Here is a 54,470-nt window from a genome sequence, read left to right on the forward strand (position 1 = left end):
ACTATTGCTCTTGCATTTCGTGAGCTTAACAACACGATGAAAGGAAAAGCTCGAAAGCTTGTTATTGGGACCGTAGCTTTGATTCCACTTTTATACGGATCGCTTTACTTATGGGCATTTACAAATCCTTATAAGACTTTGGATACTGTGCCTGTGGCTGTTGTTGTTGAAGACAATGGCGCTATGATTAACGGCAAAATGCGAAACATTGGAAACGAAATCAAAACTCGTTTAAAGAATCAAAAAGACGGTAGTGAAGGTTTCCAATGGAATTTTGTAAATAGTGCCGAAGCGAATAAGGGTCTTAAAAATGGCAACTATTTTATGGTAGCAACTATTCCAGCTTCTTTCAGTAAGTGCATTGCTTCCGCGCAATACGATACTCCTACTAAAGCAAAACTTCACGTAAAGTATGATCAAGCAAGCAATATGCTGGCTTCGCAAATTGGTAAAACTGCTTTCCGCACTATGCGTACTGAGATTAGCGAGGCGATTGCTCAAGAGTATTGGGAGCACATGTTTGCAAAAGTCAACTCGGCTTCGGATTCTCTTGGTGCTGCCGCAAACGGTGCTGGAGCGCTACATGAAGGTTCAAAGTCTTTGCAAGGCGGAATAAATAAGCTTGCAGATGGGTCGAATAAACTTTCGCAATCTTTGCAAAAACTTCAAGGCGGATTAGGGGAGCTTCAAAAAGGCGCGAATACGCTAACTGAAGCCAATGCTCGTAGCAAAGAAGGAGCTCAATATCTTGCACAAAAAACGCAAGATTTAGCAAACGGAGCTCAACAGTTAAGTGAAGGAACGCAAAGGCTATCGGCAGCGACAAGCGAATTCTATGAAGGAGCTCAAAAGCTTGCAGCTTCAAGCAACGAATTAGAAGAACATGTTAAAGCTGGAAACGCTGAAACAAAAGCACAAATTACTGGTCTTCTTATGCAAGCGAAAAACCCAGCAGTAACAAAGGAAGACGTGCTTGCTAATTTGCAAAGTTGGGCAGAAGGATTAGGTGAAAATTCTAATCTTCTAGAAACAAATCTTTCTGCTTTAAGCGCTGGAGCAGACAAGCTTTCTGCAGGAAGCTTGCAAATAAAGGGCGGTGCTGATGCAATATCTCAAGGTATTGAAGCTGTTAATACTGGCTCAAATAAGCTTGCTGCTGGAGCGAATAATCTTGCTGACGGTTTGGCTCAAGTAAGTAACGGTAGCGAGAAACTAAATAATGGCGTGAATGCAGCAGCTCAAGGTTCTGCGAAAATAGTGAACGGTTCTAATCAGCTTAATTCCGGTGTTAAGAAGCTATCTGATAACACTCCAAAGCTTGTTGATGGTGCTAAGAAATTGCATGACGGGCTTAAAGATGCTCAAAAGTCTGGAAAAGTAAACGGTATTGTTCAAAAAAGTAAGATGATGAGCGCACCAGTTTCCTTGGAAGAGCACGAGTATTCGCACGTTGAAAACTATGGAACTGGTTTTGCTCCTTACTTTATTTCCATCGCCCTTTGGGTTGGTGCTCTTATGGCAACATTCGTTTTGAGAGTTATGGATAGGCGAGCGATACTAAACGGCATGAATCCGCTTAAAAGCGCGCTTATTAGCTTGACGCCGTTTGTGCTTATGGGCGTTGTGCAAGCGATTATTCTTATGGGCGTTGTTCAAGGAGCGTTGAAGTTGCAAATCGATAATGTTGGTGCATTCTACGCGCTGGGGATTATAGCGTCAATAGTCTTTATGGCTATAATGCAAATGATTATGGTGGTGTTCCGCATACCAGGGCGAATAGTTGCGATTGTGCTACTTATGTTGCAAATCACAAGCTCTGCAGGAACGTTCCCAGTACAAATGACGCCGGCATTCTTTAGAGCTGTTCACCCTTACTTGCCAATGACGTACTCAATTATGGGGTTGCGTCAAGCAATGTCTGGAAAGAACAGTGGTGAAATAGTCTCTGGCATTGGAATGCTAGTGCTTTTCGGCGTGATTGCTATTGCTATAACAAGCATTGCCTTCCGCATGAAGCGTACTGTAACAATGTTTGATTTGCATCCTGTAATAACGCTTGAAGCATAAGCGTTAATGTAGGCGCGATAATTAAAATCCCCGCAGCTTTTGTTGGTTGCGGGGATTTTTTAGTGAATTTCGTTTAATTTAGTTACTTTATAAATACGTTATCTGACTTTAGAAAGTAGACGCGTAGACTTCGGCAATTGCAGATTCATCCATATGCATATAGGAGTTCTTCAAAAGTCGCTGCTGCTCTTTAACAACGCTTGCAGCCCAGCTTTGAATCATATCCTCGCTCATGCCATACTCGTGAAGCTTATGCTTAGGAAGAATCGTGTTAAGAACTTCGTCAAGCTTGTCTAGTACGTCTTCTTTCTGGCATTCAAGAATATTTGCCATAAAGTCAAAAAGCTCAGAAAGCTCAGTGTTTTCTGCGCTATTTTCGTCGTGCTTCGCATAGTATCGCAAAACGCTTGTAAGAAGAGCTGCATTCGTTTCGCCATGAGCCACATGGAAAGTTCCACCAAGCGGATAAGCCATCGCGTGAACGCAACCGCAGCCAGCGTTACCAAACGCAATACCAGCGTAAAGACTTGCCGAAACCAAGTCGCTTACAACTTGGCTTTTTGCGCTGCTGCCTTCTTTAACAACTCGCATATAACTTTGCAAAATAAGTCCGCAAGCCTTGTAACTAAACATTTTTGTAAGCTCGGTTGCAATAGGAGAAAGTGCGGACTCAATCGAGTGCGTAAGAGCGTCAATAGAGCTGGTTGCAAAAACGTAATCCGGCAGGCTCTTTAACAATTCTGGAATAAGAACAGCGTCCGTAGCATAGCAAGCATCGTTCGCCAAACCCTTCTTGGTATTGCGCTTAGTAAGCGAGAACACGGCAACGTTCGTAACTTCGGAGCCTGTGCCGCAAGTAGTCGGAACAAGAATAAGATCCGCGCCTTTTTGTGCAGGAATCTTGCCGTCAACCAAGTCTTCAAGCGGGCTTGTTTGCTTCAACGCACAAACCTTCGAAATATCCAAAACAGTGCCGCCACCAATTCCAATCACGCGCTTTGGAGTAGTGTGAATGTCACTAACGATTGCATCAACCATTGCATCGCTCGGCTCGCCTTTGCCGTATTTTTCTTGGAAAATCACGTCGCAATCAAGATTCAAATCGCCAAAATAAGGCTCCCAAATATACTGGTTTGTAATAACCAAATCACTTTTGCTGAGCTTGAATTCTTGCGCAAAGTCGCGTGCGTTCTCGAACTTATGAATAGTTGGTTTAATAGAAAGCTGCTTCATCCTAGACTCCTTTGTTTTAATCTGCATGTCTTACGCTAATATGCGCGTTTTGCGCGCGCTTTTGTGCGCGGATGATTAAAAAACCAAGCAACTGCTCCATTATAGAACAGATTGCTTGGTTTAATAAATGTGATTTAAGCTAATCAGAAAAAGTGATTCAGCCTAAGCTAATCAGCAAAGTCTAATCATCCCTTCAACAAAGCCGTGTAAGCAGCCATCGTAATGTAGTTGTATGGCTGGTTGAAGTGAGGCATGAAGAAGATGTCGCACAAAGCAAGTTCCTTAATCGTGACCTTCTTCTGAATAGCCAGCGAGAACAGGTGAATTGCGGCAGACATATCGTAGTTAGAAGCCAACTGGCAGCCAACAATAACCTTCGTATCCTTCTTGTAAACAATGCGAATCTTCACCTTTGGATTCTCAACTTCCATAAACGCAGGCTTTTGAGTATCCTCAAAATCAACGTAATCAACGTCCATGCCTTCTTTTTGAGCTGCAGTCAAGCTCAAGCCAGTGCAGACAAGCTTGTAATCGTAGATCATCATTGCACTAGAGCCTTGCACGCCCTCAGTTTCTACAGGAGTTCCGCAAACGTTGTGACCTGCAATCAAGCCGCTTCGAACGGCGTTAGTAGCGAGCGCAATGTAGTTTACGCGGTCTCGAGCATTGTCGTAGATCGTAGCGCAGTCGCCGATTGCGTACACGTCTGGATCGGAAGTTTGCTGCTTCTTATCAACAAGGAAAGCGCCGTTAGTATACTGCTTTAAGTGATCTTTGCCGAGCGCAACGTTTGGGTGGAAGCCAATAGCGCAAATCACCATGTCGGCTTCGTAAGTGCCTTTGCTTGTTTTAACAGCCTTGACTTCAGTGTCTCCAACAATTTCTTCAACAGTTTGACCAAGTTCAAACTTAATGCCTTTATTCTCCATAATTTGCTTCAAATTATCGGAAAACTCTGGGTCAAAGTAGCCGTTAAGAATATGGTCTTCCATGTCAATAAGGGTCACGTTTTTACCAAGACGCTCGAAGGCTTCAGCAAGTTCCACACCAATGTAGCCGCCGCCAAGAACCACAACATTACGGAAATCACGCTCTTGGAGCTTGGCAATAACAGTTTGCGCATTCTGGAAAAGCTTTACCATTTGCACGTTTTCCAAGTCGATGCCTTTAATACGCGGCTTGTTTGGAAGGCTGCCGGTAGCAAGAACCAGCTTGTCGTAAGAATCATGAACAACAGTGCCGTCTTTAAGCTCGACTGTTACTTCTTTCTTTGTGTAATCAATGTCTAAAACTTTACTTTCAAGATTTACCTTAGCGCCTTTTTTAACAAAATCTTCTGGCTTTTGGTAGAACAGTCCGTCGCTGCTTTGAATCTGCTTGCCAATCCACAAAGCCATGCCACAGCCAAGGAAGGAAATATTGCTATTCTGATCGTAAATTGTAAGCTCGTTTCCTGGGTAGCTCAAAATTGTGTTAGCGCAGGCAGTGCCGGCATGATTTGCGCCAATCTGAATGATCTTCGTCATCGGTAATCTCTTTTCGTCGTTGAATTCTGTTGAAATTATTGTATGTGCTTCAACTGCTTTGTTTAATTCACGCTGCTGCGCGAATGCACATCCAATGCACAATACTATTACACGAATGCGAGTCTTACCAATTTTGATTTTGTGCGTGTTGTGGTGGAGTTGTGTGGGGAGTTGTGTGGTTATTTCACAATCTGACTATCACTAATCTTTTTGCGAACATGAATTACGTAGTAGAATCCTGAAGTTTGTATACAGTTTATATACAGTGACATTCACATATGTACAGTTTTTTTGTGGTGCGTTTTAATGTTTTAATAAAGTGATATTCGTATGAAGGGGTATTGTGATGCGTATTTTGATTACTGGTTTTACGCCGTTTAATAATGAGTCTATAAATCCGTCGTGGGAGATTGCGCAATCAGTGCATGCGCCTGAGGGTGTGGAACTTGTTCGTTTGCAGATTCCTACGGAATTTAGCAAGGGCGCGCAAAAAGTTATTGAGAAAATAGAGGAAGTTCACCCTAATGCTGTGCTTTCATTAGGGCAATTTGGTGGTTCTGCTTGTTTTAACGTTGAGTATGTTGGAATTAACTGTAGAGCTGCGCGTATACCGGATAATAGTGGGTATAAGCCTTGGTATGAGCCTGTTGTGAAGGATGGTGACGTGGCGTATAAAGCTACTTTGCCAGTTGTGAATATAGTTGAGGCTTTGAATAAGGCGAAATTGCCGGCGTCTGTGTCTTTTTCTGCTGGCGCGTACGTGTGTAATGATGTGCTTTACAATGTTTGTCATTATTGCCAGACTAAAAAATTGACGATTAAGAGTGGTTTTATTCACGTTCCATATTTGCCTGAGCAGATTCTTGATAAGCCGACTACGAGTTCTATGAGTTTAGCTGATATGCTTCGAGGTATTGAAGTTGCGCTGCAAGTAATTGCGGATGACTGCAAGTGATTGCAGATAAATCGCCAGCAAATCTTTAATTTGTCAAATTGCATAAAATAACTCAAAACAGCCACTTATGTTGAAGGTGTGGTATAAAAGTCTTATGTTTTCTAAACGCGCTATTACCATTTTTGCGGCTGCTGTCGTAACTGCTTTAGCGTTGGGTACGTTGAGTGCTTGCGAGCCGCAGGGTAAAGCCGTTGGTAGCACTGGTCGCGCTGGAGACATAATTCACGACGGTGTGGATATTAACGATATTCATCTGCTCGTAATTGGTTCTAAATCAGCAGCTCTCGATGCTGATATTATGCAGAAGTGCAAAATGGCAAATTTAAGTGCTTCTTACGTTTCTGTGTCAAATATAAATAATGCGAACGATGCGGCTCAGCAAGCTATTCGCACTTCAAGTGAGCAGCCTGTTTCATTAATACTTATTAACGCGCTAGACGTAACAAGCGTTGATGATTCGCATAATGCTAATGATCAACTAAATAAAAAAGAGAACAAACAGACCAATAAAATCGCACGCAATAAACAAAACGAAAGCAAAGAATGGATTTCTGCGTTGCAGTACGCGCGTTATGCTGGTGTGCCAGTTGCGTTAGTAAATCCTGTAAACGCACCGAAAGACGAAACTTTATACGCTGCAATATTGCGAGTTGGGGTTGGGGATATTTCGCATAATTTAGCGCCTGAGCGTTCATCTTTGCTAAGCATTGTTCGCGCAATAATTGACAATACGCCACACGGTAGGGAAGTGATTGTAAATGACAAGTAATAAACAAAAAACAATAGTTCCTACAGAAAACACTAATAATAAAGCTATTGCGGCGCTTCCTAAAGTAGAAGTTTCTGGTTTGAGCACCAATGAGGTTGTGCAGGCAGTTTCTCGCGGAGACGTGAATATTACTTCTAAGCAGACTTCTCGCTCTTTAATGGATATTGTGCGCGCGAACGTGTTTACATTGTTTAACGCGATTATTTTCACAGCAATGGTTGTTGTGCTTGCCACTGGTTCGTGGAAGGATGCTGTTTTTGGTGCGGTAATTCTGGTGAATACTGGAATTGGTATTGTGACTGAATTAAAAGCAAAGCGCACTTTGGATAGGCTTTCTATATTGATTGCTTCTCACGCAATGGTTCGTAGAGGCGGAGAAAATATTGAGATTGCGCACAAAGATATTGTGCTTGGAGATATTTTGTGGCTTAGGGCTGGCGAGCAGGTTCCAGCAGATGTAGAAGTGCTGGAATCGTGGGGCTTGGAAATGGACGAGTCCATGCTTACGGGCGAGTCTGCTACAGTTCGTAAAGCTAATGGTGACGACGTTTATTCCGGATCTACTGCAGTTTCTGGAATGGCTTTAACGCGTGTTACTGCCGTAGGAGAGCACAGTTATGCTGCAAAATTGGCGGCGCAAGCGAAAGTTTATAATAAAACAATTTCTGACTTAAGCCGTGGAATTAACACGATTTTGAAGTATATGACGATGGTTGTGGTGCCTTTGTGCGTGCTGCTTGTGTGGTCGCAAATGCACAAGGTTGGCGGATTTGTTGAAGCTTGGCAGACTGGAGCTTGGAGGGGAGCTGTTGTTTCTGCTGTTGCAGGCGTTGTTGGCATGATTCCAGAAGGATTGGTTCTTCTTACTTCGCTTAATTTTGCGGTGGCTGCTATGCGGCTTGCTCGTAAGCAAACGTTAGTTCAGGAGCTGGAATCTGTAGAAACTTTAGCGCGCGTAGACTGCTTGAACCTGGACAAAACTGGCACTATAACCGACGGTGGTATTGCATTTGTTGGCGTGGAAAATCTAGATAATAGTAGTGCGGAAATATCTTTGCAAACAAACTTGCAAACAAACTTGCAAACAAACTTACAAACTAACTCACAAACCAATCAAGCTTTATTCGACTTATCAAACGAAGAAAATCCTAACGCAACAGGCGTTGCAATTATGGAAGGGCTTGGCTCTCAAGGAGTTGCCGCTAGTGCGCATGTACATAACCGTCTTCCATTCTCGTCTTCTAGAAAGTGGAGTGCGGTGCAATATGCGAAAAGCAGTGGAGAATATGAAACTTGGTATATGGGTGCTCCGGAAGTATTGCTAAGCGCGATTAATTATGCAAATTCTAATGAACTTTTAGCGAAAGTTAATTCTTATGCGGAGCTTGGTGAGCGCGTACTTCTTCTTGCGAAAGTAAGTAGCGATAGTAGCATCGTAAGTGGAGTAACGGAAACAGATAAAACTTTTGGTGATTCTCCTACTATTTGTGCAAATGCTCAGCCTGTTGCTTTAGTTCGCTGCTCTGAGCGTATTCGTGAAGATGCGCGTAAAACGCTTGAATGGTTCCGTAAGCAGGGCGTGCGCTGCCGCGTAATTTCGGGAGATAATCCTACAACTGTTGCTGCTGTTGCTGCAAAAGTTGGTTTAACAGGGGATAGTAAGCCTGTTGCAATGGATGCTAGAAAATTACCGGAAGATATTAACGAATTGGCTAAAGTGCTTGAAAATGTGGATGTTCTTGGGCGTGTGCTTCCTCATCAAAAGAAGGCGATTGTTCAAGCGCTTCACGCTCAAGGTCATGTGGTTGCTATGACTGGTGACGGCGTGAATGATACTTTAGCTCTTAAAGAAGCTGATTTGGGCGTTGCTATGGGCAACGCTGCTCCTGCTGCAAAAGCTGTAGCTCAAGTGGTTCTTGTTGATTCGCGCTTCTCGCATTTGCCGGATGTTGTGGCTCGCGGTAGGCAAGTGATGGCAAATATGGAACGTGTGGCTGGCTTGTTCCTTGTAAAAACTGTTTATTCTGCACTTATTTCTGCAGGAGTTGTGCTTCTAGCACTTCACTTCCCGTATTTGCCTCGTCACATTACTTATATTGGTTCTTTAACTATTGGTATTCCAGCATTTTTGCTCGCTCTTGCGCCTAATACTCGTCGATACATTCCAGGTTTCTTGAAGCGCGTTGTGCGTTTTGCTGTTCCTAGCGGATTTGCTATAGCGCTTTCTGTGCTCGCTACTGCTGTTATAGCTCCTCGAGTTTTAGGGTTGAATCTTGACAAAACTGTAGAAAATAGTTTGAAAGCTTCCCGTTTTATTGTTTCAAACGTGCAAGCTTTGGCAACTACTCGTAGCATTTGTTCCGTAATTGTATTTGTTCTCGGCATACTAGTGCTCGCAAGCGTTGCTAAACCTTTGCGCTCGTGGAGAGGGATTATGGTTGCGCTATTTGCTGCAGCTGGAGTTGTTGGAGCTTTTATACCGTTTACTGCAAAGTTCTTTGAACTTCACGTGCCAACTTCAGGGAGCGCGTTTACTGTAATGCTTATAGCTGTTGTTTTAGCTGTAATACTATGGTTTGCGTGCGTGAGTTTAGCGAACTTGTTACCTAAACAAAGTAAGAAGTGAATAATCTAACATATTTCAACGCAATTAGTGTGTCGAAGCTAGCTTAAGGATGCTTACAATAGATACGTGTTTAGTATTTTAGAGATGTTTTCAGTAGGCGTTGGTCCTAGTTCTTCGCATACGGTAGGTCCTATGCGTGCAGCTTGTGCGTTTGTTACGTCACTTAAAAAAAGCGGCAATCTTAAAAACGTTGCGCACGTAAAGGTTACGCTTTATGGCTCGTTGTCTCTAACTGGTCTTGGTCACGGAACTGATCGCGCTTGTGTTGCAGGTCTTGAAGGAAATCTTCCAGATAATGTAGACACTGATCACATGCTTACCATTCGTCAGGAATGTAAAAAGACTGGAACTTTAACGCTTGCAGGGGAGCATACTATTTCTTTTGACTACGACAAGGACGTAATTTTTGAAAAATGGATGCGAATGGTTGTTCATCCTAACGGAATGCGTTTTGTGGCAGAAGATGCTAATGGAAACAATATAGATGAGCAAGTATGGTACTCAATTGGCGGCGGATTTGTGCGTCAAGGTCATGCTGATGATGCAATGGTTGGCTTGCATGAGCGCGTTACTGAGCAGGATGATAATAATAACGTAAGTAATAGTGATAGTAGCGAAAATAGTAGCGAAAATAATAGCGAAAATAGTAATGACAATACGGAAAAAGTTTCAAATCAAACAAAAGATTCCACTGTTCCGTATCCTTTTACTTCATGCGACGAGCTTATAAATATTTGCCTAGAAAAGCATATGTCAATCAGCGATGTTGTTTGGCAGAACGAATTAGCTTTGCATGAAGGCGATGCTGACTACGTGCGCAACTATTTGCTGCATGTTTGGAAAGTTATGAGCAAATGTGTAGAAAATGGCTGCAACTCAAAGCAACCGATTTTGCCAGGTGGTCTTGATGTTCCTCGCAGAGCGCCTCGAATGTATGAGCGTTTAGCTGCAAATTCAGACATGCTTCGCAATAATCGTCGTCGTTCAGATGCTGCTTTAGAAAGTTCAGACTCTGCGTGGGTTAATCTTTTTGCGCTCGCTGTTAGTGAAGAAAACGCTGGCGGCGGACGTATTGTTACTGCTCCAACGAATGGATCTGCTGGAATTATTCCTGCAGTATTACAGTATTATTGGCGATTTGTTGATTCTGCTAATGAAGATGGAGTTGTGCGATTTTTGCTTGCTGCAGGTGCAGTTGGTTACTTATTTAAGCGAAATGCTTCAATTTCTGGTGCTGAAGTTGGTTGCCAAGGGGAGGTTGGTTCTGCCTGTTCAATGGCTGCTGCAGGATTGTGCGAAGTGTTGGGAGGAACGCCGGAACAGGTTGAAAATGCTGCAGAAATTGGCATAGAGCATCATTTAGGATTGACTTGCGATCCGGTTGGTGGCTTAGTTCAAATTCCTTGTATTGAGCGCAATGCTATGGCTGCAAATACTGCAATTAATGCTGTTCGAATGGCAATGCTTGGAGATGGTTCGCATATGGTAAGTCTTGATCAGGCAATTAAGACTATGAAAGAAACTGGTCATGACATGATGTCTAAATATCGAGAAACTTCAAAAGGTGGACTAGCTGTAAACGTTGTTGAGTGCTAATCTAGGACGAGTTAATAAGAGTTAATCTAAATGCATTTAGTAATTCTATAGGGCTGTGAAATCAGTCTATGCGAATGTTATACTATTGCAGATTATACTAATTGGAGTTTTTAAAAAGGAGGCAATATGGCACAGGATATGCCGGCAGTAGCTGCAGAATTTGGTACTACGCCAACGGTGACGTTCCCTGAATCTGAACCGCCAGCTGGTCTTAAAGTTGTTGAATTGGTTGAAGGTAATGGCCCAGTTGTTCGCGCTGGTGATACTGTAACTGTGAATTATCATGGTGTTGTTTGGGGCAGTGAAAAGCCGTTTGATTCCAGCTTTGCCCGCCACACTCCAGCCAGCTTCGGTATTGGCGTTGGTCAAGTAATTCAGGGTTGGGATCGCACAGTTCCTGGACACAATGTTGGATCTCGTTTGCTTATTTCGATTCCACCTGAGTATGGTTATGGTTCTCGTGGTGTTCCACAAGCTGGTATTGACGGTGGAGCAACTTTAGTATTTGTTGTTGATATTATTTCAACTCGTTGAGTGAAAAACGTGTGCGCTGTTTTATTTAAGCGCGCAAAGTATTTGACTCTGTAAGAGATTGTTGGATAGGGAGGTAGCAATGGCTGAGGAAAAAACTATTTTGCTTACGCAGGAAGCGTATGACAAGTTGAAGGAAGAGTTAGCGCATCGCGAAGGTGAATATCGTGAAGAAATTACTGAACGTATTGCTGCAGCTCGAGCTGAAGGTGACTTGTCGGAAAACGGTGGTTATCAGGCTGCTCGAGAAGAGCAGGGCAAGAATGAGGGTCGTATTAACGAGCTTATTGTAAAGCTTCGTAATGCTAAGATTCTTGAAGCTCCGAAAGCTGGAACTGTTGGAAATGGTTCGTTGGTTGTTTTGGAACTTGCTGGTCGCGAAATGACTTATGTTCTTGGATCTCGAGATATTGCTGTAGCTACAGATTACGACGTTATTAGTCCTGAATCTCCGATTGGTGCAGCGATTATGGGTGCTCATGCGGGAGATACTGTTAGCTATGCAGCTCCTAATGGCCGTGAGATTTCTGTGACTATTAAGGAATCTAATCCTCTTGCATAAGTAGGTTGTTTTAATAAAATAATTCTCCCCATCTGGTTATTTATGTATCAGATGGGGAGATTTTTTTTGGGGGTTGGGTTTTAGGTTTAATTAAATTTTTCTTAGCACTGTAACAACTTTGCCCATAATAGTTGCGTGTGAGCCGTCTATAGGAGAGTATGCAGGATTGTGAGGAATAAGCCAAACGTGACCATTGTCATTTCTGAAAGTTTTAACTGTTGCCTCGCTATCAAGTAAAGCAGCAACAATATCTCCATTTACTGCTTCGTGTTGTTCGCGCACAACAACATAGTCTCCGTCACAAATGGCAGCATCAATCATAGAGTCGCCATGAACTTCAAGCATAAAAAGATTACCTGTGCCGGTTAAACGTTCTGGTAAGCGCATAACGTCTTCAACATGTTGTTCTGCTGTAATTGGTATTCCAGCAGCAATGCGTCCAACTAAAGGTACATCTCTAGAATTAATAACAGAATCTGAATCATAAGCAGCAATATCAACAGATTTTGAATAACCTTTGTTGATGCTGGTATTTATTTTGCTATCAGATACAGAATCGTCAAGAATTTCAATTGCGCGCCCTTTATTTGCGCTAATTCGCAAAACTCCTTTTTCTTCTAGAGCGCGTAGCTGGTGTTTTACAGAAGATGGGCTTCTAAGTCCAACGGCTTCGCCTATTTCTCTAAAGGAAGGTGGAAAACCATGAATTTTGAGACTGTTTTGAATAGCGTTAACAATTGCACGTTGACGTTCGGTAAGTGATAATTCGTCAACATTGCTGAGGTCAATGCTGTCATTATTGTTGACGGCATTGTTGTTTGCTCTCTCGTTATTCATGGTGCTCCTTTCGATGTATTAATAATAACTCACTTCTTCAAAAAAATCAAACATCTGTTCGACACGCCGTTGCAACTGTCGAACAAATGTGTCATTATTGATACACCTGTTCGATAGAACAAATGTTCAATTGATTGATGGCGAAGGAAAGGATAGTTATGAATACGGCATCGAGGAACAATAATCGCATTAGTACTCGTTCAAAAAGAATCGCAACTAAAGCTGTTTCAGGTAGTAAACGAGCTTCTGCAATGCGCATTAGAAGGAATAGAGTGTTAAGAATTATTGTGCTTCTTATGTCAATAGCTGTATTCTGTGCTGTGTTCATGCCAAAAACTGCTGTTTCGGCTGTTCCTGAAAAGTTTATTACATATACTGTGCGCCCAGGTGACACATTGTGGAGTTACGCTTCAACAATTACTCCAAAAAACGGCGATATTGCAGATAGTGTAGAACGACTTATTTCCTTAAATCATCTTTCATCAGCCGATTTGGAAGTTGGACAGTCTATTAATGTGCCAATTGTTAGTTCAAATCAGTGATATTAGAAAAATAAAGTGAATATTTTTATATCGTGTTTCCTTAATTTCTAGTATGCTGAATATATGCATTGTCCTTTTTGTAAAAATTCAGATACGAAAGTTATTGATACTCGTATTAGTGAAGATGGTTATTCTATTCGCCGTAGACGTGAATGTCAGGTGTGCGGAAATCGTTTTACAACAGTAGAAACGACTCAATTGCTTGTAATGAAGCGTTCAGGATCTGTTGAGCCTTTTGATCGTGCAAAAGTCGTAGCTGGTGTTGGTAAAGCATGCCAGGGTCGTCCTATTAACGCAGAAGCGTTAAAAACATTGGGTATGCGAGTAGAAGCTGATTTGCGTGCGCGTGGTTTAGCTCAGGTAACTTCTGAAGAAGTTGGTAAAGCTATTCTTAAGCCATTGCGTGAATTAGATGAGGTTGCGTATCTTCGTTTCGCAAGTGTATACCAAAACTTCACTGGTCTTGAAGATTTTGAGCGAGCTATTGAAGATTTAAAGCGTAGTAAAGAAGAAGAGTAGTACTTTTACTAATACCGTTACTAAGACTTTTATATAGAGCTTACTTACTTAACTACATAGCAGCTTATCTATTTAGCAAATTCTCCTGTTATTAAATTAATAACAGGAGAATTTTTAAGTTTTTCTGCGTTTTATATTTTATTATTCAAAATCTGCATCATTTCTGGTGCGAATAATATGCAATCTTTGAGTTGGTCTCGTCATAGCCACATACAGGTTTGCTGCTGCAGCCAACCTAGAAGCAGCTTCTTGCTCAATTTTAGAAGGCTGTAGCACAATTACAGCATCATATTCAAGACCTTTTACCTCTTCTGCGGTAGAAACACTGCATTGGCAATCGTCTGCACTCTGTTGACTAATGTTATTCCACATTTTTTCAGGTAAAGCATTCTTTAATGCTTGATTTACTATTTCCTGAGTATGCTTCACCATGTCACAAGGAGCAATAATAGCTATGCGACCGCTACCATCTTCAGATATAAACTTTTTGAACAATTGAACACATGAATTAGCAAGAGTTGTATCAAGCTCATCATTAGATTCAACAATATCTGACATTAGAGAATCTGGAACGGATCTTACAGCATTAACTGTGGAAATATATAATCCAGAATTGGTTGCAATTTTGCTTGCAGCTTCGGAAACTTCGCGAGGATTACGATAATTAATCGTAAGTTCATAAAGATCCCAATTTGATTCGCCAAACATTGGATTCATATTTTTCTGCCAACGGTGTGTGCCGCCTAAAGCAGAAGTTTGTGCAACATCTCCAACAATAGTAAATGAGCGCGAAGGGCAGCGTCGTATAAGCATACGCCAGTCCATTGCTGTAAGCTCTTGAGCTTCATCCACAACTATGTGACCATAAGTCCACTCGCGGTCGGATGCGGCTTTACGCGCAAGCATACCAGCGTCGTCGCCCTGCAAATTATCAAGAAGCATATCTGCAGTTACAATGCCATTTCCTATTCCTGCCTGAGCCAAAGTATCTGCAGCGAACTGCTGTTCCTCAAGCTTCTTAGCCTGTAACGCTGCTCGCTGAGCATCAAGTTTTGGATCTGCTCCAAGCAATTCCATTGCTTCATCCAAAAGTGGAATATCAGATTTAGTAAGAGGGCTGCCTTTTTTACGAGTAAGAGCATTAATATCTTCCTCGCTAAGCCATGGAGCATATTTGCGCAATTGATCAGGTTTTGAAAAAAGCTGATCAATAAGCCATTGTCCTGTCATTGGGAGCCAAGCAAGATTTAGCGTAATTCGAAGCTTATCGTCCAAACGAAGTTGAGAAGTTATATCGTTTAATTCCGTTTGATCAGGAGTGTAGTCTAGCTGCTGCAGATAACGGTTCTTCAGTATGCTAAGCACTGTTTTAACAAACGTAGTTCTCGCTTGATTGTGCGTCTGATGAGTATGTTTTGCGTCTGCTTGAGCAATTTCAATATCTTCTTTTAGAAGAGGTACGCTTAATCCTCCAATATGTAATGTTGGAAGATTTTTAGGTACTCGAATACGAGCTGCAATAGCGTTTGCAATAACCGTTCGCATACGGTACATGCCTTTTAATTTTGCAGCATACGCAGAATCTTCACAAGTTGCGTGAATTCCAGGAATTAAATCCGCAATAGTACGGCTTACTACGCCAGTTTCGCCAAGAGATGGAAGAACTTGATCAATATAGCGCAAAAATGCGGAGCTTGGTCCAACAATAAGAACTCCAGAACGTTCAAGTTTGCGTCTGTGAGTGTACAACAAGTACGCTGCTCGGTGCAAAGCAACGGCTGTTTTTCCTGTGCCAGGCCCTCCTTGAACAACAATCGTGCGATCCAGAGGAGCTCGAATAATCCTGTCTTGTTCAGCCTGAATAGTTGCAACAATATCAGTCATTTTTCCGGTTCTGCGAGAACCCAATGAAGCTAACAGTGCACCTTCGCCTGTTAAAGTTCCTTGTTCAGAAGCTTTTCCTACTTCTTCCGAATGAATATCTAAAATTTCATCCTCAACGCCAACAACGTCTCTAAAACGAAGTGTAATGTGACGACGCATAACAATGTCGCCGTGATGCGAAGGAGTCGCTTCATAGAATGGTCGTGCTGCTTCGGCTCGCCAATCTGTAAGAATAGGATCGTGGTTTTCGCTGAGCAAACCAATGCGTCCAATGTATCGTCTAATACCTTCTGTGTTATCAAGTCGTCCAAAAACAAGCCTATCTTCAACAGCGCGCAACTGTGTTAAGCGATCCTCGTACATGGTTGCGAAAGAATCACGCTCTGTGCGTTGAGTAGGAGATCCGTGCGAACCTGCTGCGCGTACAGCATCCAAGCGTGTACGAATAGTGTTACGCAAGTCATCAAGTCGACTATAAGCACTGTCAACAGCCTGCTGTTCTTCGCTAAGTTGTGAGGAATAGGTAGACATACGCTTCCATTCTTAGTAAAATCTGCAGCCAAATCAAAGCCAATTTTTAGGCATTTAAGTATATCTCGAGGCATAAACCACTGATTTATTTCGTGTTGTAATCTAAATTAAAACAAGCTAAAAGTTTAGCGAATAATTGCGTTTTATTTTGCCGCAAAAATATAATCTAAACATATGTTTATAAGGGTTGATTTTGAATTATAAAGAGATAGAATTTTTGAGTTGTGAAGCATAAAACGATGAGGTTGACGCCTACGAGTTTGTTGCAACTTAAAATAAACAGAATGGCTTACTGCATCACTGTTGATGTAGCGAGTTTGTGATCAGAAAGGTAGTTCACATGAAGAAGCTTATTCTTGATTTGGATACTGGTGTTGATGATACCTTAGCAATTTCTTATGCTCTTGGTAGCCCTGAGGTTGAGCTGATTGGTATTACTGGTACGTATGGCAACGTTTTAATGGAGCAGGGCGTTCGTAATGCTCTTGCTATAACAGATTTATTTGGACATCCAGAAGTTAAAGTGTATCTTGGTTTGCCGCATGCGAGCAAGAAAGATTCGTTTGAAGTTCTGCCTATTTCTGCATTCATTCACGGTGACAATGGTATTGGCGATGTTGTTATTCCAGATTCAAAGCGTGAAGCTGAGTCTGAGCCAGCTGTTGATTTTATAATTGATGCAGTTAAGACTTATGGCAAGGATCTTATTTATGTTCCGACTGGTCCTATGACAAATATTGCTGCTGCATTGCATAAGGCTCCAGAAATCAAAGATGAAATTGGCAAGATTGTTCTTATGGGCGGCGCTCTTACAATTCATGGAAATGTAACTCCTTGGATGGAAGCAAATATTTCCCAAGATCCAGATGCAGCAGACGTCCTATTCCGTTCTGGCGCCCCCGTAACAATGGTTGGTTTGGATGTGACTTTGCAAACCTTGCTTACCTATAAGGAAACGCAACAGTGGCGTGATCTTGGCACAAAAGCTGGTAAGTTCCTTGCGGATATGACCGACTTCTACATTAAGGCTTACGAAACTACTGCTCCTCACCTTGGTGGCTGCGGTTTGCACGATCCGTTGGCTGTTGCAGTTGCTGTTGACCCAACGCTTGTTACAACTCTACCAATCAACATGCAGGTAGATGTTGAAGGCCCAACTCGTGGACGCACTATTGGTGATGTAACACGTTTGAACGACCCTGTTAAAACAATGCAAGTAGCTTTGGGTGTAGATGTTAAGCGTTTCTTGAACGAATTCATGACGCGAATTTCTAACTTGGCAAAAATTGCTGGCTGATTAAAACTTAATAACAAAATTTATACGTAATAAATGATTGGATTATTATGAATGAAAATGCAGCTGCTATTGCAGCAGACCCATACGAGGATCCAAAAACCCGCGATAAAGTGGCAATTTATTCTCTTATTTTGCTGCTTATTACGTTTATTCTTGGCACTTTGTGTTTGCAAGGCTTCAACTTGGTATTTAACCAGATTGGTAAAGCTGTTGGAGCGCCTGATCAGGCATCTCTTATTACAAGCTTACCGATTATTGTGTTAGGTATAGTTTGCTTTATTTATGGATCTTTAGGTGACTTTGTGTCGCTTCGTAGGCTTATAACAATCGGTCTCGTAACACTGTTTGTTGGATCTTTATTTGGTTTTATTGCAAACTTCTATTTCACTCCAAACTTGTGGACCGTTATTATTGCACGTATTTTGCAAACCGCTGGTGAGCAGGTTGCAGGATCTTCCTTCCTGGTTATTGCAACTAAGTATTTGCGCAATGACTTGAAAGTTATTTTCTTCGGGCTCTTTACTGCTGCCTATCAGCTTTCTGCTTCTATTGGCGTATTTGCTGCTGGCGCTCTTAGCTCTATTGCTTGGCAGTATTTGTTCTTGATTCCTGCAATTACTATTTTGTTCTTGCCGGTTCTTGTTAAGTGCTTGCCTACTAAGAATGGTATTGGCGGGAAGATTGATAAGCTTGGCTTCACAGTATTTGGTATTGCTGTAACGCTTCTTACGCTCTTCTTCTCTTATAAAGCCTGGGGACTGTTGCTTGGTTCTATAGTGCTTTTTGTTCTGTTTGCTTTCTACATTATGAAGGCGAAGAACCCATTCGTAACGCCAGCATTCTTTAAGAATAAGCGTTGGCTTTCTGGCATCGTATTGATCTTCATCTTCTACTTCACCAACTATTGCATGCCTCCTATTTACAATGTGATTGGCAGCGCTTTGTATCACATGAACACTTCACAGGTTTCTTCCTACCTTGTGTGGGCTTTTGTGTGCGCAGCAGTATTTGGTGTGTTCTCCGGTACGATTATTAGTCATATCGGCCGTAAAGCAGGTATTATTACAGCAGCATTCTTGATGATTGTTGGCTGGGTTGGTGCAGCTTTGCTTATCAACACTGATTTTATGTCGCTTACTATTTGCGCATGCATTTACTATGCAGGATGCGGCTTGATGTATTCTCCAATTGTTTCAACAGTTCTTTCTGCTCTTCCAGTTGAAGAATCTGGCCGTGGCTGTGGCATGAATGATTTAATTATGAATGTTACTGCTTCCATTGGTATTTCTCTCTTTAGTGGTTTCTTTGGTGGAGATTTATTCAAGGGATTCTCCTTCAGTGGTCTTAGCGGAAAGTATGCAGGTTATTCCAATTTGCTTATGATGGGTGCAGCAGTAGCCGTCATTGGTTTAGTGGTTTACTTGGTTCGCAGCTGCTTTATTTCTGAAAAGAAGGAAATTGCTGAAGAATAGTCTAAATAGGCTAATAACTAAGCAAAAATAAGAGTAGGCGGTTGTACAAAATACGTGCGACCGCCTACTCTTTTGTTAATTATTTTATGCTTCCAGTTTTCGCATTCGCTGTATGCTAATTGGGTAGGCTGTGCCAAGCTCTTGCGCCCAAAGTGACACATAAAACTCTTCACACATCCAGCGCAATCTTTCCGCAATATTTTCTGCTTCATCATGCGATGGTCCTGCAGGTAAAGATTTTGCTTTATCTTTAGCTTTTTCAACAATCTTGTTTGCTTCTTCAGCTTCCCAAGCCCAACGAACATCACGGTTTTTATCTGACTTAGCTTTATTAAGACGAATCACGTCAGCATGCAAATATTTTTCTATTCTAGGAAGTGAATCCGATGGGGCTTTAGCAATAAAACCTTCATAAACTAGGCTTGCAACATGCTCTCGAATGGACTGCAAAACCGATAGCATCGGCAAATCTGCTTTTCCAGAAACAGCTTTACTAACTTCCGCATCACGCTTTAATATAGCAATCACATCGTGAGCTACATCGTATACCGTATCCTCGTATATTTCGGAAATATTGGCAACAGTTTCGCGCAATAAATTGTCATCAGTAATATTGTCTGTGTTTGGAATCAGTCGTTTTACTGCTGCCATTTGCAAGTCTTCTGCTAAATCTTTAGAAGTTGAGTAAGGTGCGGCTGCAAGAAGTAAAGCTTCTGAACCAAGCCATCTGGAAGTAATACGCTTGTTGTCTAAATGCAACATGTTTAGCGCACCCTGCCATACCATTTGCGAGCGAGAAATATTAGTAGCGCCTGATTTGTGCAATAAATCAGCTCTTTCTACAACGTTTCCAGCTTGAGCTGCTTTACTTGCTTTACGATTTACAACCGCTCTAGCAGATTCTTGAGCTTCTTTTGCAAAGCGTTTTTGCAATGCAATTAATGACTTATCTGTTCCAAGAATTGTAGGTTTTACGCGATTAGCATAATTGTTTTTTACGGCAGTTTTATTGCGATTTGAGTTAGTTTTTCTTTCTTCAACGCTAAAAGTTACGCGCAAATATGGTGAAAGCCTTTCTATTTGCTCATCGTTAAACACTTCCGGATGAATCTGCGCGCCAATAACAGCAATAGCAGCTTTGGTAAAAACTTCGCGAAAATCAGGCCAAGAAGGAGCATTTATATCTTTATTAGTTTCTTCAATTCCAGGAAGAGTATCGTAATGCTCGTCAATCCAAGAACGAATTTTTTGCGCAGTATTAGGTGCTGGAACAAATTGCACTCGTAAAGATTTTGGCAAAGACTTAATCATTCCAATAATAAGCTCGTCCAACAAACCTGGAACATTCCAAGTAAACTCTTCAGACGTTAACCTGGAAAGCGCGTAAAGCGGTACATGCACCGTTACGCCATCCAAGGGATTGCTAGGATCATAAATATAGCTTAAGCGAAGTCTTATAGGTTCACCGTCAGTTCCAACAGTATTCCAATGGTCAGGATAATCCGCTAAATCAGTGCTTTGTGTAGTTTGCAAACGTTCAACTTCATCAGGATCAAAGTTGAGCATATTAGGATTTTCTTCCCAATTATCCTTCCACCATTTTGCAAGAGTTGCAATAGTGGTAGCTTCTTGAGGAATGCGAGTGTCGTAAAAAGTAAATAAATCTTCGTCGTTTACAGTTTCGCTTATTTGACGAGTGCGATTTGCTTGATTATCTGCATCGTCAAGCACATTGCGATTATTTAAAATAAATTCGTCGTGCTGGAAACGCTGCTGAATATCTCCTTCAACTAATCCTTGACGAATCATAATCATACGAGCTTCGTAAGGATTAACTCTAGCCCATTGAACCGTGCGATCTTTAACAATAGGTAATCCGTATAGCAATACTTTAGATTTTGCTACGGCAGCGCCTTTAGAAGCGCTCCAATGAGCGTCAGAATATGTGACTCTCGTAAGATTTTTAGCAAGAGGCTCAGCCCAAGCAGGATCAATTTGTGCGCAGTATCTTGCCCAAAGTCTTGAAGTTTCAACTAATTCGGTGCAAATAACCCACGAAGGAGTTGTTTTAGAAACTGCAGAAGCTGGAAAGATTGCAAATCTTGTGCCTCGAGAGCCTTGATAATCGTTTTTAGACATTTTTTGAGCGCGTTTCATAGCTCGAATTTTTGCAGTTCCACTTAATCCCGCAAAATCAGAAGCTTTAGGTTCACGCACTACTTGCATTCCCATCATAGAAAGCAATCCTGCAAGCATTGACGAGTGTATTCCTTGCGAATCCCAAGAACAGCACAAGCTGTGAGAAGCCTGCTGATTATTAGGAAGTTGACGAATTTCCAAAGATGGTCTTCTAACTGGGGTAGGGTCGCCAACTTTATAATGCAACTCTTTACACAAGTCTTGAAGTTGATTAACTAAATCTTTCCACTGTTTTAAACGCAAAAAGTGGAAAAATTCCGCTTTGCAAATTCTGCGAAGCGCATTGTTGCTCATATCTCCATCCGCTTGGAATAGGCGATCCCACATGTTAAGAGCAGTCAAAAAATCACTTGTTTCGTCTGCATAACGATTATGAAGCCTATCTGCTTCCTCGCGCTGTTCCTCAGGACGTTCGCGAGGATCTTGCAAACTTAAGAATGCAACAATTACAAGCACTGCAGCAAGAGTATTTGGAGTAGTTTTTCGCGCTGCTTCAACAATCATTCGTCCTAGTCGAATATCAATCGGCAGCTTAGAAAGCTCGCGTCCAACTTTAGTTAAAGTAATTACACCAGATTTTCTGCTTATTGCTCCAAGCTCGGTAAGTTCGTTAAAGCCATCGCTTACAGCTTTTATGTCTGGCGGATCAATAAAACCAAAATTAGTAATATCTTCGCCAGTTTTAGCAACACCAACCGAAAGCATATGCAAAACTACTGCACCAAGAGAAGTGCGCAAAATTTCAGGATCTGTAAAACGTGGGCGAGTTTCATAATCTTCGCGCGAATAAAGTCTAATAGCAATGCCGTCTGCGATTCGTCCGCATCGTCCAGAACGCTGATCTGCGCTCGCTTGAGAAATCGGTTCTATTGGAAGACGTTGCACTTTAGCAGACTTAGAATACCTGGAAATTCTCGCAAAACCGGGGTCAACAACGTATCGAATACCAGGCACAGTAAGAGAAGTTTCAGCAACATTCGTAGCAATAACAATGCGCTGATGAGAGTGTGATTCAAAAACTCTGTGCTGATCTTTTGAAGAAAGACGGGCAAAAAGAGGAACAATTTCAATAGCATCCGCTCGCTTCATATCACTTGCTCGCATGCCAAAATATGAACGTAAGCCATCTTCAAACTCTCGAATATCGCGCTCGCCGGAAGCAAAAACCATAATGTCGCGCGCGCCTCGATCGTGACTTGAATGAATTACCAACTGTGCGCATGCGCGAGTTACTGCAGAAGTCATATCTTCATCCGCAATATCATCACGATTGCTTTCGCTGGATTGACTTTCTGCAACAGTTTCCTCATCCATTGTTATATCTGCAAAGCCAGGAACATGTTTCATAAGTGAAGGAGCAGATCCAAGAGGTTCGTAAAGTACTTTCACAGGATACGTGCGTCCCGAAACTTCAATAACAGGAACTTTTATATGTAGAGCTTCTTCAAAATGATCGCGGAATTTAGCTGAATCAATAGTTGCAGACGTAATAATCAGTTTTAAATCTTGACGCTTTGGGAGCAAAGTCGTTAAGTATCCTAGAAGAAAATCAATATTAAGACTGCGTTCGTGAGCTTCGTCAATAATAATCGTGTCGTATCTAGTAAGAAGAGGATCGCGCTGAATTTGCGCAAGTAAAATACCGTCAGTAACAATTCGAAGCTTTGTTCTAGTTGAACTTTCGTCGGTAAAACGCACCTGGTAGCCGATTTCTTCGCCCAGTTTTACTTCCATTTCGCTGGCAATGCGCTCGGCTACGGTTCGTGCAGCTAAACGGCGAGGCTGAGTGTGTACGATTTGCTTACCTCTGCCGCCTCTTCCAAGCTCAAGCGCCATTTTTGGTATTTGCGTAGTCTTGCCAGAGCCGGTTTGTCCGGAAACAATCACAACTTGTGAAGACTTAATTGCTTCTACGATTTCGTCGTGTGCCGCGCAAATAGGAAGTTCAGCAGGGTAGTCAAATTTCATAATATGTTTATTTCTTTTCGTAGATATTTACTTTTTTAGTACTTCAATAACACGGTACCCTTTGGAACTAGCGTATTTTTCAACGCTATAACTTTCACCCAGATTCTCAGCAAGCCAAGTAATAAGTGAATCTGATCCAAGATTTTTTTGCACAACCAAGTATGCTGCTCCTCCTACTTTCAAACGAGGAATCCAAGTTAGCAAAATATTGTGCAATATTTCTTTTCCAACGCGAATTGGTGGATTAGACCATATAATATCAAAATTATTAAATTCTAAAGTATTGTTTTCTTTTAAAGCGTCATCTACTAAAGAAGTGTGAATATGCTTTAAGCCAGCGTTTTTTGCGTTTAATTCAGTAAGTTCCAGAGCTCTCTCGTTAACATCCACAGCAAAAATTTCTGCATTTGGAGACTCCAATCCTAAAGCGATGCTAATAGGGCCCCAGCCGCAGCCAATATCGAGGAATTTTCCTAACTCCGGAAGTTTTGGAGCATGTTTTAAAAGTACAGATGTGCCTAAATCAAGTCTTGAAGTGCTAAAAACTCCGTTAGAAACTTGCACGGTTATGTCATTGTCTCGTAAAGTTACGTGTAAAGTGCGACGCTCGTCAATCGATGAAGGCTCGGCTGAAAAGTATTGTTCGCCACTAATTTTTTGTTGCTTTTGTGTATTTTGTGGCTGTGCTTTTTTCGATTGCTGCTTACTCATAATTCACTATTTAATTGCTTTCGCATCGTTTTGTATTGTCGGCTCAATTCACCATAATAAAACAAACGTTGTAAAACGTCATTCACAATGGAATACAGGAGGACATAATGGTAGATAGCGAGGGGACTGCTACTCATGATGTGCTTTTGAGTCATTCCGACGTGCTTCTTGACAACACGTCATCAAGAGAACAGCACGATGAGACTTGGCAGGAGCGCGAATCACGAAACGCTTTAAAGCGTGTTGCAGGTCTTGGCGAATTACAAGATGTTACTGAAGTTGAATACAGAAAGCTTCGCCTTGAACGTGTTGTTTTAGTAGGCGTATGGTCGAGTGCAAAAGGAACTCTTGCACAAGCGGAAGAATCTTTGCGAGAGCTTGCAGCATTAGCTCAAACAGCTGGCGCTGTTGTGTGCGACGGAATATTGCAACAGCGTTATAGGCCAGATGCTGCAACTTATGTTGGTTCTGGAAAAGCTCGTGAGATTGCAGCAGTTGTTGCGCAGCATGATGCAGACACGATTATTGTTGACGACGATTTGCCTCCAAGCCAAAGACGCGCTTTAGAAGATGCAACTAAAGTTAAAGTTGTTGATCGAACTGCTGTGATTCTAGACATTTTCGCTCAGCATGCTATGAGCCGCGAAGGTAAAGCTCAAGTGGAGCTTGCACAATTGCAATACATGCTTCCTAGACTTAGAGGCTGGGGTGCGGCTCTTTCTAGGCAGGCTGGCGGACGAGCTGCAGGAGAAGCTGGTATTGGTTCTAGAGGGCCTGGCGAAACAAAAATAGAAATGGATCGTCGAGCTATTCGCAATCGTATTTCTAAACTTCGCCACGATATTGCACATATGGCACCTGCACGTGACGTAAAACGTGAATCTCGCAGACGTAAAGATATTCCAACAGTTGCAGTAGTTGGCTATACGAACGCTGGTAAATCTTCTATTATTAATTGCTTAACTGGTTCGCAAGAATTAGTAGAAAATGCGTTATTCGCAACTCTTGATACAGCAGTTCGTCGAGCGCAAACTCAAGATGGCAGAAACTATACTTTAGTTGACACTGTTGGTTTTGTGCGCAGGCTACCAACTCAACTTGTGGAAGCTTTTAAATCTACTTTGGAAGAAGTTAGCCAAGCTGATGTTATTTTGCACGTAGTTGACGGTTCGCACCCGGATCCTATTTCGCAAATTGATGCAGTAAACGAAGTTCTTTCAAAAATTGATGGCGTAGAAGATATTCCACAAATTATTGCATTTAATAAGTCAGATATGATGAGCGATGCTACGCGAGAACATCTTAACGCTATTTACTCGAATGCAATTATTGTTTCTGCAGCAAGTGGCGAAAATGTGAAAATACTTCGCGATTCTATAGAAGAATTGTTGCCATCTCCACGCGTTCATATAGATGCGATTATTCCGTATAGTGAAGGTTCGCTTCTTTCAAAAATTCGCGAAAATGGCATAGTTGAAAAGGTTGATTATTTAGATACCGGTATTAGTATTACAGCTTTAGTTGGTCCTTCTTTAGCTGCAAAACTAAAGCAAGTCGCATTGCAATAAAAAATTCCGGTGGTGCGATTAGAGTAAAGGTGTTCATACCAATAAGCTCTTAATGTGAGAGCAGCCCTTAATAATGCATAAATTAAGTATTTTTATGCGAGTAGGGTTTAATAGGTTGCCGAAAAGAGGTTTTTGCTCATGGTGAGTTCGCAGGTTAAGCCAACGAAGCTTGCAATTATTGGTGCTGGTGCAGTCGGTTCTACTCTCGCTTTCGCTGCTGCGCAGCGCGGTGTTGCTCGTGAGATTGTGCTTGAAGATATTGCTAAGGAACGTGTTGAAGCTGAAGTTTTGGATATGCAGCATGGTTCTAGCTTCTATCCTGCAGTTTCTATCGCCGGTTCTGATGATGTTGAGATTTGCCGTGACGCTGACATGGTTGTTATTACCGCTGGCGCTCGCCAGAAGCCAGGTCAAACTCGTTTGGAGCTTGCAGGCGCAACTATCAACATCATGAAGTCAATCATTCCAAACGTGGTCAAGGTTGCTCCTAACGCAATCTACATGTTAATCACCAACCCTGTTGATGTTGTAACCCACGTTTCTATGAAGCTTTCTGGTCTTCCAGCAAACCAAATGTTCGGTTCTGGAACCAACCTTGATTCTGCTCGTCTTCGCTTCCTTATCGCTCAGCACACTGGCGTAAACGTTAAGAATGTTCACGCTTATATTGCTGGTGAGCACGGTGATTCTGAAGTTCCACTGTGGGCTTCTGCAACCATTGGTGGTGTTCCAATGTGCGATTGGAACGCTCTTCCAGGCCACGAGCCATTGGATGCTGCTAAGCGCGAGGAGATTCACCAGGAAGTTGTTAACGCTGCTTACAAGATTATCAACGGTAAGGGTGCTACAAACTACGCTATTGCAATGTCTGGCGTAGATATTGTTGAGGCTGTTCTTCGTGACACCAACCGCATTTTGCCAGTATCTTCTTTGCTTGATGACTTCCACGGCATTTCCGACGTGTGCATGTCTGTGCCAACCTTGCTTAATCGCAATGGTGTAAACTCTCGTCTAAACACTCCAGTTTCTGATCGTGAGTTGGCTGCCTTGAAGCGTTCTGCAGAGACTTTGCGCGAAACAGCTGCTAAGTTTGGCTTCTAGTTTTTAGAATCTTAAAACTAATATTTAATAAATAAACCGCTTCTTTGCTTAAACTGTGAAGAAGCGGTTTTTGTATTGCTTCTATCAACATACCGAGCAATATTTTCTGTGAGTACGATATATGATTATCTCATGGCTGATTTTTCTCATATTCTCGCTACTCGTCCTGATTTTAACGACAGTGATCGCGAATGGTTACATCATTTAGTTGCTGATTGGCAAGTTATAGCTGACTTAAGTTTTGCTGATTTACTGCTTATTATTCAAAATGGAGACGGAGAATATGTTGTTGCTGAGCAATGCCGCCCTTCAACAGCTATTACATTGCGAACGGATGATTTACTTGGCAAAAAAATGGACGATTCGCTTGTTCCGGAACTTGATGAAGCAATGAAATCAGAAACAAGCTTCCATTCGTCAACCTTGCGCTCAATTGGTCGAGCAACAGTATGCTACGTTTATGCTCCTGTTCGTCACCGTGGAAAAACTCTTGGATTAGTTATGCGCGAAACTAATTTAGCAACTAGAGAATCTAATGGTCGCTACGAAATGGAAAGTATTAATGCTGGTAAAACTTTATTCGATATGATTGCGCGCGAACAATTCCCATATCATGAATCTGTTCTAAATCAACGTCATAATGCTCGTGTTTCTGATGGCTTTATTGTTTTAGAGGCCGATGGTGTGGTCCGTTACGCTTCTCCTAATGCTATTAGCTGCTTCCGTAGGCTTGGTGGCTTAGATACAATGCAAGGCGAGTTTTTGAGCGAATTTGGCACGCGTCTGCTGCATACAAACGATAATGTTCCTGAAAGTTTGCCTCTTGTTTTAAGTGGTAAAGCAGATGTTGATTGTGAGCTTGAAGCTAACCGTTCTATAGTTTCTATGCGCTCTTTGCCTTTATTTGGGCCGAATAATCGCGTGGGTGCGGTTGTTTTGTGCCGCGATGTTACGGAAGTTTTGCGCCGTGAACAAGAGTTGCGTACTAAAAACGCTACTATTTCGGAAATTCATCATCGTGTGAAAAATAATTTGCAGGCTGTTTCTGCTTTGCTTCGTTTGCAAGCTCGTAAAACAAAATCTGCTGAAGTAAGAAAAGAGCTTGAGGAAGCTCAAAGACGAGTTCAGACTATAGCTTTGGTGCATGAAGGCTTAAGTCAGACTGCTGACGAAATTGTTGACTTTGATAAAGTTATTTCAAGCTTGCTAAAGATGTCTATTGAACTTGCATCGCAGAATCAAAATATTGATATTGATTTTGTTGGTAAGTTTGGGCGTCTTGCAGCACAGGATGCAACTCCATTATCTCTTGTGCTTACTGAGCTTGTGACGAATGCTGTTGAACACGGTTTTGAAGGCCGCGAAAATGGTCATATTCGTATTGCTGTTGGCCGCGGAGGAGACAATCTTAATATTGTTGTTGAAGATGATGGTGACGGTATTGACAGTGAAGCATCTCACGGAATGGCGAAACCTTCAGGATCTGGATTGGGAACTCAGCTTATAAATACTTTTGTTACCAATGATTTTGGCGGTACTGTGCGCTGGTCTGCTAGAAGAGAAGGCGGCACTCGCGTAGTGTTGGATATTAAATTGCGCGTATCTGGTATTGAGTAGAAAGACTACAACTCTGAGTCTTGATGCCTGCGTGCTCTCAAAGCGCGACGTTTTAGCGTTCTGCGCTCGTCTTCGCTTAAGCCGCCCCAAACGCCGTAATCTTGGTTCGTTTCCAACGCGCATTTTAAGCATTCTGTTGCAACATTGCACGAACGGCATACAGCTTTTGCTTCTTCGAGCTGCTGTAATGCCATGCCAGCATTGCCAAGAGGGAAGAACAGTTCAGGATCTTTATCACGGCATGCAGCTGCCAAACGCCAATCAAACACATTGCTCATGACTAATCCTCATTTCTTAACCAAAGCGGTGAGTCTTAGAAGTACCCCTGAATGTAAGGAAATCATGAATAAGAAGTTTTTTCAAGGTATTTTGCATCTTTATTAAAAATTTTTATTTTTTCTTTTAGTTGGGGAGTGATATTTGGGTCAAATTTGCGGTTCCTGGAGTAACAAGAACGCATCTTCCTGGAAGCTGATAATCTTCAATGCTAAAGGTTTTAGACAATGCAGAAGGTATGCCAAGCAATGCATCCGTACCAATATCTCCAGTTGGGAAAATTATTCTAACTGGAGCCTGTTCTGGCAATCGCAAATAGCGTGCGCTTTGAGCGCTTAGAATTACAGGCGCACCCAAGCTGTGTAATCTGTTTTGCAATGAAATAGCCGCTACTTTAGTATTAAGCGGATCAAGTAGTTCATCTGCATCATCTATTAGCACAGGCTTAGTAGTGTCTCGAATATAATCAGCTTCTTGAGCTGTTATTTCGTTTGCTGAATATACTTGCGTTTGTAATTTTTGCGATATTATGCGCAATATTGTGCTTTTGCCCTGCTGTCTGCCGCCAATAATAGCAATATTTCCAAGGTTCAACGGTATTTTTGCTTCAAATAGGTTAATACTGTCATCCTGCAATCCAATAACAACTGATTCTTCGCTTGCTGAAGAATCTACACCTTCTTGATTAATTTTTTTAGCAAAATATTTATTTTCGTAATTTTCATACTTGTAGTTTTCCAGTTGTTTTGAAGAAAGTATTGACGGTAGAGGAGCGCTGAATAATGTTTTAGAGTGTTCTAAATAGCAGAATTTACCGGCAAATTGTATTGCTTTAACTAAACGTTTTGCGTTACGACTTTGTGCGCATCGTAAAGCTTCTACTCCTTCTCCAATATTATAATATGCGCTTCCAGGAGTATTCGGGCTAATTTTTGCAGCATGAGAAGTTCCTAATAATTCTTGAGATTGAAGAGAGTCTCTAACTCTTAAACAAATATTAATAGAAATATTAGCTTTCATATCTGCGCTTACTTGTCCAAGAGGATTTTGAGTTCCGGCAATAATATGCATTCCAAGAGACCTGCCTACTGATGCTATGCGAATAAGTCGTGGCATGTAGTCTGGAAGCTGATCTTTTAATGCGTGAAATTCGTCGATAACAATAAGTAGTGAAGGTTCAGAAGGAGTAACTTGCGAAATATTATGGCATCCTTGCATGGACACAAGACGTTCTCGACGGTCTAATTCCAACTCAAGACCTCGTAAAGCTCTTGTTGCGTGTCTCAAATTTAAGTCACCAACATTTCCCATAGCGTGAGGAAGTTTAGAGAGTATGTCGAAAGTTGCTCCTCCTTTGAAATCCAGGAAAACGAAACGTAATTGTTGTGGAGAATACTGAAATGCTAAAGCTAAGCACCATGTTGTTAGCAATACGGATTTTCCGGATCCTGTAGTTCCTGCTACTAAAGCGTGCGGGCCGTTGCTTATTAAATCTATGTAGCAGTAGCCGTTGTAGCCAACCCCTAATGGAGCAATAAGCTGGTTTTTTGCTGATTTAGCTTGTGTAAGTTTTCGCATAGAAGAGTTTGATTTATAATCAAAATTTAATAAATCAGTATGTAATAAATCAGTATTTGAATGTTTTAACCATTCGTGCAAAACGGTTTTCCATGGCAGTTGCGTGCTTGAGCTATCTGATCTCGTCATAAGAAGCGTTTCCAAGCTAACTGGCGTAAGCGTATCTGGCAAGTTTTCTACATATTTTTGCCCGTAAAGAACATTACTGTCAGGAATGTTAGAAAGTTGTGATTCGCTATTAGATTGTTGAGCATTCTGAATTTTCTGCTCGCATTGTTTCTGATTTATGTATTGCAATATTTGCGGAACTAGGCTTGCAATATACATCATGATGCTAGGTATAATCATCGTTAGCATCATCCAATTATTCTGAATCCAAGCCATTATTAGTAATGCAATATGAGCGAATATTGGTACTATGCTTGCTGCCATTTGCACGTATAGCAGAACTTTGCTTGTAGTCATTGTTGTGTTAGTTTCGCTAATCATAAAAGTATGATGTCAGCGTTTAGTAACAGACTTCAAGACTTGTTTAAGATTGTGGTTAAAAGCTTTGTAACTAAATTATGCAAATTTTACTGCTGTAATTCTGCAAGAGGTCCAACAGCTCCAGGTTTATGCGTGCCTTCTGCAAGCTGATTAAATAATTCAAGATTTTTAGCATCATCTAGCAGAACGCAAGATCCGACTCCTGGAACTTGATAATCAGGATTAGTCCAATAAACTGTGCCGGTTATGCCTTTTGTACTTGTGGCTTCCTTAAAAGCTTGAGCCATCTGCCATAGGCTACCAGGGTTTGATTTTTCGTCAAAAAGAACGGATGAAAGACCGGTTTCGGCAAGCTTTTTTACCTTACCAAAATTAGTGATGGTCTTTTTGTCTAAAGCTTTTTTCATGATAGCTGCAATAACCATGCGCTGGCGGGCGGCGCGACCAAAATCAGACTCAGGGTCAGCGTATCGCATACGCGAAAAAGCAAGAGCTGTTTTTCCATCAGCATGATGGCATCCAGCAGTCCAATTTAATCCGCTAAATCTATCGTTCACAGTTCTGTTGTAGCATAAGTCAATGCCGTCAATGGCATCAACAACATTAGTTAAGCCTCCAAAACGTACTTCGGCAACATGGTCAATACGGTGTCCTGTAATATTTTCAACAATCGAAGTAAGCGCTTTATTTCCAGCAAACTGTGCAACGCTATTGATCTTAACTTTTTCTCCATTAACAGACACTAATGAATCTCTAGGAATAGAAATTAGTGAGCTGTTTCCATTAGATGGTTTAGTTAATACAAGAATAGTGTCGGTTCTAAAACCGGTTATTTCTTTAGCTTCTTCGCCTTCTCGCTGATCCGAGCCAAGTATAAGCCATGAAGTTCCTTGAGTGCTTGGAGTGTTGGTAAGCCAAGTAGTGCGATTTATGTGAGAATCAACCCAATTCCATGAGTATGCTCCTAAACCGACACAAGATATTGCAATAATCGCAATAAGTGAAATAAATACTTTCAAAAAGATGTGTGGCCTGTGTTTTATGGCTGTTGATGCTGCAGAAATATTTTCGTTAACGTTTTGAGCGGACTCAAATTTTGCACGTTGATATGAAGATTGGCTTATTTTCTGCGGGCGAATTTCGTTTTTAGATTGTGCATATGCTGTTGTTCTGTTTGCTCGCCTAGTTGAAGCTTGTGCTACGCGCTTCCTAGAACCTGCTGGTGTAAAAGATGGTGCAAATGATGGGGCAGATTCTGGTTTAAACGATGGTGCAAAAGATTGTTCAGATGACTTAGATCTAGCTATTGTTGCATCTGGAGATTGTTTTGCTTTTCTTCCTCGTTTTGGCGTAAAACTTGGTGGAATATTAGCATGCGATGAGTCGTTATTGTGCGAAGGGGTGAAGCTAGGCGGATTATCTCCGCTTTCCGAATAATCCCTGTGCAATTGCGAATCCATGCATCCTCCAAATGCTTTAATCTATTTTATTAAAACCATATTGTGAAGCCAACATGTGCTTTCAGAAATATTTATTTTCTGAAAAATCACTTATTTTCACGAGGAACAGCACATAGAACGTTATTAACATACTTGTCTGCAATACCAACATACTGTCCGGTTTGAGCATCGTGAATAGTACCATTTTCAGGATTTACTATTCCTCCAGTATTTGGATCTATAAGCTGTCCTTGCTCGTTCTTTACTAATCCAGTTTTTGGATTAATTTTTCCATAAGGCTTCTTATGTTCAGGAGAGTTATTTAACTTATCGTTTTCGCTTATATCTTCGTTGCTATTAGAATCCTTTGACGAATTCTTAGTATGCTTTTTATCATTTTTTGCATACTGCTGTTTTAGTGTCAAAGGCTTATTTTCTCGCATCTTTTCCCAAATATCATCTGCTTCGTCAGACCACACAACTCTATTCGGGTCGTAAGGATCAGGAACAACAGGAATAGTTCGAGCATAAATATGAGAAGTATCTAATTTACGCATACTTAAAGCAAGCCCAACAAGCGTGCTTGGATTAGCTAATCCTTCGCTAATATTTAATGCACCTAAAGCGGATTTAGCTAACTGATACAATTCGCCACTTTGAGTTAATAGATTCTTAGATAAAGCTTGATGTATAAGCTGCTTGATTAAATACTGCTGCCTTGTTGTACGCATAATATCTGAACCGTCGCTTGCAGTATCGTGCCTCATTCGAGCATATTGTGTAGCAAGTCTGCCGTTTAAATGCTGCATACCCTGCTTAAAGTTCACTCCCGTATAAGCGTCACGAGTGTCGCTTGGAATGCACAATGAAACACCGCCAATAGCGTCAATCATATTACTTAATCCGCTAAAGTCAGCAACAATAAAGTGATGAATATTTAGTCCAGTTAAAGAATTTACTGCTTTTAGTGAGCAGGATGCTGCTGAAGCTAAATCTCCACCCTGCGCGTATCCAATAGCAAAAATAGAGTTGAACATTACGTGCTTGCGTGCAGGAATTTTTCCATTAGTAGTATCGCAAGCAGGAGCGTTTACCATAGAATCGCGCGGAATAGAAACAATATTCATATAGGATCTATCTGCACTAATCTGAACTACCATTGTTGTGTCAGATTGATGATCGCCTGTTTCGCCATCGTGCGTAAAACTTTGATTATTTCCATCTCTTGAATCTTGGCCAAGAACTAGGAATGTTACAGGCTTTCCAGCATTTGCGTCAATAACTTGGTGTGCTTGACTATCTTCACTAATGATGTTTATAACTCGATTGCTAACAGTTGAAGAAAAATCTAACCATGTAGCTGCAAGAATAGTTGAGAAGAAAGTAAGTATAAAAACAATAATCATGCACAGTATTGTGCGAGCGTGGTTTACAACTTTGTAGCCAAGGCTATGATGTGGAACTGCGCAATTCCAATCATAGTTGCGCTGGTACCGCATGCCTTCAGGGTATCGTGAAGTCACCATGGTACCTTCTTTCACAATAATAAAGCCTTTTATATTACGTAATTTTTAGCTGTGTTCACTCAGAAATAAAGTGGTACATGAAAGAACACATATAAAGTCTAACTATAGTACAAAGCATTGAGATTTAACCTGCATATTGTGTCTATATATTTATGGCGTGTTTTGCTGGATACCTACCCCTTGCGTAAACTGGTAACTATGGATTTACTAACCGCTCATACATGTACATTTGAAGACGAAGTTTTGCGAGTTCTTTCTGCTGCAAAATCATCGCGTCCTACTGATGTAGATTCTTCAATAATGGCGATGATGTGTGTTGAGCGTGACACAAGATTTTATGAAGATACTTTAAAAGCTGTATTGAATCAGTCAGTTCTTCCAGGAACTCTTGTTATTGTTGATTGCGCTAGTAGAGTTAAGCAGGTTATGCAAACAACAATGGAAGTACAAATTGGCTCAAACGTGCTTTCAGGAAATGTGCTTCCAAGTTCTAATAAATCTAATAAATATTTACTTGATCCTAATAGTAAATTCAAAGCCAATAATAGTGACGCTAAATATAGGGCAAATATTCAATACAATAACGATTTAGAATTAAAAACAGTTCGAGTAGTTATTATTCCTGTTTCCTCTGCCCGCTCTTTTGGTGATGCTATTGAGAAATCATTGCGTAAGCTTATGCCTTGCAAAGGGATTTCTGCATTGTGGCTTCTTCATGACGATTCTCGCCCGGCTGATTCCCACTGTTTAGAAGCTTTAAGAGAAACTTGGAGAAACAATCCTACTGCTTCTGTATTAGGCGCAAAACAGATTGATTGGCAAGGAAATATTCTTCACAATGTTGGAATGTATGCTTGGCATCACAGTGTTCATACTCTTACAGTTGACGGTGAGCCGGATCAAGAACAGTATGACGGTCGTGGAGATGTATACGCAGTATCTTTAGCTGGAGCTTTAGTTACATTGACCGCGTGGCAGACTTTGCGCGGTACGCAACCATGGATGACAACTTTTGGTGAATCTAGAGATTTTTGCCGTCGAGTATCTTTATCTGGCGGGCGAGTAGTTGTAGTTCCTTCTGCTCGTATTGCTCACAGACGAGCTCGTTTAGAAGGTTTGCGCACTCGCGGAGGCGAGGCTAGGACTGAAGAAAAGTCCGGGCTAAGACACGGCGTAGCGCCTTCACTTATTGCCAATCAGCGTTACAAATACACTGATGTCCGTATGATTTTATGGCCATTTATGTGGATTTTTAGCTTACCGATTGCGTTAGTTGGAGCTTTACGTTCTCTGCTTGCTAAACATCCTTATGCTGCTTGGGTGCGTCTTATTTTGCCATGGCTTGCTCTTATTCAGTTCCCGCATGCCATGTTTGCTCGTAGGAGAGTAGCTCGAAACACTCGTGTTCCGCTTAAAAAACTTACGCAACTTATAGCAGACCGGCGTCAGGTTGCACGATGGAAAGATCGTAGTGCAGCGTTCAAAGCTCAGCAGCATTGTGTGCTATTAAGTCCTTTAGCAAGACGTCATTTGCATGATCGTGTATTAAGACGTTGGAGTGCTGTTATTCTTGCGTCGCTTTTGCTTTTTGCAGTTATATTGCATTTATATGGTTCTCCTTGGCGTGAGATTCTAGGCGGAGCATCCTGGTATTCTCAGCAGTGGCTTCCTACAGGCGCTGATTTTAATCAATTATGGAATGCTGCTATTGGATCATGGGTTCCTGATGATGGTTTTGGTCCTGCTATTCCTCCTTCTCCGTGGCTTAGTATTTGGCTATTTTCTTCAGTATTAGTTGGCGGGAACACTTTACTTGCTATTACGCTAATGTTCTTCTTAGCTGCTCCAGCGATGTGCTTGAGCTTCTGGGCATTAGCAGGCGTGTTTACGCGTTCTGACACTGTGCGTGTTTGTTCTGGAATTTGCTGGACTATGATTGCAATGGCATTTGGTTTATTCGCTCGCGGCGATTTGCCAATGCTAATGACAATGGTATTTTTGCCTGCAGCATTTGCGTTTGCTTTCCACGCTGTTGGAATGTACGTAACAGAAGATCCTGTTCGTCCTGTGCCTTCTGTTCAATGCGCTGCATTTGCTTCACTAAGCTTTATGATTCCTGTTGCTGCAGAACCTCAACTTGTTTTGCCTCTTGTTGTTATTTTCATCGCGTCATTTATTATGGTGCGCTCGCATAGAATCATGTTTTTGCTTATGCCAATTCCGTCGATTATGATACTGCTTCCAACAATAGGCAGTGCTATTCGATACGGAGAATCTGGCATGTGGCGTCAATTGTTCTCTAGCATGTCTGTTCCGTTAAGGAGCGTACAGGGTGCTCCTCGTGCTCAAGGTTATGTTGATGTTCTTCTTCAAGCTTTCAATATGACTTCTGCGCATTTTGCTATTAACACTCCATTGCTTAGCTTGAGAACAATAATTATGCTGATTTTTGCTGTTCTTGCAGTATTTATGGCTGTGGCATCTTTGGTTCTTCCGTTTGCTTTGCGTGTTTCTAGAATGATGTGGGTTGTGATTATTAGCGGAATGGCCTTGGCTCTAGTTGCTGAGCGTATTGTTGTTGCGTCTGATATTAATGGCCCTGTTGCTGCAAGTGTTTTGCCAGGAGTTGCATTATCTACTGTTGGTGTTTTGGCATGCATGTGTATGGTCGCCGGCCAAGCTGTTAGACGTTTTGAGCCTTTGCGCGCTTCTAAGAATAAAGATTATAAATCTACTGAAAAATATAAGACTCGTACGGATAGACGCGCCGCAATGCGCAGATCTGCACAACGTTTTATACGTCACGTAATTCGTATTGCTCGTGCTGCTCTGGCAAGTGGAATGTTAGCTATGGCTGTTCTTTTGGGTCTTTTTACAGTATTAAGCGGTCCGGCAACATCAATCTCCGCAAGTAGTAATGGTTTGCCTATGGTTGTAACTGATTACTTGCGTAAGGATGATACTCATCGCATACTTGCTTTGCGTGCACAAGATAATCATGAGCTGTCTATTGCTGTTATGCGCACTTCTAGGGGAGATTCTATTGATCAATCTCCAGCTCTTCGTGTCCGACAAGTAATATTTGGCAATTCTCAAAGCAACAAAGCAATATCTCGTGCCGCAGCTCAACTGTTATCTCATGCAGATAATAGTGCAATTGAAACACTAAAGCAGTTAGGTATTGGCGGTATTTATATTGTTGGAGATTCTGGTAATCATAAAGTAATTTCAGAATCAAAAATGTCAATACAACAGTTGCTTCAGCCTTCTTCCAAGCCGCAGCCAAGCAAGGTAAATAAAGAAGCTACGGATAGTCTTATTGCGCATGTAAACGCATCTGAAAGCACGCAATTAGTAGTATCTATGCCTCAAGGAACTTATTGCAGGTTTGATGGCATGCCAGATTCTAAGTCGCTTTCAGAAACATCCCCATATTATCGTTCTAGGCCATTAACTTGGAGAATACCTTGGGTAGTGTCCACTGCAATCGTATTGCTAGTATACTGCTTGGTAGCTGTTCCTCGTTTTGGACGACATAATATGATTGAGCGCTCTGACGATTTGCATGAGGAGGAATTAGATGAGTTGGCGTAAAAATCCTCATGATAGTTCAAAACATGGTGAAGTGCCTGCGCAATCAGAAATTAAGCAGCATAATAAAATGATTGGCGTTGCTGCTCTTGCAACATTTAGCGCAATATTTCTTTTAGTAGTTGCTTGTGTTGTGGCATTGTGTTGCACTATGCCTAATTTTGTAGATAATGCTAATGCTCCAACTAGTAGTGTTTCTCACAGTGTTGGTGTTAGCCGCTTGCAATCTGTATGCCCTATTAGATTATCGTTACCTGATTTGGCACAATACGGAGATAGCCAATACAACGAATCAGAAGGAGACTTGCAATCTTCTGCTAGATACTCGACTTTTGGTGACGTGTATCGTGCTAGTGTGCACAATATTCGTGATACTAATGACGAATCAACTTTGTTAAGTAAAAAATTAAATAATGACGGAACTTCATCTCTTACTTATGATGGAGATGTAAATCACGATGCGCAAGTTTTAGAAGGGCGTTTATCTAACATTGCTTCTGGCACAGGAATAGCGGCATCAATGGCATCTTGGGCAACTAAAGGTGATGTTCGCGGATTGTCTGCAACAACTTGCTCTATTCCTACCATGAAACAGACTTTCTTGGTTCCAGAGTCAGGTGAAGGTGTTTCTATTCGTTTAGAGGCTTTTAATCCTGCTTCAAAACCAACAGTAGTGCGTGTGCGAGCGTGGTCTGCTAAGCGTGGAAGTAATCCTATTAATCTATCTACTGGAAGTGCTTTTACTGTTCCAGCTCACTCTCACGCATATTTTGATCTTTCTGCTGCAGCACCTAAATCTTCCGGATTGTACGCTCAAGTAGAAAGTGAGCAAACACCTATTGCTGCTTTTGTAAAAGTCGTTCATATGAGCGGTCTTACAGTAAAAGGTGTTGATATTATTCGAGCTTTAAGCGCTATGTCTTACGAAACTGTTTTGTCTGGAATTAATGAGTCAGAACAAGCAAAAGCATATGTGTGGCCAGATAAAGACGGTAAGGTAACTATTTCGTGGATGAATGATTCTGGAGCTCAAACAGTAAAAGATTTATCTGTAAAATCTCATAATTTGCAAGTTATTGATCTTGGAAAAGTTCCAGAAAAAGTTCATGCTTTAAGTATTACTGGTTCTGTTAAAACGTCTGCAATGATGTCTGTTTCCCGAGATGGTAAAGATGGACAGTCAGATATTGCTTTTATTAGCGCATCTCGTTCTCAAGGAATTAGCGCGATTGTTTCTCCTGTAAGCGCTGAAGAAACGACTTTATATATTGCTTCAACAAGTGATTCTGATTCTTCAGTATTCTTACAAGCAGTTGGTGCATCTGGAATGAAACGTGTTAGCGTTCCTGCGCATTCTGTAGTTACTGTTCCAGCATCAGACATATCTCATAATGCCGTAATGTTTACTGTTAAATCAAGCAAAAATATTTCTCTGTCTGCAAGAATTCGTAAAGATGATTTAGACAAAGCTAATGTTGCAGGTATTGCTTGGCTTGCTTCTCAATCATTGGAGCCGCAACAAGCTCAAGTGCATGTTAATAGTGACAATCATATTGTGCAATAAGCTATAATTATATTCCCCAATCAGGGTCAATTTCTTCTGGCCTGCGCCCATATAATTCAGCCAAACGTTGCACAAGCTCATCTCTAATAGCGTATTGAAGTTCTAGTCTGCTTGTTACATGAGTGCATAAAGGAAGACGATACAATACAATTCGAGCTTGCATTCCTCTACTTGCTGGGAATGCTTGAGACATAATTCGTCTATTGTGTTCCCACAGTATTGGTTGAGATGGTGGAACATCTTCTACAGCAAATTGAACATCTTTTGTAAGAGCCTTCCAAGCTCCATTAAGGCGTCGAATTTGTGCAGCCACCATGGAATCAAACATTGCACTAGCAGTGCGGTATTGTGGAAGCCTAGTGCCAAAAATTGGTGCGCGCAAGCCTCGTCCGTGGCGGTTTCTATAGCGACGTTCCTCCCAAATTACACCTGTCATACTTACACTGTAGGTGAAGCCTAGGGCAATCTTAATTATTAATTTGATTTTTACGGTGTGTGCAATATAAGCACAATATGGGATACTGTTATATAGTCTTAAAAGTTAGGAGTAATCTGAATGCTTAAGCCAATAGTGCATGATTGCAATGAGCTAAATCTTGGCTTAAGTATTGCCCAATCTTCGCTTATTGGTTTTGATTTAGATAATACATTGGCTTGTTCTAAGAAACCTATGCTTGCTCCAATGGCAGAAACTTTTAGTAAAATTGTTGATTTAATTCCTGTTGCTATTATTACAGGCGGAAGATTATCTTTAGTTAAAAGTCAAATACTAGACATGCTTACTGAAGGAACTAATCTCGAAAATCTTCATATTATGCCTACTAATGGCACTAGCTATTACAGAATCGACAATAAACAGTCTTTGAAATGTGTTTATGAACATAAAATTGAGCCAAATCAAGCAGAACATGTTATTTCTGTAATGCGGGAGTGTGCTGAAAGCATGGGGTTGTGGAAGACTTCTGTAGATTCAATGCTTTGGGGAGAGCAAATTGAAAATCGTGGTAGTCAAATAACTTTTTCTGCATTGGGTCAGCTTGCTCCAGTCGAATATAAGAAAGCGTGGGATCCAGAAGGAAAACTAAAAGCTCAGCTTGTTAAAAGAATTTCTCAATCGCTTCCAAATTTTGCGGTTCGTCAAGGAGGAGATACGAGCGTAGACGTGTATAGGCGAGGCGATGATAAAGCTCAGGCATTACTCACATTAGCTAAATATTGTGATTTTTCTATTAAAAAAATTACTTTTATTGGAGATCATATGGAACCTGGCGGTAACGATTATCCAACCGCTTTTACCGGAGCTTTAGCCGTGCGCGTTAAAAATCCTGAAGATACTTTAACTCTTTGTATTAAAGTTCTTAATTACTTGAGTGCTTAGGTTTAAATATTTAATAAATAGCTTTTAACCACAATGGTATTTTTTATTTTTATAGTTAACTAATTCTAATTTATGCTTACATTATGGCTGGGAGACGCAATGAAATAAGCCACAATAAGATGCAGAATAAAAGCGTGGCATGCAATAGGGGAGTTGCATGTCACGCATCTGCGTCTTTGTGCAAAAATTGCAATAGCACATCTTGCAATAATAATGCTGATGAAAAATGGTATTCTTCAATTAGCTGGCTAAATTTAATAATTATTTTGTATAATATGATACTTCCAAGAGGATGTGCCGGTTGCGATACTCCTGATTTAGTATTGTGCGAAAATTGCGTTGAAGCTTTTCAACATAATAAGCGCGCTCAATTTAATTCCATGACTTTTGGTTATCGTTATTCTTGCGGAGATTATTCGGGTGTTGTTAGACACGCAATATTGCAGTGGAAAGATCATGCAGATACAGCATGTGACAAAATATTCGGCTTATTTATTGCAAATCTAGTATTAAAAGTTTTTAGAAATAATATTAAAAACAACTCTTCAAAAAATAGTTTTAATAGTAATGGGCCAATATTGGTAGTTCCTATGCCGTCTTCATCTTCGTCTACAAGGCGTCGCGGACGTCGTCACATTATTCCAATTGCTAATATTGTTGCCAAAAAATTGTGTAATGAAGGTATTGAAGCTAAGGTTGCGAATATTGTTCGCATGGATTCAAGCATTAGTTCAAAATCAGTTCAAACTGGCGGATCTAGGGGTAGGTCTAAAAGAGCTTCGCATGCCTTTTGCGTTAATTATCGCAAGCTAAAAGAGCAAGCAAATAATCGCAATTTAAAGCATGAGGCGATTATTATAGACGATATTGTTACAACTGGTTCTACAATGAGCAGCTGCGTTTATGCATTGCAGAAAGCTAATGTAAGCGTTATATCTGGATTTTCCTTAGCATGCGTTAGTAGCTCTGGGGATGGCACAGAAGACTATAAATAGCTGATTTCTTTGAATTATTGCGCTTTATTGTAGTTTAGAGGAAGCGTTATTTCGAAATTAGGGCCGCGCTTGTCATCTACTACTTTCACAGTGCCATTATGTAGTCCAGCTGCCCAACGAGCAATTGACAAACCTAATCCAGTTCCGCCAGACTCAGTGCCAATTCTTTTATTTCCCTTAACAAATCTACGGAAAATATCAGCTCGAGCTTCCATAGGAATTTGATTACCAAAATTAACTACGTTGCTTACAACAGTATTTTGCAGATGGTTAATATGAGCGCTGATTAGCACACGAGTTCCGTCATTTGAATGTTTAAGCGCGTTGGAAATAACGTTAGTAAACAATTGTGAAAGACGGTCTTGGTCTCCTGTTAATTCAATACCATTTTCAATCTGAACGCTAATTTCATGATTATGACCAGCATCAGCTATTTCAAGAGGCTCAATAATTTCATCAATAAAATCTGCAAAATTAAATGACGTAATATTAAGGCTTTCAGCCCCTGCTTCAACTCTAGATAAGTCAAGAAGAAAAGCAATAAGATCCGATAATCTGTGTGTTTGGTTCAAAATAGCTTCCATATTGGACTCAGTAGGCTCAACAACACCATCTGCAAGATTTTCAAGCATTGCTTGCAAAGCAGATACTGGAGTGCGCAACTCATGGCTTACGTTTGCTATAAGTTCGCGTCTCATTTGATCAGCATGCTCAAGTTCCTCAGCCATTTCGTTAAAAGCGAGCGTAAGTTTACCAACTTCGTCGCGTCGATTTTCTACAGCAACTCTTACGGAATAATCACCGTCTGCCATTGCTTCTGAAGCATCTTTCATTTGACGAAGAGGAGCAGTAAGTCCTCTTGAAAAAACGTAAGTGATTCCCAATGCAACAACTAATGTTAATGGCATAGCAATCCAGCCGTTTAAGCCTGTTTTTAGCAAAAACCATGCCATTACGAATGCAATAGCAGTTGCGAACACAATAATCGCAGAAAGCTCAATTTTTAGAGATGAAAAAAATCCAACTGGACGATTTGGGTAACGATGTTCTTGCTTATTTTGATTTAATATATTGCTAGATTTTTCCTTGTTAGAAGTATTTTTCTTAAATATATGTTTTTTCATAATAGTTAATTAATTTTAGATTTTGCACTAATAATTTATGTATAAAATTACACAATAATTATGTAAAAAGTGGTGTTATATTAGGTAATTTTTATGAAGCTTGTGATTGAAGCACCTGCTCATAATCATTCATAGGTGGTTCAAAAGCGTAACCTATACCGTGAACTGTGCGAATCCACTCTGAACCAATCTTATGGCGAAGTGACTTAATGTGAGAATCAACAGTTCTTGTGCCGGAAGCGTCTGGCCAATCCCATACTTGTTCTAGTAGCTCTTCGCGCTTAAAAACATTATGTGGATGTCTTGCAAAAGTCGCAAGTAAATCAAATTCAGTAGGAGTAAAATGCACTTCCTCATCGTTTAGCATTACTTGACGTTGACGAGGTTTAATAACAAGCGCTCCAAAATTAAGAGTTCGCTCATTTTCCATAGTTTTTGCTATTTGAGCAGCTCTTTCTACTCGGCGAAGCAATGCTGCACAGCGAGCAATTAATTCGCGAGGAGAAAAAGGCTTAGTCATATAATCATCGGCGCCAGCGCTTAAACCAACTATTTTATCTGCTTCCGCATCTCTAGCAGTAAGCATAAGAATTGGAACGGGTCTTTTTGCAATAATCCTACGTGTAGCCTCAATGCCATCCATTATTGGAAGCATAATATCCATGATTATAAGATCAGGCTTAAGCTGTTCTGCCGCTCTAACAGCAGATGCTCCATCAGCAGCAACTCTAGCTCTCCAGCCTTGAGCAGTAATGCGTTGTGCAATTGCTGTAGCAAGATCTGGCTCATCTTCAACCACAAGAATGGTACGAAGCGTGTTGCTAACTGATGGAGCATTTAGCATATTTTTTAATAAACCTTTCAGTGTTGTACTGGCTTTAAGAATACCGCACCTAACGCTGGAACAGTAATTCTTGCTGAGTACGGGCGAGAATGATATTCTTCAGCAGCTGCAGTGAATGTGCCATTGTGAATATCAGAACCGCAATACTTTGCGTCATCAGTTGTGAGTATCTCTTCCCACTGGCCACCCTTTGGCAACGCAACCTGGTAGTCTTGCCAAGCTTGACCAGAGAAGTTTACTACTACAACAATTTCTTCGCCGTCATCGCCAATACGCATGTAGCTTAATGTGTTGTGGTCGGAATCATCACTTGTAAGCCACTGGAAACCATCAGGTGTAAAGTCTTGGCTCCAGAAAGCTCTAGAGCTCTTGTACAAGGCGTTCAAATCTGCAACAAGCTTTTGCACTCCTTGATGGAATGGCCACTGCAATTCATTCCAGTTAAGAGAAGTATTGAAGTTCCATTCGCTTGACTGTCCAATTTCTCCGCCCATAAACAGCAAGTTCTTGCCTGGGTGAGACCACTGGTATGCAAGCAAAGCACGCAAGCCTGCGAACTGTTGCCATTCATCGCCTGGCATCTTTCCAAGCAACGAACCTTTGCCATATACGACTTCATCGTGGCTTAATGGCAACACGTAATGCTCAGAATACGCGTAAACCATAGAGAATGTAATCTCATTGTGATGCCAACGACGGTTAATTGGCTCTTCCTTAAGGTATTGCAATGTGTCGTGCATCCAACCCATGTTCCACTTCAAGCCGAAGCCTAAACCGCCCATATCGGTTGGTGCTGTTACGCCCTGATAAGCAGTAGATTCCTCAGCAATCATCATGATGCCAGGATTATTCTTGTAAGCAGTAGCGTTTGCTTCCTTAATGAAATCAATAGCTTCAAGGTTTTCTCGTCCGCCGTAAATATTTGGCCTCCACTGACCATTTTCGCGGCTGTAATCCAAGTAAAGCATGGAAGACACTGCATCGACGCGCAGTGCGTCAACGTGGTACTCATCCAACCAGAAGCAAGCATTGGCAACAAGGAAGTTACGAACTTCGTGGCGACCAAAGTTGAAGATATAAGTACCCCAATCAGGATGTTCGCCGCGCATAGGATCAGGATCTTCGTAAAGCGCTGTGCCATCGAAGCGTCCAAGAGCAAAGTCGTCCTTAGGGAAGTGGGCAGGAACCCAATCCATAATGACACCAATTCCTGCTTTGTGGAGCTTATCCACAAGGTACTTAAAGTCATCAGGGGAGCCGAGTCGAGAATCTACAGCATAGTAGCCTGTAACCTGGTAGCCCCAAGATCCAGAGAATGGGTATTGTGTAAGAGGCATAAACTCAACGTGAGTAAAGCCTTCTTTTTGCACGTAGTCAACTAAGTGGTCGGCAAGCTCGCGATAATTGCCTAAATCGCGATTCCAGCTGTTAGCTTGTACTTCGTAAATACTTATTGGACCATTGTGTGCGTCAGTTTTTGCACGCTTATCCATCCAGTCGGTATCGTGCCACTTAAATTCAGAATCGACAACAATGGATCCAGTGTTTGGTGGAACTTCGTGAGAGCGTTCCATTGGATCGGCTTTCATAATCCAGTTGCCAGACTGAGTAAGAATCTCATACTTGTATACTTCGCCAGCAGTGACACCTGGAATGAAAAGTTCCCAAATTCCGGAAGATCCAAGCGAGCGCATTGCGTGACGTCGACCATTCCAGTAATTAAAGTTTCCAACAACTCGAACTGCACGAGCATTCGGTGCCCAAACAGAAAAAGCGGTGCCGGTTACTTTCTTTACCATCTTGCCTGTTTCAGGAGAAACTAGACCCCAAGAGTCTGTAATAGTCTTAACATGTGCGCCTAAGGCTTCCCAAAGACGTTCATGACGACCTTCGCCGAATAGGTACATATCAAGATCGCCAACTTGAGGCAAATAGCGATACGGGTCATCGTCTGTTGATTCAGAACCGTCAATTTCTACAGTATGGATGCGGTAGCTTGGCACGGACCAAGTCTTAGCTTTAGCATGCTTTACTGCAGGAATAACAGCGGTAAAAATGCCATTATATTCATGTTTAGCTTCGTATTCTCCACTCTTGGTGAGAATTACTACTTTCTTTGCCATTGGGCGTAAAACGCGGACGGTTACAGTGTCAGCACCCTTGTCAGTTCCAAGGTGGCCGCCGAGAACCTCATGTGGATTGTAATACTCTGCATTGCTCACCGCAGCTAATACGTCCTGACGGACTGGGACTGCGACTGCATCTTCATTGATGTTAGTAACTGTACTCATGTTGACTATCATACATGGTTTATTGCTATAAGTCGCGTGTGTTTCGCAGTATTGTGAAAAATTTATGAAAGTTTTTTCAAGTCTTGCCCTTATGGGAAACTGTTATGAGTTTTTCTGTGCGTACGGAGGGTTCTGTTGGAATATCAAGTCGGCGATATGGTCGTCTATCCTCGTCACGGTGCAGCTCGTGTTGAAGAAATAAGTGAGCGCACTGTAAAAGGTGTAACTCGTCAATATCTGCGCTTAGTAGTGTTGTCGTCAGATGGTTTGGAAATTAACGTACCAGTAGACAATGTTAAAAAAGTAGGCGTACGTGACATTGTTGGGGCTCAAGAAGTAGCAAAAGTTTTTGAAATTTTGCGCACGCCAATTATTGAAAAAGAAATGAATTGGTCTAGGCGCTACAAGCTTAATGTAGAGAAGATTGCCACCGGCGATGTGAACAATATTGCTGAAGTTGTGCGTGATTTATCTCAACGCGATGTAGACGAGCATGGCCTGTCTGCTGGCGAAAAGCGTATGCTTTCACGCGCTCGCAGTATTCTAATTTCTGAAATTGCTTTGTCTGAAAAGATTGATGAAATGGAAGCTGAGCGTCTTCTTGATGTAAATCTTGGCTACAAAGACCCTCAGGAAGGCGATGATAAGCATCATACTTGCGCGCCTGATGAGCCTGCATCTCAGACTTTATTTCTTTTAGAAGAGCGTAATAAAAAAGCAAAAAAGAAGTAAGTCTAAATTTTTAATTAGTTAATTAGTTAATTTAATAATGTAACTGTTTTACAAATTAAATTAATTGTTATATTTAAGCAATAAAAAAATCTCTTGCATCAAACGGTGCAAGAGATTTTTTATTATAGCGATCGAAGCTTTGTTACTATTTACTTGCCTGGATCTTGCTGACCCTGATTTGAATTCTTAGGATCAGTATTCTTGGCTATAGTTGGCTTCTTAGTAATAGGTTTCTTTGGTGTATCTTGATCATCAATATTCTTACGCATATCTTTTGTGGCGTTAAGAGCGTTTTGAAGATCATCGCAAATCTTCAAAATCCACTGATCTAGCTGATTTGCATACTTAGGCATAAGCTCGCTTACGCGTACGGTCGAAGTGTAGCTTCTGCCAGCAGTACCATTTAGAAGATTAAGAACATCGTTACCTTGCTGACTGTCGCTAATAAGAACATCAATCTTACGATCTTCAATAAGCTTTTGGAACTCTTCTACACTTGAACGCTGTGGATCATTGTTATTGCTTATAGCGTCAGAATATTCCTTAGGAGCTGCATCCTTTACATTCATGTCTGCCATAAGCCAGAACAGAATTGGCGAGGTAGAAGCATATTTTGCATCGCTATGATTTTTAGCAAAATCACTAATAGAACTTGTTAATTTCTTTTCGCTATTTTGCCATTCAGATAGTCGCTGAGCAAAATCATGCTTCTTAGCTGGAAGAACCTTTGAGAAAGTATCAGCCATTGATGAAGCCATAGCTTCTCTTGCATCGTGAGAGAACCACAAGTACGGATTATCTCCATTTAATGCACCAACTGTTGCAGCTGCACTAATAGTTTCAGCCTTTTTTGGATGCACTTTAGAAGCCCAATCGTCATATCCTGCGCCGTTTGTAATTAATACTTGTGCATCCTGCATATTTTCCAAGTCTTTTGGTTTAGGCTTAAAAGATGAGATATCAGTATTTGCGCCAGCCATTATCGATTCGACTTTAACGTCTTTACCACCGATTTCTTTAGCCAAGCTGCCCCAAGTATCTACAGTAGATACAACAGTTATTTGTGTTGCTGTTTTAGGTTTTTCTTTTGGTTTTTCTACCTGCTGACCGCATGCCGAAAATCCAAGAAGTACTGCAGATGCAATAAGGCATGTTGAAACGGTTTTGCCAAATTTTTTTGCCGCGCAAATAATGGTACGCATCACTGTGGCTCCTTCTTTGATAATAGTGCGTCGGCGCACATTAGTTTTGCTTGTCGACTAATACACTTCTATACCTCACGATAGCCTATCCTTACGAATTGTGCGAGTTGGGAGGCATATTTTATGGTTATTGTTCTTGATGGTAAGGCACTTGCTGGCAAAATTAAGGAAGATTTGTCTGCACGCGTTGCGCTATTGCGTAAAAATGGTATTGAACCTGGATTAGGTACTTTACTTGTTGGAAATGATCCAGGATCATTAAAGTATGTTGCTGGAAAACACAAAGATTGCGAAGAAGTTGGGATTCGTTCAATCAGATGTGATTTGCCAGAAGATGCCAGCGAAAATGACATTCTTAAAGCAGTTGAGCAATTGAACAATGACCCTCTTTGCACAGGTTTTATTGTACAATTGCCGCTTCCTAAAGGCGTTGATTCTAAAAAAATTATTTCCGCAATCAATCCTAAAAAAGATTGTGATGGAATGCATCCTTATAATCTAGGCGAGCTTGTGATGCATATTTCTGGAGATATTACAACGCCTTTGCCTTGTACTCCTCGTGGAATTTTAGCTTTGTTAGACGAGTATGGAATTAATCTTTCTGGTAAAAACGTTTGTGTTCTCGGTCGAGGAATTACAGTTGGCAGAACAATTGGTCTTTTGCTCACAAGAAGGGGAGTAGACGCGACTGTTACACTATGCCACACTCGTACTAAAAATTTGCAGGAAATTATGCGTGGATCTGACGTAATTATTGCTGCAATGGGCTGTGCTGGTTTTGTTAAGCCAGAAGATATTAAACCTGGCGCCGTTCTAGTTGATGTTGGTGTATCTCGCATATTTGACGAGGAAGCAGGAAGATATCGTATAAAAGGCGATGTTGATGTTGCTTGCCGTGAGATTGCTGGAGCATATTCTCCAAATCCTGGTGGAGTAGGCCCTATGACACGCGCTATGCTTCTTGCGAATGTTGTTGATATGGCTGAAAGAAAGCTTCAAAATTAATATTTCGACACTCCCGGACTAAAACGGTAATTTTGGCTAGGCCTGCCTATAAACTAGCTCTTTGTGTGCGTAGTATCGCGCATAACTATAACTAAATATCGAGTAATATCCACCCCAAGAAGAAACCACTAATAAATAATGGCAGAGAATAATAACGAAGTCGCCAAGGTTGCGATTAATGATATTGGCACCGAAGAAGACTTCATCAAAGCAGTCGATTCAACCATCAAGAATTTTGATGATGGTGATTTAGTTGAAGGTACCGTCGTAAAGATTGATCACGACGAAGTATTGTTGGATATCGGCTACAAAACTGAAGGTGTAATTCCTTCCCGTGAACTTTCCATCAAGAAAGACGTTGATCCAGATGATGTCGTTGAAGTTGGCGACACCATTGAAGCCCTTGTTGTTACTAAGGAAGACAAGGAAGGACGTCTTATTCTCTCCAAGAAGCGTGCACAGTATGAGCGTGCTTGGGGTGACATCGAGAAGATTAAGGATGCAGACGGCATCGTTGAAGGTACCGTTATTGAAGCTGTTAAGGGCGGCTTGATTGTTGATATCGGTCTTCGCGGCTTCTTGCCAGCTTCCTTGGTTGAGATGCGTCGCGTGCGCGATCTTTCTCCATACATTGGTCAGAAGATTAAGGCTAAGATTCTCGAGCTCGATAAGAACCGCAACAATGTTGTGCTTTCCCGTCGCCAGTTCCTTGAGGAAACCCAGTCCGAAGTTCGCGAGACCTTCCTCTCGCAGCTTAAGAAGGGTCAGATTCGCGAAGGCGTTGTGTCTTCTATCGTAAACTTCGGCGCATTTGTTGACCTCGGCGGTGTTGACGGCCTCATTCACGTGTCTGAGCTTTCTTGGAAGCACATCGATCACCCATCTGAGGTTGTTAAGGTTGGCGATAAGGTTACCGTTGAAGTTCTCGACGTTGATCTCGATCGCGAACGTATTTCCCTTTCCCTTAAGGCAACTCAGGAAGATCCATGGCAGCGCTTCGCTCGCACCCATGTTCCTGGACAGGTTGTTAAGGGCAAGGTCACAAAGATTGTTCAGTTCGGCGTGTTCATTTCCGTTGAAGATGGCATTGAGGGCTTGGTTCACATTTCTGAGCTTGCAAACCGTCACGTAGAGAACCCAGAAACTGTTGTTAAGGCTAACGAAGAAGTATTCGTTAAGGTTATTGACGTAGATCTCGACCGTCGCCGCATTTCCCTCTCCTTGAAGCAGGCAAATGAGGCTGTTGATCCAGCTTCTGAGGAGTTTGATCCAGCTCTCTACGGCATGCCAGCTGAGTACGATGCTGAAGGTAACTACAAGTACCCAGAAGGCTTCGATCCAAACACTAATGAGTGGATGGCTGGCTACGAGCAGCAGCGTGAAGAGTGGGAAGCTCAGTATGCTGCAGCTCACGAGCTTTGGGAAGAGCACAAGGCATTTGCTGCTAAGGAACTCGCGGCTGCTGCTGAATCTGCAGCTGCTGACGGTCAGCAGGAAGCTGAAAAGAAGCCAGCTAAGGAAGAGAAGAAGGAAGAAGTTGCTTCCAACTATTCTTCTGAGGCTTCTAACGAAGGTGCTTTAGCTGATTCCGATCAGCTCGCAGCTTTGCGCGAACAGCTTTTGAGCGAAAAGAAGTAGTTTTCTGCTAAAAGCTTATAAATAAGATGCCCTGGTGAGTAATCATCGGGGCATCTTTTAATATCTTTAGTAATAACGCTTTGATTTATTAATTTTTTATTATATAGTTTTTAAGAAAATAAATTTCTTACGAGAGAAAGTGTGATTATTGTGAGTGATTTAGATAATCAAACTGGAGATTACTCCGGCTCTGACAATCAGACTCAGTACGGACAGCCACAGTACAATGATCAGTCTCAGCAGTATAACCAGGCTCAGCCACAATATAACAACCAATCCCAGTATGGTGCTCAGCCTCAGTACAATGCTCAGCCACAGTATGGTCAGACTCAGTATGATCAGAATTCATATGCTCAGCCTCAATACAATGCTCAGCCGCAATATGGTCAGTACTCTCAGTCTGCTCCTCAGTACAATCAAGCATCTTCCTACTCTAACTATGGATCTAATTATTCATCAAACACATACAGAAGCTCTCGTAACAAGATTGCTGCAGGCCTGTTAGCCATTTTCTTGGGCGCTTTGGGTGTGCACAATTTCTATCTTGGTTTTAAAGGAAAGGCGATTGCACAGCTGCTTATTTCTATTCTTTCTTTCGGCTTGCTGGCTTTTGTTTCTGGAATTTGGGCATTTATTGAAGGAATTTGCATTCTTTGCTCTCAGCCTGGTTCTAAGTGGCATAAGGATGCCGATGGAGCTGAACTTCAAGACTAATTTTACAATTATTATTTAGCGTATAATGCCCCTGTAATTAGTTACTGGGGCATTACTTATAATTTATATATGACAATAATGCGTATTGCGGTAACGGGCGGAATTGCTGCCGGAAAATCTACAGTAGTAAACCATTTGCATTCGCTTGGCGCTTTTGTTATAGATTACGATGTTTTAGCGCGTAAAGTAGTGGAACCGGGAAGTGCAGTATTGAGGCAAATCGTAGGAATTTTTGGGGAAAATTCTGTTTTGGAAGACGGTTCTTTAAATCGCGCGTTTATTGCTGAGCATATTTTTGGTGACGACGATGAGCATAAGCAAGCATTAAGTAAGATTGAATCTATAATTCACCCGGCTATTTACAATCTTGCGAAGCTCTTAGAAAGCGAATATAAAAGCGAGTATGTTAGTAAAATTTCTAAAGAAAGTTGCTGTGAAAGCGCAGATTTAAGATCAGTTATTGTGCACGATATTCCACTTCTTGCGCAAGTAATTGACAGCATTCCATTCAGTTTCGACCATATTATTACCGTTGAAGCGCCTAAAGAAATTCGCGTTAAGCGAATGATAAGCGAGCGAAATATGACGGAGAGTCAAGCTTTAGCGCGCATAAATAGTCAGCTTCCTAGCAAAATGCGAAAAAATATCGCAGATTTTGTAGTTGATTCCACTAAACCAATGGAATCGATGCTTAACAGTGTTGACAATACGCTAAAATCATGGTTGTTTGACGCAAACAATACAAGCGCTGAAATGGCGAAACTGGGGAAGTAAAAGATTATGTCGAATAAAATTCAGCGCACAAACAAGCCTTTTGTAGTAAAAGCGCCATACAAGCCTTCAGGAGATCAGCCGCAAGCAATCGACGAGCTGGCTAATCGCATTGAAAACGGCGAAAACGACGTTGTTTTAATGGGTGCTACAGGCACTGGTAAAACCGCTACAACCGCTTGGCTTATTGAGCGTTTGCAAAGGCCTACCCTTATTATTGAGCCGAATAAAACTTTGGCAGCTCAGCTTTGCGCGGAATTTCGCGAGCTTATGCCAGATAATGCTGTGAGCTATTTTGTGTCTTACTACGATTACTACCAGCCAGAAGCGTATATTCCACAAACAGACACGTATATTGAAAAAGACTCGAATATTAACGACGATGTTGAGCGTCTTCGTCACGCAGCTACAGCAAATTTACTTACTCGACGGGATTGCGTTGTTGTGGCTACTGTTTCTTGCATTTACGGCCTTGGTACTCCAGAGGAGTATGCAGAGCGAATGCTTATGCTAAGCGTTGGCCAGCAGCTTGAGCGAGACGATTTATTACGCCAATTTGTGAGCATGCAATACAAGCGCAACGATATTGCGTTTACGCGCGGAACTTTTAGAGTTCGCGGTGACACTGTTGAGATTATTCCAGTGTACGAAGAATTAGCTGTGAGAATTGAGTTCTTTGGTGACGAAATCGACAGAATTACAATGTTGCATCCGCTTACGGGGGAAGTAATTCGCCAGGAGAGTAGCGTTCATATTTTCCCAGCATCTCACTATATTGCAGGACCTGAGCGCATGGAGCGCGCGTTAGAGGCGATTGAAAAAGAGCGTGACGAAAGGGTAGCGCAGCTTAAAAAGCAGAATAAATTGCTGGAAGCTCAGCGTTTGGAAATGCGAACTACGTATGATTTGGAGATGCTTCGCCAGGTTGGAGTGTGCCCAGGAGTTGAGAATTATTCGAGGCATTTTGACGGACGTGCGGCTGGCACGCCTCCGCATACTTTGCTTGACTTTTTCCCAGATGACTTTTTGCTTGTTTTAGACGAGTCGCACGTAACCGTGCCGCAAATCGGAGCTATGTATGAGGGAGATGCTTCGCGCAAAAGAACGCTTGTAGAACATGGCTTTAGGCTGCCTTCGGCAATGGATAATCGCCCGTTAAAGTGGAACGAATTTTTGGAACACGTTGGTCAAACTGTGTATCTTTCTGCAACGCCTGGAGATTACGAGTTGGGGCTTTCGGATGGCGTAGTTGAGCAGATTATTCGCCCAACTGGCTTGCTGGACCCTAAGATTGAGGTTCGGCCCGTGGAAGGCCAGGTTGACGATTTGCTTGCGGAAATCAAGGCTAGAGTTGCAAAAGATGAGCGCGTGCTTGTTACTACGCTTACAAAGAAAATGGCAGAAGACTTAACTGATTACTTCCTTGAGCTTGGAATTAAAGTTGAGTACTTGCATTCGGATGTTGATACTTTGCGCAGAGTGGAGCTTTTGCGCGAGCTTCGCGAAGGCAAAATTGATGTGATTATTGGCATTAATTTGCTTCGTGAGGGTTTGGATTTGCCGGAAGTTTCGCTTGTTGCGATTTTGGATGCAGATAAGGAAGGCTTCTTAAGATCTTACCGTTCGCTTATTCAGACGATTGGCCGCGCTGCTCGTAACGTTTCGGGAACTGTGCTTATGTATGCGGATACTGTTACGGATGCTATGAGCAAGGCGATTAGCGAGACGGAGCGCCGCCGCGAAAAGCAAATCGCATATAACAAGGCTCATGGAATTGATCCTAAGCCTTTGCGAAAGAAGATTAGTGATGTTAACGACATGCTTGCTAAAGAGGATGTTGATACGCAAACTTTGCTTGCAGGCGGTTACAGGAATGCTAATAAGGCTGGGAATTCGCATTATGGCGTGCCAAAAGAGCCGAATCTTGGGCAGCAAAGCAAAGAAAAGCGTATGGCGAATGTTTCTGAGTTGCCGCAAGACGACATTATGTCGCTTATTAAAAATTTGAGTGAGCAGATGCATGTTGCTGCAGAGCAGTTGCAATTCGAGCTTGCAGCGCGTTTGCGCGACGAAATCCGCGATCTAAAGAAAGAGCTGCGTCAAATGGATGCGGCTAATAAGTGAAGCTAATAGAGGAAACATGTCGACGGTGTAGGGTCGAGTGCACAGGATGTTAACGTTAAAAGGTGCACACACCTTGCACTCATCCTGCACCCAGCTGTTTATGCGCGGAAATGTGGTTTAAGAGCAATTTTTATATTGCAGTTTTGTCAAAAATTGTTTTTATTGATTTTATTATCGTTTATTTGAATATATTCAAAGATGGTTTTTCTTAAATAAGATATGTTTTGAATCACAATACAAGAGTTTGTATGTGTAAGTGAGCAGTGATATAGAAAAAGGAGCTGGGTTTGTGGCTCAGCTCCTTTTTCTAATTATTTTCAATTATTAGTTTACTTTTGTTTAATTTTGTAGGTGAACTTTTTTACTCGCGATTCTTCTTGCGAGAGAAGAATGCTGCTGCAGCTCCCAGTACACCAATCATTGCGCTGATCAATCCTACTCGTTCCACTTCAGCACCAGTCTTTACTAATTGGGACGAATGCTTTGCAGGAACCTTGTTGCCGGACTTAGTAGACGCGTTAGAACCTGAAGCACCAGTGGATGCGTTACCAGCATTGCTGTTTCCAGCATTACCGGTTTCAGCGTTACCAGCGTTGTTAGCATTGTCAGCGCTACTTGATTCGTTGGTGCTATTTTGAGCGCCGGAATCTGTAGAGCTGCTGCCACCAGTAGTAGATCCGCTAGTTGAACCACCATTGTTAGGCGTGGAGTCGTTACCCGAATCAGATCCAGAACCGGAATCAGAACCTGTTCCAGAACCAGAATTTCCGCCGTTGTCTTTGGCTTTACCAGTAACTTCCTCGGAAGTGTTTTCACCCTTCTTATCTTTAGCTTTTACATCACTACCGTCTTTGACTTGCTTTGCTGGAATAGTGACTTTACCAGTTTTTCCGTCAACGGTTACGCCTTCTGGAGTTTCACCAGTCCAGTTTCCATCATTGCCTTTCTTGACAGTGATGGTCTTCTCTTTGTCTTCACCTTCTGGCGTATAAGTGATTTCCAAACTATCAGTACCGTCTGCTGGTGTTACCTCAACGGAACCATCGTCTTTAGGCGTGACAGTTGGAGCAGCTGGCTT

The 54,470-nt window shown here is 41.6% G+C and carries 39 protein-coding genes and 1 pseudogene (1 of these 40 running past the window's edge); 24 read left to right on the forward strand and 16 right to left on the reverse strand.

Translation table 11 applies throughout. From position 1 onward, the window contains the following. A protein-coding gene (locus tag ACLD6A_RS00695) for a YhgE/Pip family protein (protein WP_410313602.1) crosses the window boundary here: on the forward strand, window positions 1-2,067 show its 3' portion. It extends 12 nt beyond the left edge of the window; the window shows 2,067 of its 2,079 coding nt (coding positions 13-2,079); the start codon falls outside the window, past its left edge; it ends in the stop codon at window positions 2,065-2,067. Between the two features lie 108 nt (window positions 2,068-2,175). Here the strand turns inward: ACLD6A_RS00695 and ACLD6A_RS00700 are convergent, their stop codons facing one another. Next, window positions 2,176-3,300 (reverse strand): 4-hydroxybutyrate dehydrogenase, encoded by a 1,125-nt coding sequence (locus tag ACLD6A_RS00700; protein WP_410295992.1) that lies wholly within the window; start codon window positions 3,298-3,300, stop codon window positions 2,176-2,178. A gap of 185 nt (window positions 3,301-3,485) precedes the next feature. After that, complete coding sequence (gene nox / locus ACLD6A_RS00705; RefSeq protein WP_410313297.1) at window positions 3,486-4,826, reverse strand: H2O-forming NADH oxidase; 1,341 nt, start codon at window positions 4,824-4,826, stop codon at window positions 3,486-3,488. Window positions 4,827-5,172: 346 nt separating this feature from the next. On the opposite strand from nox, the gene ACLD6A_RS00710 reads away from it, so the two are divergent. From ACLD6A_RS00710 to ACLD6A_RS00735, 6 genes are all read left to right on the forward strand, one after another. Further along, window positions 5,173-5,781, forward strand: coding sequence for a pyroglutamyl-peptidase I (locus tag ACLD6A_RS00710; RefSeq protein ID WP_410313298.1), 609 nt, complete (start codon window positions 5,173-5,175; stop codon window positions 5,779-5,781). Between the two features lie 67 nt (window positions 5,782-5,848). Beyond that, the gene (locus ACLD6A_RS00715) at window positions 5,849-6,550 is read left to right on the forward strand and encodes a hypothetical protein (protein WP_410313299.1); all 702 of its coding nucleotides are present in this window, start codon (window positions 5,849-5,851) and stop codon (window positions 6,548-6,550) included. Next, on the forward strand, window positions 6,540-9,176 hold the full coding sequence (locus ACLD6A_RS00720; RefSeq protein WP_410313300.1) for an HAD-IC family P-type ATPase: 2,637 nt from the start codon (window positions 6,540-6,542) through the stop codon (window positions 9,174-9,176). Before ACLD6A_RS00715 ends, ACLD6A_RS00720 begins: the two co-directional genes overlap by 11 nt. Window positions 9,177-9,260: 84 nt before the next feature. Continuing rightward, entirely contained in the window at window positions 9,261-10,772 is a 1,512-nt protein-coding gene (locus ACLD6A_RS00725) for an L-serine ammonia-lyase (RefSeq protein WP_410313301.1), read from the forward strand. A gap of 126 nt (window positions 10,773-10,898) precedes the next feature. Next, a complete protein-coding gene (locus ACLD6A_RS00730; RefSeq protein ID WP_004134690.1) occupies window positions 10,899-11,306 on the forward strand; it encodes an FKBP-type peptidyl-prolyl cis-trans isomerase in 408 nt (135 codons plus the stop codon). Window positions 11,307-11,385: 79 nt separating this feature from the next. Beyond that, window positions 11,386-11,865: a GreA/GreB family elongation factor gene (locus tag ACLD6A_RS00735; RefSeq protein ID WP_004128294.1), complete on the forward strand. Its 480-nt coding sequence runs from the start codon at window positions 11,386-11,388 to the stop codon at window positions 11,863-11,865. A 90-nt stretch (window positions 11,866-11,955) separates the two neighbouring features. Here ACLD6A_RS00735 and lexA read toward each other — a convergent pair whose 3' ends face one another. Beyond that, window positions 11,956-12,702: a transcriptional repressor LexA gene (lexA, locus tag ACLD6A_RS00740; protein ID WP_004134689.1), complete on the reverse strand. Its 747-nt coding sequence runs from the start codon at window positions 12,700-12,702 to the stop codon at window positions 11,956-11,958. A gap of 158 nt (window positions 12,703-12,860) precedes the next feature. On the opposite strand from lexA, the gene ACLD6A_RS00745 reads away from it, so the two are divergent. Further along, a complete protein-coding gene (locus tag ACLD6A_RS00745; RefSeq protein WP_410313302.1) occupies window positions 12,861-13,244 on the forward strand; it encodes a LysM peptidoglycan-binding domain-containing protein in 384 nt (127 codons plus the stop codon). Window positions 13,245-13,307: 63 nt separating this feature from the next. Further along, window positions 13,308-13,763 (forward strand): transcriptional regulator NrdR, encoded by a 456-nt coding sequence (gene nrdR / locus ACLD6A_RS00750; protein WP_004134687.1) that lies wholly within the window; start codon window positions 13,308-13,310, stop codon window positions 13,761-13,763. A 141-nt stretch (window positions 13,764-13,904) separates the two neighbouring features. Here the strand turns inward: nrdR and ACLD6A_RS00755 are convergent, their stop codons facing one another. Further along, window positions 13,905-16,178, reverse strand: coding sequence for a HelD family protein (locus ACLD6A_RS00755; RefSeq protein WP_410313303.1), 2,274 nt, complete (start codon window positions 16,176-16,178; stop codon window positions 13,905-13,907). A gap of 340 nt (window positions 16,179-16,518) precedes the next feature. On the opposite strand from ACLD6A_RS00755, the gene ACLD6A_RS00760 reads away from it, so the two are divergent. Both ACLD6A_RS00760 and ACLD6A_RS00765 read left to right on the forward strand, forming a co-directional pair. Further along, a complete protein-coding gene (locus ACLD6A_RS00760) occupies window positions 16,519-17,475 on the forward strand; it encodes a nucleoside hydrolase (RefSeq protein ID WP_410313304.1) in 957 nt (318 codons plus the stop codon). A gap of 47 nt (window positions 17,476-17,522) precedes the next feature. Then, window positions 17,523-18,947 carry an MFS transporter gene (locus tag ACLD6A_RS00765; protein ID WP_410295999.1) on the forward strand — a complete coding sequence of 475 codons (1,425 nt, stop codon included), beginning with the start codon at window positions 17,523-17,525 and terminating at the stop codon, window positions 18,945-18,947. Between the two features lie 84 nt (window positions 18,948-19,031). Here the strand turns inward: ACLD6A_RS00765 and hrpA are convergent, their stop codons facing one another. Together hrpA and ACLD6A_RS00775 are read right to left on the reverse strand one after the other, a co-directional pair. After that, window positions 19,032-23,141: an ATP-dependent RNA helicase HrpA gene (gene hrpA, locus ACLD6A_RS00770; RefSeq protein WP_410313603.1), complete on the reverse strand. Its 4,110-nt coding sequence runs from the start codon at window positions 23,139-23,141 to the stop codon at window positions 19,032-19,034. Further along, window positions 23,142-23,825: a class I SAM-dependent methyltransferase gene (locus tag ACLD6A_RS00775; protein ID WP_410313305.1), complete on the reverse strand. Its 684-nt coding sequence runs from the start codon at window positions 23,823-23,825 to the stop codon at window positions 23,142-23,144. A gap of 107 nt (window positions 23,826-23,932) precedes the next feature. On the opposite strand from ACLD6A_RS00775, the gene hflX reads away from it, so the two are divergent. The 3 genes from hflX to ACLD6A_RS00790 all read left to right on the forward strand — a co-directional run bounded on the left by hflX (window position 23,933) and on the right by ACLD6A_RS00790 (window position 28,111). Further along, window positions 23,933-25,393 (forward strand): GTPase HflX, encoded by a 1,461-nt coding sequence (gene hflX / locus ACLD6A_RS00780; protein WP_410313306.1) that lies wholly within the window; start codon window positions 23,933-23,935, stop codon window positions 25,391-25,393. A gap of 138 nt (window positions 25,394-25,531) precedes the next feature. Beyond that, on the forward strand, window positions 25,532-26,494 hold the full coding sequence (locus tag ACLD6A_RS00785) for an L-lactate dehydrogenase (RefSeq protein WP_004107125.1): 963 nt from the start codon (window positions 25,532-25,534) through the stop codon (window positions 26,492-26,494). A gap of 132 nt (window positions 26,495-26,626) precedes the next feature. Next, a complete protein-coding gene (locus ACLD6A_RS00790) occupies window positions 26,627-28,111 on the forward strand; it encodes a sensor histidine kinase (protein ID WP_004128266.1) in 1,485 nt (494 codons plus the stop codon). Window positions 28,112-28,116: 5 nt separating this feature from the next. Here ACLD6A_RS00790 and ACLD6A_RS00795 read toward each other — a convergent pair whose 3' ends face one another. From ACLD6A_RS00795 to ACLD6A_RS00810, 4 genes are all read right to left on the reverse strand, one after another. Further along, window positions 28,117-28,389 (reverse strand): WhiB family transcriptional regulator, encoded by a 273-nt coding sequence (locus ACLD6A_RS00795; protein WP_004128264.1) that lies wholly within the window; start codon window positions 28,387-28,389, stop codon window positions 28,117-28,119. Window positions 28,390-28,513: 124 nt separating this feature from the next. Then, complete coding sequence (locus ACLD6A_RS00800; protein ID WP_410313307.1) at window positions 28,514-30,454, reverse strand: FtsK/SpoIIIE domain-containing protein; 1,941 nt, start codon at window positions 30,452-30,454, stop codon at window positions 28,514-28,516. 86 nt (window positions 30,455-30,540) lie between these two features. Further along, window positions 30,541-31,914 (reverse strand): LCP family protein, encoded by a 1,374-nt coding sequence (locus ACLD6A_RS00805; protein WP_410313308.1) that lies wholly within the window; start codon window positions 31,912-31,914, stop codon window positions 30,541-30,543. Between the two features lie 86 nt (window positions 31,915-32,000). Further along, window positions 32,001-33,419: an LCP family protein gene (locus tag ACLD6A_RS00810; RefSeq protein WP_410313309.1), complete on the reverse strand. Its 1,419-nt coding sequence runs from the start codon at window positions 33,417-33,419 to the stop codon at window positions 32,001-32,003. Window positions 33,420-33,617: 198 nt separating this feature from the next. Between ACLD6A_RS00810 and ACLD6A_RS00815 the strand changes: the two genes are divergently transcribed. Together ACLD6A_RS00815 and ACLD6A_RS00820 are read left to right on the forward strand one after the other, a co-directional pair. Continuing rightward, the gene (locus ACLD6A_RS00815) at window positions 33,618-37,013 is read left to right on the forward strand and encodes a glycosyltransferase family 2 protein (RefSeq protein ID WP_410313310.1); all 3,396 of its coding nucleotides are present in this window, start codon (window positions 33,618-33,620) and stop codon (window positions 37,011-37,013) included. Next, on the forward strand, window positions 37,000-38,574 hold the full coding sequence (locus tag ACLD6A_RS00820; protein WP_410313311.1) for a DUF5719 family protein: 1,575 nt from the start codon (window positions 37,000-37,002) through the stop codon (window positions 38,572-38,574). Before ACLD6A_RS00815 ends, ACLD6A_RS00820 begins: the two co-directional genes overlap by 14 nt. A gap of 7 nt (window positions 38,575-38,581) precedes the next feature. Here ACLD6A_RS00820 and ACLD6A_RS00825 read toward each other — a convergent pair whose 3' ends face one another. Then, entirely contained in the window at window positions 38,582-39,010 is a 429-nt protein-coding gene (locus ACLD6A_RS00825) for a metallopeptidase family protein (RefSeq protein ID WP_004128242.1), read from the reverse strand. 120 nt (window positions 39,011-39,130) lie between these two features. Between ACLD6A_RS00825 and ACLD6A_RS00830 the strand changes: the two genes are divergently transcribed. After that, window positions 39,131-39,952 carry an HAD-IIB family hydrolase gene (locus ACLD6A_RS00830; RefSeq protein ID WP_410313312.1) on the forward strand — a complete coding sequence of 274 codons (822 nt, stop codon included), beginning with the start codon at window positions 39,131-39,133 and terminating at the stop codon, window positions 39,950-39,952. 275 nt (window positions 39,953-40,227) lie between these two features. Beyond that, window positions 40,228-40,947 (forward strand): ComF family protein, encoded by a 720-nt coding sequence (locus ACLD6A_RS00835; protein ID WP_410313313.1) that lies wholly within the window; start codon window positions 40,228-40,230, stop codon window positions 40,945-40,947. A gap of 14 nt (window positions 40,948-40,961) precedes the next feature. Here ACLD6A_RS00835 and ACLD6A_RS00840 read toward each other — a convergent pair whose 3' ends face one another. The 3 genes from ACLD6A_RS00840 to glgB all read right to left on the reverse strand — a co-directional run bounded on the left by ACLD6A_RS00840 (window position 40,962) and on the right by glgB (window position 45,206). Next, on the reverse strand, window positions 40,962-42,071 hold the full coding sequence (locus tag ACLD6A_RS00840) for a sensor histidine kinase (RefSeq protein ID WP_410313314.1): 1,110 nt from the start codon (window positions 42,069-42,071) through the stop codon (window positions 40,962-40,964). A gap of 91 nt (window positions 42,072-42,162) precedes the next feature. Further along, the gene (locus ACLD6A_RS00845; RefSeq protein ID WP_004127943.1) at window positions 42,163-42,915 is read right to left on the reverse strand and encodes a response regulator transcription factor; all 753 of its coding nucleotides are present in this window, start codon (window positions 42,913-42,915) and stop codon (window positions 42,163-42,165) included. 17 nt (window positions 42,916-42,932) lie between these two features. Beyond that, window positions 42,933-45,206 carry a 1,4-alpha-glucan branching protein GlgB gene (glgB, locus tag ACLD6A_RS00850; RefSeq protein ID WP_410313315.1) on the reverse strand — a complete coding sequence of 758 codons (2,274 nt, stop codon included), beginning with the start codon at window positions 45,204-45,206 and terminating at the stop codon, window positions 42,933-42,935. A 135-nt stretch (window positions 45,207-45,341) separates the two neighbouring features. On the opposite strand from glgB, the gene ACLD6A_RS00855 reads away from it, so the two are divergent. Beyond that, window positions 45,342-45,938, forward strand: coding sequence for a CarD family transcriptional regulator (locus tag ACLD6A_RS00855; RefSeq protein ID WP_410296009.1), 597 nt, complete (start codon window positions 45,342-45,344; stop codon window positions 45,936-45,938). Window positions 45,939-46,087: 149 nt separating this feature from the next. On the opposite strand, the gene ACLD6A_RS00860 is transcribed toward ACLD6A_RS00855, so the two are convergent. Further along, on the reverse strand, window positions 46,088-47,140 hold the full coding sequence (locus tag ACLD6A_RS00860; protein WP_004134645.1) for a metal ABC transporter solute-binding protein, Zn/Mn family: 1,053 nt from the start codon (window positions 47,138-47,140) through the stop codon (window positions 46,088-46,090). Between the two features lie 123 nt (window positions 47,141-47,263). Here ACLD6A_RS00860 and ACLD6A_RS00865 point away from each other — a divergent pair, with 123 nt between their 5' ends. From ACLD6A_RS00865 to uvrB, 5 genes are all read left to right on the forward strand, one after another. Then, a complete protein-coding gene (locus ACLD6A_RS00865) occupies window positions 47,264-48,145 on the forward strand; it encodes a bifunctional methylenetetrahydrofolate dehydrogenase/methenyltetrahydrofolate cyclohydrolase (RefSeq protein WP_004134643.1) in 882 nt (293 codons plus the stop codon). Window positions 48,146-48,283: 138 nt separating this feature from the next. Next, entirely contained in the window at window positions 48,284-49,783 is a 1,500-nt protein-coding gene (rpsA, locus tag ACLD6A_RS00870) for a 30S ribosomal protein S1 (RefSeq protein ID WP_004134642.1), read from the forward strand. Between the two features lie 141 nt (window positions 49,784-49,924). Then, window positions 49,925-50,497, forward strand: coding sequence for an NINE protein (locus ACLD6A_RS00875; RefSeq protein WP_410313316.1), 573 nt, complete (start codon window positions 49,925-49,927; stop codon window positions 50,495-50,497). 69 nt (window positions 50,498-50,566) lie between these two features. After that, complete coding sequence (coaE, locus tag ACLD6A_RS00880; protein ID WP_410313317.1) at window positions 50,567-51,271, forward strand: dephospho-CoA kinase; 705 nt, start codon at window positions 50,567-50,569, stop codon at window positions 51,269-51,271. 6 nt (window positions 51,272-51,277) lie between these two features. Further along, window positions 51,278-53,392: an excinuclease ABC subunit UvrB gene (uvrB, locus tag ACLD6A_RS00885; RefSeq protein WP_019260949.1), complete on the forward strand. Its 2,115-nt coding sequence runs from the start codon at window positions 51,278-51,280 to the stop codon at window positions 53,390-53,392. Window positions 53,393-53,753: 361 nt separating this feature from the next. Here the strand turns inward: uvrB and ACLD6A_RS00890 are convergent. Then, window positions 53,754-54,470 (reverse strand): annotated as a pseudogene (locus ACLD6A_RS00890) (hypothetical protein); the annotation flags it as partial.

Origin of the sequence: Gardnerella sp. Marseille-Q9691 (assembly GCF_046507715.1) — a bacterium.
In the GTDB taxonomy this organism is placed as follows: Bacteria; Actinomycetota; Actinomycetes; order Actinomycetales; family Bifidobacteriaceae; genus Bifidobacterium; species Bifidobacterium greenwoodii.

Coding starts and splice junctions, on each gene's coding strand:
- ACLD6A_RS00795 (WP_004128264.1), bottom strand. CDS start 28,389: ATGAGCAATGTGTTTGATTGGCGTTTGGCAGCTGCATGCCGTGATAAA.
- ACLD6A_RS00800 (WP_410313307.1), bottom strand. CDS start 30,454: ATGATTAGCGAAACTAACACAACAATGACTACAAGCAAAGTTCTGCTA.
- ACLD6A_RS00785 (WP_004107125.1), top strand. CDS start 25,532: ATGGTGAGTTCGCAGGTTAAGCCAACGAAGCTTGCAATTATTGGTGCT.
- ACLD6A_RS00755 (WP_410313303.1), bottom strand. CDS start 16,178: ATGTCTACCTATTCCTCACAACTTAGCGAAGAACAGCAGGCTGTTGAC.
- ACLD6A_RS00725 (WP_410313301.1), top strand. CDS start 9,261: ATGTTTTCAGTAGGCGTTGGTCCTAGTTCTTCGCATACGGTAGGTCCT.
- ACLD6A_RS00860 (WP_004134645.1), bottom strand. CDS start 47,140: ATGCGTACCATTATTTGCGCGGCAAAAAAATTTGGCAAAACCGTTTCA.
- ACLD6A_RS00840 (WP_410313314.1), bottom strand. CDS start 42,071: ATGAAAAAACATATATTTAAGAAAAATACTTCTAACAAGGAAAAATCT.
- ACLD6A_RS00835 (WP_410313313.1), top strand. CDS start 40,228: ATGATACTTCCAAGAGGATGTGCCGGTTGCGATACTCCTGATTTAGTA.
- lexA (WP_004134689.1), bottom strand. CDS start 12,702: ATGAATAACGAGAGAGCAAACAACAATGCCGTCAACAATAATGACAGC.
- nrdR (WP_004134687.1), top strand. CDS start 13,308: ATGCATTGTCCTTTTTGTAAAAATTCAGATACGAAAGTTATTGATACT.
- nox (WP_410313297.1), bottom strand. CDS start 4,826: ATGACGAAGATCATTCAGATTGGCGCAAATCATGCCGGCACTGCCTGC.
- ACLD6A_RS00805 (WP_410313308.1), bottom strand. CDS start 31,914: ATGGATTCGCAATTGCACAGGGATTATTCGGAAAGCGGAGATAATCCG.
- ACLD6A_RS00760 (WP_410313304.1), top strand. CDS start 16,519: ATGAAGAAGCTTATTCTTGATTTGGATACTGGTGTTGATGATACCTTA.
- hflX (WP_410313306.1), top strand. CDS start 23,933: ATGGTAGATAGCGAGGGGACTGCTACTCATGATGTGCTTTTGAGTCAT.
- ACLD6A_RS00710 (WP_410313298.1), top strand. CDS start 5,173: ATGCGTATTTTGATTACTGGTTTTACGCCGTTTAATAATGAGTCTATA.
- ACLD6A_RS00810 (WP_410313309.1), bottom strand. CDS start 33,419: ATGGTGACTTCACGATACCCTGAAGGCATGCGGTACCAGCGCAACTAT.
- ACLD6A_RS00790 (WP_004128266.1), top strand. CDS start 26,627: ATGGCTGATTTTTCTCATATTCTCGCTACTCGTCCTGATTTTAACGAC.
- ACLD6A_RS00815 (WP_410313310.1), top strand. CDS start 33,618: ATGGATTTACTAACCGCTCATACATGTACATTTGAAGACGAAGTTTTG.
- ACLD6A_RS00765 (WP_410295999.1), top strand. CDS start 17,523: ATGAATGAAAATGCAGCTGCTATTGCAGCAGACCCATACGAGGATCCA.
- ACLD6A_RS00720 (WP_410313300.1), top strand. CDS start 6,540: ATGACAAGTAATAAACAAAAAACAATAGTTCCTACAGAAAACACTAAT.
- glgB (WP_410313315.1), bottom strand. CDS start 45,206: ATGAGTACAGTTACTAACATCAATGAAGATGCAGTCGCAGTCCCAGTC.
- ACLD6A_RS00830 (WP_410313312.1), top strand. CDS start 39,131: ATGCTTAAGCCAATAGTGCATGATTGCAATGAGCTAAATCTTGGCTTA.
- ACLD6A_RS00775 (WP_410313305.1), bottom strand. CDS start 23,825: ATGAGTAAGCAGCAATCGAAAAAAGCACAGCCACAAAATACACAAAAG.
- ACLD6A_RS00845 (WP_004127943.1), bottom strand. CDS start 42,915: ATGCTAAATGCTCCATCAGTTAGCAACACGCTTCGTACCATTCTTGTG.
- ACLD6A_RS00730 (WP_004134690.1), top strand. CDS start 10,899: ATGGCACAGGATATGCCGGCAGTAGCTGCAGAATTTGGTACTACGCCA.
- coaE (WP_410313317.1), top strand. CDS start 50,567: ATGACAATAATGCGTATTGCGGTAACGGGCGGAATTGCTGCCGGAAAA.
- ACLD6A_RS00820 (WP_410313311.1), top strand. CDS start 37,000: ATGAGTTGGCGTAAAAATCCTCATGATAGTTCAAAACATGGTGAAGTG.
- ACLD6A_RS00825 (WP_004128242.1), bottom strand. CDS start 39,010: ATGACAGGTGTAATTTGGGAGGAACGTCGCTATAGAAACCGCCACGGA.
- rpsA (WP_004134642.1), top strand. CDS start 48,284: ATGGCAGAGAATAATAACGAAGTCGCCAAGGTTGCGATTAATGATATT.
- ACLD6A_RS00715 (WP_410313299.1), top strand. CDS start 5,849: ATGTTGAAGGTGTGGTATAAAAGTCTTATGTTTTCTAAACGCGCTATT.
- ACLD6A_RS00865 (WP_004134643.1), top strand. CDS start 47,264: ATGGTTATTGTTCTTGATGGTAAGGCACTTGCTGGCAAAATTAAGGAA.
- ACLD6A_RS00745 (WP_410313302.1), top strand. CDS start 12,861: ATGAATACGGCATCGAGGAACAATAATCGCATTAGTACTCGTTCAAAA.
- ACLD6A_RS00700 (WP_410295992.1), bottom strand. CDS start 3,300: ATGAAGCAGCTTTCTATTAAACCAACTATTCATAAGTTCGAGAACGCA.
- ACLD6A_RS00735 (WP_004128294.1), top strand. CDS start 11,386: ATGGCTGAGGAAAAAACTATTTTGCTTACGCAGGAAGCGTATGACAAG.
- uvrB (WP_019260949.1), top strand. CDS start 51,278: ATGTCGAATAAAATTCAGCGCACAAACAAGCCTTTTGTAGTAAAAGCG.